Source organism: Sinorhizobium saheli (assembly GCF_001651875.1).
GTDB lineage: Bacteria > Pseudomonadota > Alphaproteobacteria > Rhizobiales > Rhizobiaceae > Sinorhizobium > Sinorhizobium saheli.
Genome location: NZ_LNQB01000069.1, coordinates 1 through 55,001 on the forward strand (window position 1 = coordinate 1; position 55,001 = coordinate 55,001).

Consider the following 55,001-nt stretch of genomic DNA (forward strand, 5'->3'; position numbering starts at 1 on the left):
AAACTGCTAGAAACTACCTCGCCGTCGTCACTATCGCAGCCATCGTCTTGTGGATCAGATAATTGTCCACACGACCTAGAGGACTTCGTCAAACGCCAGCGTAAGCGCCTACAGAAAGGTTCTGTCATCTGAGGGAGCGTTTGCTGGCGCCACATCACTCCTCGCCCATCTTCAGCGCGGCGATGAACGCTTCCTGCGGGATTTCCACCTTGCCGAACTGGCGCATGCGCTTCTTGCCTTCCTTCTGCTTTTCCAGAAGCTTGCGCTTGCGGGTGGCGTCGCCGCCGTAGCACTTTGCCGTCACGTCCTTACGCAGCGCCCGGACCGTCTCGCGGGCGATGATGCGGCCGCCGATCGCGGCCTGGATGGGGATCTGGAACATGTGCTGCGGGATCAGGTCCTTCAGCTTCTCGCACATGGCGCGGCCGCGCTTTTCCGCCGCCGAGCGGTGGACGAGCATCGACAGCGCGTCGACGGGCTCGGCATTGACGAGGATCGACATCTTGACGAGGTCGCTCTCGCGGTAGTCCGCGAGGTGATAGTCGAAGGAAGCGTAGCCCTTGGAGATCGATTTCAGCCGGTCGTAGAAATCGAACACCACTTCGTTGAGCGGCAGGTCGTAGGTCAGCATCGCCCGGTTGCCCACATAGGTGAGCTCGGTCTGGATGCCGCGCCGGTCCTGGCAGAGCTTCAGGATGCCGCCGAGATATTCGTCGGGCGTCATGATCGTTGCCTTGATCCAGGGCTCGCGGAACTCGGCGATCTTGACGACATCGGGCATGTCGGCCGGGTTGTGCAGTTCCTTCTCGGTGCCGTCGGTCATGGTGAGCTGATAGACGACCGAGGGAGCGGTGGCGATCAGGTCGAGGTCGAATTCGCGCGACAGCCGTTCCTGGATGATTTCCAGATGCAGGAGCCCGAGGAAGCCGCAGCGGAAGCCGAAGCCGAGCGCGGCGGAGGATTCCATCTCGAAGGAGAACGACGCGTCGTTGAGGCGGAGCTTGCCCATGGCGCTGCGCAGTTCCTCGAAGTCGGCGGCATCGACCGGGAAGAGGCCGCAGAACACCACCGGCTGCGCCGGCTTGAAGCCGGGCAGCGCCTCCGCCGTCGGCCGCTTGTCGTCGGTGATCGTGTCGCCGACGCGGGTGTCGGCCACTTCCTTGATCGAGGCGGTGATGAAGCCGATCTCGCCGGGACCGAGCGAATCCATCGCCACCATCTTCGGGGTGAGCACGCCGACGCGCTCGATCGTGTATTTGGCGCCGGTTCCCATCATGCGGATGGTCTGGCCCTTGGTCAGCACCCCGTCGATGATGCGCACCAGCACCATGACGCCGAGATAGGTGTCGTACCAGCTGTCGACGAGCAGCGCCTTCAGGGGCGCCTTGTCGCCGCCCGGACTCTTCGGCGCCGGCAGCTTGTGGACGATCGCCTCGAGCACATCCGGAATGCCGAGGCCGGTCTTCGCCGAGATCAGCACCGCATCCGACGCGTCGATGCCGATCACCTCCTCGATCTGCTCCTTGATGCGGTCGGGCTCGGCCGCCGGCAGGTCGATCTTGTTGAGGACGGTGACGAGCTCGTGATTGTTGTCGATCGCCTGGTAGACATTGGCGAGCGTCTGGGCCTCGACGCCCTGGCTGGCGTCGACGACGAGCAGCGAGCCCTCGCAGGCCGACAGCGAGCGCGAGACCTCGTAGGCGAAGTCGACGTGGCCGGGCGTGTCGATGAGGTTCAAGACATAGGTGTCGCCGTCATTGGCCTTGTAGTGCAGGCGCACCGTCTGGGCCTTGATGGTGATGCCGCGCTCGCGCTCGATATCCATGCTGTCCAGCACCTGCTCGGACATCTCGCGCTCGGCAAGGCCGCCGGTTAGCTGGATCAGCCGGTCGGCCAGCGTCGACTTGCCGTGGTCGATATGGGCCACGATCGAGAAATTGCGGATATGCGACAGGGGCGTCTTGGAAGATGGTGTGCTCATGGGGCGCATATAGCAGCGTGATCAGGCGGCGCAAAGCGGGAAATGAAGGCTTCGTTCACTATAAATCCGGGCGCGGCGCGGCTATTCGGCGCGCGCTTCGGTCTCGGCAAGTGCGGCCGCATTCGGCACCTGCGCGCTCCTGAATTCGAAATTCTCGCAAAGCTCCGGCGGCACCCGTTCGCGCGAGCGCAGGCGCATCGCCACGAAGAGCGCGTAGAGGAGCGCCACCGCCATCGTCGCATGGATGAAGGTTCGCTGCCCGAGGGCCGGCGTCAGGACGGTCACCAGCATCGGCACCAGCGTGGCCGCCGCCGACCAGGCGATCAGCATCGTGCTCGCGAGCGGCACGAAATCGGCCGGGTCGGTGCGGTCGTTGGCATGCGCGTTGGCGATCGAATAGACCGTCTCGACCGCCCCGGCGAAGATCGCGAAGACCAGCATCAGCAGGAACAGGTTGTCGAAGGAAACGACCAGCGCCGCGAGCCCGGCGCCGAGGGTGAGGAGACAGGTGACGATGAGCACGATCCGCCGGTCGGTGCGGTCGGAGAGGGCGCCCATCGGATATTGGATGAAGAGCAGGCCGAACTGCATGAAGAACATCAGCGCCGCCACGTCCTCCTGGCTAACCTCATTGGCCGCGGCATAGATGGGGGTGAAGCCCTGAACCAGCATCGAAAGGCCGCCGGATGCGAGCACGCCGACGAAGGCGACCGGGGAAGCCCGCCAGACCATCGGAATGTCGATGCTGACCTTGGCGGGAGCGGGCGGCGTCGGCAGCCGCGTCAGCCCGATCGGCAGGATGGCGATCGTCGTGAAGAAGACGGTGATGATCGGCGCAAGATTGCCCTCGGCCGGGATCCGGCCGAAGAGCCAGGCGCCGGCGCCAAGCCCGATGACATAGGCCATGTAGAAGAGGGACATCGCCCGGCCGCGCCAGTGGTTGTCGCTGGCATGGTTCAGCCAGCTCTGGGTGATGATGAAATTCATGTTGGCGGCGACGCCGTAGAGACCACGCGCGAGAACCCAGATGAGCGGATGGACGCCGAGGCTGATCGCCAGCGCCGCCAGGATGACGAGCGCCATCGAGCAGGAAAAGGCCCGGGCGTGCCCGACACGACGGATGAGCGTGCCGCCGATCAGGCAGCCGATGAGCCCGCCAAAGGCGATCGCGGTGACGGCGGCACCCGGAACCCAGTCGGGCGCGGCCGAGCGCGTCAGCACGAAAGGCACATAGGCGAGCATCATGCCGTTGCCGATCGCAACGGCCGTCATCGAAAGAACGATGCTTGCGATCGACATGAGCGACGACGGCGATCTGTCCATGGGCCTGTCCTTCCGCAACGATTTTCGATAAGTCAGAACTAAAGTATTGAAGGAGAAGAACTTTCTGAAGCAGGCTGGCTTGCGACGATAGCGCAACGCGGCTCGTCGCGTTGTCGCCAAAGCGGCATCGGCAAAATTTATCTGTCGCGCGCAGATCGGCTTGACTCCACTATATGAGAAATGCAATCTCAAATAATGGAACAATCGATCGCCTCCCTCGAACATACGATCGGCAACCGCGTGCGCGAACTGCGGACGGGGCAGGCCCTGACGCTTGACGACCTGGCGACGCGCTCCGGCGTCAGCCGCGCCATGATCTCGCGGATCGAGCGTGGCGAGGCGAGCCCGACGGCGCAGCTTCTGGCACGGCTCTGCAGTGCGCTCGGCACGACGCTGTCGGCGCTCTTCGCTTCCGGGACGGAGGATGCTTCGCCTCTTTCGCGCCGGGCGGAGCAGCGGCTCTGGCGCGATCCGGAAAGCGGCTATCTGCGCCGCTCGGTGTCGCCCGAGGGCGTCGGCTCGCCGGTCGATATCGTCGAGGTCGAGTTTCCGCCGGGCGCCCGCGTCGTCTTCGAGCGCCAGGCGATGGACCGCGGCATCACGCAGCATCTCTGGCTCTTCTCCGGCCGGCTGGAACTGACGATGGAAGGCGGTCGCCACGTGCTGGAAGCCGGCGACTGCCTCTTCATGGGGCTGGAACAGGCCCACATCTTTCACAATCCCTATGACGAAGCGGCGCATTACGCCGTCATCCTCTGCCGTAGCAAGGTGTAACATGCCCGACGTGACCATCCGCGCGCTCACCGAAGAAGAAACCCGCGCTTGTCTGCCGGCGCTCGCCGAGATTCTCTCCGATTGCGTCGAGGGCGGCGCGTCGGTGGGGTTCATGCAGCCTTTTCCGCCGCCGGCCGCCCTGCCATTCTGGGAAGCGGTCGCCGCCGCGGTTGGCCGCGACGAAACCGTCCTGATCGTCGCCGAGGCCGACGGTCGGCTCGTCGGCACGGTGCAGCTCGGCATCGGCACGATGCCCAACCAGCCGCACCGCGCCGACCTCAAGAAGCTGCTCGTGCACCGCGAGGCCCGCGGTCTCGGTCTGTCGCGCCGGCTGATGGAGCGGGCAGAGGCCGAAGCGATGAAACGCGGCCGAAGGGTGCTGGTGCTCGACACGGCAACCGGCGAGCCGGCGGAGGCAATCTACGAACGTTTCGGCTGGCTGCGCGCCGGCGTGGTCCCCGATTACGCGCTGATGCCGGACGGCCGCTATTGCGCGACGACGTTCTTCTACAAGCATCTTGCGGGTTGAGATATTTGCCCCTCTCCCCGGTTTTAACCAAGGGTTTGATCCGAAAACCAACCCTCTCTCTGACGGAAAGAGGGGACTGAGGCGCCGCCGCGAGTGCCCTTCGCCCCGCCTGCGGACCGCCTGCGGGGAGAAGGTGGCCGGCAGGCCGGATGAGGGGGAATTGCCGGATTCCGTTTCGCCGAATAGCTCAGTAAGGTGGTTCGCGAAGGCCCCCGATGGGCTCCATGATTCAACAGGACAACAATGATGCGTGTTTTCTATTCCGAGGACCACAGGCTCAGGGACGCCAGGACCGAGCTGCATGGCGGCGAACTGGTTCCGCCCTTCGAGGCGCCGTTCCGGGCCGAGTGGATCCTCGCCGCCGTCGAGGACGCCGGTTTCTCCGACGTGGTCGCGCCCGAGCGGCACGGCATGGAGACGGCGCTGAAGCTGCATTCGGCGGACTACCTCGAGTTCCTCGAGACCGCCTGGGCGCGCTGGGTGGCCGATGGCTACCGCGGCGAGGCGATTCCCGCCTGCTTCCCGGCGCGGCGCATGCGCCAGCATCCGCCGAAGGACATCGACGGCGCGCTCGGCTACTATGCCTTTGCCGCCGAAACGGCGATCACCGAGGGCACATACGCGGCCGCCCGCGCGGCGATGGATTGCGCGATTTCCGCCGCCGACCATGTCGCCCGCGGCCATTCCGCCGCCTTCGCGCTCTGCCGCCCGCCCGGCCATCACGCCGCGATCGACCTCTTCGGCGGCTACTCCTTCATCAACAATGCCGCCTGCGCGGCGCAACGCCTGCGCGACCTCGGTGCGGCGAAGGTCGCCGTGCTCGACGTCGATTTCCACCACGGCAACGGCACCCAGGACATTTTCTACGAGCGCGGCGACGTCTTTTTCGCCTCGCTGCACGGCGATCCCGTCGACGCCTTTCCGCATTTCCTCGGCTTCGCCGACGAGGAGGGGGCGGGCGAGGGGCTCGGCGCCACCAAAAACTATCCGCTGCCGCGCGGCACGACCTTCGAGACCTGGAGCGCGGCCATGGACGACGCGCTTCGGCGCATCGCCGCTTTCGGCGCCGAGGCGCTCGTCCTTTCGCTCGGCGTCGATACCTTCGAGCGCGATCCGATCAGCTTCTTCAAGCTCAAATCGGAAGACTACCTGCGCATGGGCGACCGCCTGAACAAGACGGGCCTGCCGGTCGTCGTCTGCATGGAGGGCGGCTACGGCGTCCCGGAAATAGGCCTGAACGTCGCCAACGTGCTGAGGGGCATTGCCGGGTGATTTTGTCGTCTTGGCGGGAAGGCGGGCCCCCCGGCATGGATAGACTCTACGACACGAAGAAATGCGAGAGCCCCTGGCCGGCGGCGAAGGCCGCATAGGCGAGCACGGCGAAATAGATGGTGGTGGCGATGAGGAAGAGATAGCCGCCGGCCACCATCAGCCCGTCACGCTGGATAATGCCGAGCGACAAAAGCAGGATGGCGATGCCGGGAAGCGTGTTCGACAGCGGGATCAGCCCGAGCGGAAACATCAGCAGCACGCCGCCGGCCATGATCATCAGCCCGTTGAAGCGGTTCATGACGATGCCATGCGTCAGGAAATGCAGCCGCGGCCGCACGTAGCGGTCGAGCTTGGAGACGAGGGCCGCCCCTTTCTCGAGCGTCGGCACGAGTTTTTCCGTCTCGATCTGCCGGTCGAGGATGCGCCGCGGCAGCCAGGGCAGCCGGTTGAGGGTGATCGCGAGCGAGATGAGGATGATGGCTGCGCCGAAAACCGTGCTGACGCCCGGAATTGAAACGGGGATCAGGAAGGGCAGCGTCAAGAGCGCGCAGAGGAGCAGGAAGCCGTGCTCGCCGATCTCCGTCATCAGCTCGCGCAGCGTGATCGTATTGCCCCGGATCGAAGCGATCATGCCGGTCAGCGTGTCGCTGAGGCTGCGTTCCGTATCGCCGAACTCGACCGCCATATGTTCCCTCTCATTTCAATTCGACCAGCAGCGACGCGCGATCGCAGAGCCCACCATAGCGTGCGCCTATGAAGCTTCGGTTAGCGGGCGCTCTGGTCAGCAATGTGGCGGCGCCGGCGCAAAGGCTGGGCTTGCGAAGCGCCCACCTGCCGCGGTCGCTTGTGGAAAGCGCCGCACCCCTTCATCTTCCTGCCGCAATCGATAGTATGTAGCGACTTTGAGCACCAATGGGGACCATTGATTCGATGATCAAGAAATGCGCCATCCTGGCTGTTGCCGCCGTCTACCTTTCCGGATGCACGACCACCGATCCCTATACGGGAGAACAGAAGATGTCGAACACGGCCGGCGGCGCGCTGATCGGCGCGGGTCTCGGCGCCGCGACCGGCCTTCTGGTCGGCGGCAGTTCCGCGGGACGGCGTGACGCCGCACTCGTCGGTGCGGCCATCGGCGGCCTCGGCGGCGGCCTGATCGGCAACTACATGGACCAGCAGGAGGCGGAACTGCGCGCCCAGCTGCAGGGCACCGGCGTCTCGGTGACGCGTGCGGGCGACCGCATCATCCTCAACATGCCGTCGAACATCACCTTCGCGACCGATCGCGACCAGGTGATCCCGGACTTCTATCCGACGCTCGATTCGGTCGCGATCGTGCTGCGCAAGTTCAACAAGACGCTGATCGACGTCGACGGCCACACCGACTCGACCGGCAGCGCCTCCTACAACCAGGGCCTCTCCGAGCGCCGCGCCGCTTCGGTCGCCAACTATCTCGGCAGCCGCGGCATCGACCAGCGGCGCATCTCGACCATGGGCTACGGCATGGAGCGCCCGGTCGCGTCGAACGCCACCGAGGCCGGCCGCTCCCAGAACCGCCGCGTCGAAATCTCGATCGCGCCGATCAGGCAGGGCTGAGAGCTTTCCTAGATTTCGCAAAGGGCCGCGCGGTTTTCCGGCGCGGCCTTTTTTTGAGGCGGCCCCTCATCCGCCTGCCGGCACCTTCTCCCCATCTTGATGGGGAGAAGGGACAAGTGGCGCGTTCCCGCGAGTCTCTTTCGCCCCGCTTTGCGGGGAGAAGGTGGCCGGCAGGCCGGATGAGGGGCATGCGACATCAGCTCTTCGGCGGATAGGCGTGCTCGTTTCCGCGAAAGTCGCTGACCGTGTAGCAACCGCCCCCTTCCGCCTCGATGGCGCTCGCGCTGATGACGGCCTTGCCGTGACCGCCGGGGATGTCGAGGACGTAGGTCGGCTGGCAGAGGCCGGAGACGCGGCCGCGCAGGGAGGCGACGAGCGCCTGGCCTTCCTCGATCGTCAGGCGGAAATGACCCGTGCCGGGGGCGAGATCCGGATGGTGCAGGTAATAGGGCTTGATGCGGGTTTCGACGAAGGCGCGCATCAGTTCGGCGAGCACCTCGGCATCGTCGTTGACGCCCCTGAGCAGCACCGATTGGCTGACCATGACGATGCCCGCGTCGATCAGCCGGGCGCAGGCGGCGCGCGCCTCGGCAGAGAGTTCGCGGGGATGGTTGGCGTGGAGCGCCACATAGGTTGCCTTGCCGCTCGCCTTCAACGCCGCGATGAGCGCCGCATCGATCCGCTCCGGCTCGACGACCGGCACGCGCGTGTGGAAGCGGACGACCTTGACGTGGCCGATGGCGCTCAGGCGTTCCATGATCTCGGTGAGCCGCCGGGGCGAGAGCACGAGCGGATCGCCGCCGGTGAGGATCACCTCCCAGATTTCGGGCTGCCCTTCGATATAGGCGATCGCCGCATCGAGTTCCGCCGCCGTCAGCGTGCCGAGGCCCTCGGGCCCCACCATTTCGCGGCGGAAGCAGAAGCGGCAATAGACCGGGCAGACATGCACGGCCTTCAGCAGAACGCGGTCCGGATAGCGGTGGACAATGCCCGTGACGGGGCTGTGGGCGCCGTCGCCGATCGGGTCGGCGCGCTCCTCCGGCGTCAGGGTCAGCTCCGCCGCGTCGGGCAGGAACTGCCTGGCGATCGGGTCGTTCAGATCGCTGCGGTCGATCACCTTGGCGATCGCCGGGCTCACGGCGACCGCATAGCGCGACGCCACGCGGGAGACCGCCTCCGCCGCGGCGGCATCGACGAGGCCGGCCTCGACGAGCTCGTGCGCCGTCCTGAGGGTGCGGTTCACGGTCATCCCCTCGGCTCCGCCACCGGCGCCCAGAGGACTTGCTCGATGCGCGAGGCGCCGGTCGCGAGCATCGCCAGCCGGTCGAAGCCGAGCGCTATGCCGCTGGCCTCGGGCATGACGGCGAGGGCGGCGAGGAAATCCTCGTCGAGCGGGTAGGTCTCGCCATAGACCCGCGCCTTTTCTGCCATCTCGAGCTCGAAACGGCGGCGCTGCTCGCCCGCGTCCGTCAGCTCGCCGAAGGCATTGGCGAGTTCGACGCCGCAGGCATAGAGCTCGAAACGCTCCGCGACGCGGCGATCGCCTTGCGCCGGTCGCGCAAGCGCGGCCTCGGCGACCGGATATTCGTCGAGGATCGTGGCGCGCCCGAGGCCGAGATTGGGCTCGACCTTTTCGACGAGCACGCGGCTGAAGAGGTCCGCCCAGGTGTCGTCGCCGGCGACCCGCAAGCCCGCTTGGTGCATCGCCGCCGCGAGGGTGTCGCGGTCGGTAGAGCCATCCTTGGCGATCGAGGCGAGCAGGTCGATGCCGGCGAAGCGGTCAAAGGCGTCGGCCACGGAGAGCCGTTCCGGCGCGAGGAAAGGATCGACCTCCCGGCCCTGGTGGGAAAAACGCCGCGTGCCCGTCGTCTCGGCCGCGAGCGCGAGGATTTCGGCTGAGTCGCACATCAGCGTCTCGTAGCGCTCCCCGGCGCGATACCATTCCAGCATGGTGAACTCCGGATGATGCAGCGGCCCGCGCTCGCGGTTGCGATAGACGTGGGCGAAGCAGGCGATGCGCCGTTCCCCGGCGGCCAGCAGTTTCTTGCAGGCGAATTCGGGCGAGGTGTGCAGATAGAGCGGCTGGACGGCGCCGTCGGGCCCGAGCGCCTGCGTTGCGAAGGCATGAAGATGCGCCTCGTTGCCGGGCGACACCTGCAGCGTCGCGGTGTCGACCTCGATGAAATCGCGCTCGCCGAAGAACCGGCGCAGGGCCTGCTGGATGCGGTTGCGCCCGATCAGGAAAGCGCGACGGTCGGCATGGACGTCGGGGGTCCACCAGGGAGATGCATGCGGCATGGTCGGTTCGATCCAAGCTTTCTTGACGCGAATGCCGGCGCAGGCTGGCTATTTGCGTGAAATTAGGGTAGTGGCGGCGCGAAAATCCGTTTTCTCGCGTCCTCGAGGGCCGATCTCCGGCCCGTTCGTGTCGCTGATACCTCTGTTACAAGGAAGACTAATGGTCAAGGTCATCGCTTCTTCGGTCCGCAAGGGCAACGTTCTCGACGTCGACGGCAGGCTCTATGTCGTGCTCACCGCCCAGAACTTCCACCCGGGCAAGGGCACGCCGGTCACGCAGATCGACATGCGCCGCATCTCCGACGGCGTGAAGGTCTCGGAGCGCTACCGCACGACCGAGCAGGTCGAGCGCGCCCATGTCGAGGACGTGAAGTTCAACTTCCTCTATGACGACGCCGAAGGCTTCCACTTCATGAATCCGGAAAGCTACGACCAGCTCGTCATGACCGGCGAGGACGTCGGCGACCAGAAGGTCTACCTGCAGGAAGGCATGGAGGTGATGCTGTCGATCCACGAAGGCGTGGCGATCGCCATCGACCTGCCGCGCCACGTCGTCCTCGAGGTCACCGAGACCGAGCCGGTGGTGAAGGGCCAGACGGCCTCCTCCTCCTACAAGCCCGCCGTCCTTTCCAACGGCGTGCGCACCGCGGTGCCGCCGCATATCCAGGCCGGCACCCGCGTCGTCATCGCGACCGAAGACGGCTCCTACGTCGAGCGCGCCAAGGACTGATGGTGCCATCAGGCGCCCGCTCAAGGCATCCGCTGATTTGCCCCTCTCCACGGGTTTAACCCGGGGACTAACCCTCTCCCCGTTTCGACGGGGAGAGGGGACTGAGGCGGCGCCGCGAGTCCCCTTCGCCCCCGCCTGCGGGGAGAAGGTCGCGGCAGCGGGATGAGGGGCAGCACTCGCTCCTCGCCCACATCTTTCTCGATAAAACGACAGGGCGGCAGGTGGGTACCTGCCGCCCTGTAATCGTTTCAGCCACTGCATCAACTGGGCGATGCAAACCTCGCGACCACGCGAAGATCTGGGATGCAATTCGCCAAGGCGATGCTGGAGCGGCATGCGCTCCCATGCATTCGCGGCACCGCCCTATCTGTTTGTTTCTGCCGCATTTGTGCAACGCCAGGTGATTCCACCTGGCTGCAAAATGCTTTACGGTGCGGCCGACCGCGCCGCGAGGGCGCTGGATGAAAGGCGAGGCACCCCACATGTTTCCATTGTCGCATATGATGAAGGCCTTCATCCGCAAGGGCACCCTGACGGTGATCGACGCCGACGGCAAGCGGCACGTCTTTTCGGGCGCACCGGGACCGAGCGTGACGATGCGGCTGACCGACAGGAAGCTCTACCGCAGCCTCGTCTTCAACGCCGAGCTCGCGGCCGGCGAGGCCTATATGGACGGCACCATGCGCTTCGAGGAGGGCTCGACGCTTCGGGATTTCCTTACCCTCTTCTCGATCAACCGGCTGTCGCTCGGCTCCTACCCGATCCAGAAGCTCATCCGCGCCGTGAAGATGCGCTTCCGCAAGCGCCAGCAGGCAAACCCGAAGGGCAAGGCGCAGCAGAACGTCGCGCACCACTACGACGTCGGCAACGATTTCTACAAGCTCTTCCTCGACGAGAACATGCTCTATTCCTGCGCCTATTTCCGCGAGCCGGACGAGACGCTGGAGGCGGCTCAGCGCAACAAGCTCAGGCTGCTCGCCGCCAAGCTCTGCCTGAAGCCCGGGATGAAAGTGCTCGACATCGGCTGCGGCTGGGGCGATCTCGCCCTCTATCTCGCCGCCCTCGAAGATGTCGAGGTCCTCGGCGTCACCCTGTCGAAGGAGCAGCAGGCGCTCGCCTCCGAGCGGGCGCGCGCCGCAGGGCTTTCCGATCGCGTGCGCTTCGAACTCAAGGACTATCGCGACGTCGAGGGGCCGTTCGACCGGATCGTCTCGGTCGGCATGTTCGAGCATGTCGGCGTCCATCACTACGACGAATTCTTCAAGAAACTGAACGCGCTGATGCCGGATGACGGGATCGCCGTGCTCCATTCGATCGGCCATATGAGCCCGCCCGGCATGGCAAGCCCGTGGCTCCGCAAATACATCTTCCCCGGCGCCTACTCGCCGGCGCTGTCGGAAGTCTTCGAGGTCGTCGAACGCAACAGCCTGTGGGTCACCGACCTCGAATTCCTGCGCGTGCATTACGCGACGACGCTGGCGCATTGGGGGGCGCGCTTCGAACAGAACCGCGACAAGGTGGTGGCGATGTATGACGAGCGCTTCGCCCGCATGTGGGAATTCTACCTGATCAGCGCCGAGATGATGTTCCGCACCGGAAGCCAGCTCGTCTTCCACATGCAGCTCTCGCGCTCGCGCGACGCGGCACCGATCGTGCGCGACTACATCACCGACCAGCAGCGCGCCTATATGGACAAGGAGAGGGCGCTCAGCCTGGTGATTTGACGCCGGCCGACTCGTAGGCTCCCCAATCACTCCCCGCAAATATCCCTCACCCTAGCCCTCTCTCCGTGAGAACGGGGCGAGGGGGCCGGGACCGTGCGGCAATTCGCTTCCCCGTCAAAACGACGTCGAAACGGGAGAAGGTCGCGGCAGCGGATGAGGGCGTTGCGGACTTGACGCCCGCCGACGAGACTTCTATTTCTTAGAATTATTCTAAAGAAGGTTCTCGCCGATGTTTTCCAGCCTTTTCTCCCGTTCAAAGCGCCCGTTCCTGTCCTTGAGCGAGCAGGAGATCCTCGCGCTCGCCATCTCCTCGGAGGAGGACGACGGGCGCATCTATCTCGCCTATGCGGATGCGCTCAGGGAAAAATATCCGCATTCGGCGCGGGTTTTCGAGGAGATGGCCGAGGAGGAGAGCCACCATCGGCAGGCGCTGATCGATCTGCATGTCGCCCGCTTCGGCGACCGTATTCCGCTGATCCGGCGCGAGCATGTGCGCGACTTTCCCGACCGCAAGCCCGACTGGCTCATCGCCGAGATGCCGATAGAAAAGGCGCGCGCGGAGGCGGAAGCGATGGAAGAGGCGGCCCATCGCTTCTATGTCGAGGCGGCGGCGCGCACGCGCGACGCGGCCACGCGGAAGCTCCTGGGCGACCTGGCGATCGCCGAGAAGGCGCATGAATCGCTTGCCCGCCGGCTCGGCGACAAGCATACGCCCGAGGACGTGCGCGATGAGGAGGACGAGACCTCGCGGCGCCAGTTCATCCTCACCTATGTGCAGCCGGGTCTCGCGGGCCTGATGGACGGCTCGGTATCGACGCTGGCGCCGATCTTCGCCGCCGCCTTCGCGACGCAGGATACCTGGCAGACCTTCCTCGTCGGCCTCTCGGCCTCCGTCGGCGCCGGCATTTCGATGGGCTTCACCGAGGCCGCCCACGACGACGGCAAGCTTTCCGGCCGCGGCTCGCCGGTCAAGCGCGGGCTTGCCTCCGGCATCATGACCGCGCTCGGCGGCCTCGGCCATGCGCTCCCCTATCTGATCCCGCATTTCTGGACGGCGACGGTGACGGCGGCGGTGATCGTCTTCTTCGAGCTCTGGGCGATCGCCTTCATCCAGAACCGCTACATGGAAACGCCCTTCCTGCGGGCTGCCTTCCAGGTCGTGCTCGGCGGCGGCCTCGTGCTTGCCGCCGGCATCGTCATCGGCAATGCGTGACGACATGAAAAAGGGCCGTCACCGGCCCTCTTTCATAAATTGCGAGAAGTTTGCGTCGATCAATTGCCGACCGAGCCGACCAGCACTTCGGCGCTGTTGTCGATGGTGACCCAGCGGCCGCTGTTGCTCGCCGATTGGCGCTTGAGGAAGCGATAGGACGTCTGCGTCCAGAGCTTCACGCCGTTGTCGAGATTGTCGAGGATGAAGTCGCCCTGGGCGGTGCGGACCGTCAGCACGGCATGGCCCTCGCCGTCAGGCTTGCGCACGACCGTCATCAGCAGGTTGCTGGCGGCGAAACCCTTCCGCATCAGGCGCTTGCGCTTTTCCAGCGCGAAATCCTCGCAATCGCCCTGCGCGTTCGGATAGGACCAGACCTCGTCCCGGCCATGGAGCACGATGTCGGTCACCGGTGCGATCTCGCGGTTGACGGCGGCGTTGACCTGACGGATCGCGGCCCAGCCGCTCGCGGTGACGCGCGGTGCCACGGTCCTCTTCGACCGGACGCCGCATTCGCCCCTGTGCTTCTGACAGAACTCGTAATGCCCGATCGGCTGCGATGTCGCCGCCCCTGTCTGCATCCAGGGAGAAGCTCCCGCCTGTGCGGGAATGGCTGCATTCGTTGAGATGAAAAACGCGCAAAGTACCGCGAAACTTGCCTTAACCCCGGTCCAAGATGCCATACAGATCCCCTGTAACGCGACCGCATCCGAATCCCGTAACGGAACGGTCAGCGCAATCCAAAGTTGCCGTCAGCTTTTGTAGGATTTTTCCCCTGCGCTGCTCTAATCGTTAATAAAAAGTTAATATAGTCGGCTCGCAGGAGTCAATCGCCTGATTCGGACTAGTCCGTCTTATGGTTAAGGAGTGCGGCGGAAGGACGCAGAAATCCCGGCAGCGCAACGGCTTGGCCTATGCCCTGTGGATTAGTTTCGTCGATTTTGCTTAGTCCACCTGGGCTAGGCGCGGGCTCAGGCCTTCGTGAGCATGGCGTCGATGGCCCGTTTCAATTTGGTGATGTCCTCCTCGCGGGACAACCGGTGGTCGCCATCGCGGATGAGGGTCATGACGACGTCGTCCGCCGGCATGTGTTCCATCAGCCTGAGCGCGTGGGTGTAGGGGACGTCCGGATCCAGCATCCCCTGGAGGATATGGACCGGGCAGCCGGTTTCGATCGGCCCCGTCATCACGAGGTTGTCGCGTCCGTCCTCGATCAGCGCGCGGGTGAAGATGTTGGGTTCAGGGCTGTATTCCGACGGCTCCTCGAAATAGCCGCGCTCGGCAAGCGAGGTCTTCTCGGCATCGGTGAGATTGGGCTCGATCAGCTCGGCGGTGAAATCCGGAGCCGGCGCGATCAGCACGAGGCCGGCGACGCGCTCGCCGTCGCCGCGGCGCCTGAGTTCCTGGATGAGGCGCAGCGCGATCCAGGCGCCCATTGAGGAGCCGATCAGGATCATGCGCCCCCGCGCGGCATGGTCGAGGACGGCGAGGCTTTCCTCGAGCCATCGCGAGATCGTGCCGTCCCTGTAGTCGCCGGCGGACGAGCCGTGGCCGGAATAGTCGAAGCGGATGCAATCCGCGCCGACGAGGCGCGCATGCGCCTCGACCTCGATCGCCTTGGTGCCGGTCATGTCGGAGCGGTATCCGCCGAGCCAGACGAGCGCGGGATGGCTCGGGACGACGCCCGCGCGGAAGATCCGCATGGCGATGCTGCGCGCCAAGGCACCCGTGCCGACTGTGATCGGCGTGATGTCGGTTTCGACCGGCGTTGCTGGCATTGGCTATCCCCTTTCGAGACCTCTCTCGGACTTCCTTCTAAAACAGATTCGTTCCGGCATCGACAGAGGGTGATTTTCCCTGCGCGCCATGCTATTGACTCTGGAGCCGCAATTCACACATTGCCGTCAGTGATTGTTTCAAGCGCTTCGTTTGAGATCGCGCTGATCGTTTGACAGAACAGCTAGTACGCAACAGCTCGAGGAGAGTACGACCATTCGCAGACCGTTCAAAGCGGACGCCCCAGTCAAGGAAGGACCGCGCGCAAACAAGGAAATCCGGGTCCCCCGGATTCAGCTCATCGATGCCGAAGGCCAGAACCTGGGCGTCGTTCCGATCGATCAGGCGCTCCGCATGGCGGACGAGGCAGGGCTCGATCTGGTGGAGATCGCACCGAACTCCGAACCGCCAGTGTGCAAGATCCTCGATCTTGGCAAGTTGAAATACGCCAACCAGAAGAAGGCGGCCGAGGCGCGCAAGAAGCAGAAGATCGTCGAGATCAAGGAAATCAAGATGCGCCCCAACATCGACACCCATGATTACGAGGTGAAGATGAAGGCCATGAACCGCTTCTTCGAAGAAGGCGACAAGGTCAAGGTGACGCTGAAGTTCCGCGGCCGTGAAATGGCCCACCAGGAACTCGGCATGAAGCTTCTGATGCAGGTGAAGGACGACACCCAGGCGATCGCCAAGGTGGAAGCCGAACCGAAGCTCGAAGGCCGCCAGATGATGATGGTGCTGGCGCCGAAGTAAGGCCGGCCTCTTGTCCTGTCGTTTTCTGCATCCATGCCATCCGGCATGGATCATGTCTTTCTGAAGCCGCCCTCGGGCGGCTTTTTTTCGTTGTGCTGCATCGTCTGCGGGCGCCTGACAGAACGCTGACAGCCGCGCTCAGCCGCTTGTCAGTTGCCCGATGCCAGTCTCTGCCCCGTTCCGAAACAAGGAAAAGGATCAAGACATGCACAGCGCATTCAAGAAAGTGCTGCTCGTTTCCACAATGGGCTTGTTCGGCGTCGTGGGAGGACCGGTAACATCCTCGTTGCTGGCGCTCGCACCGAGCCATCCCCTGGCCGCGACGGCCCTTGCGGACACCGGCACCGTCAGCAGCTTCGAAGCCGGCGCGAACGGTGGCTTCGACACGAGCAGCAGCAGCACGGCCGGCGAATCCGGCGCGAGCGGTGAATCCGGGGCTGCCAGCAGCTTCGAAGCAGGTGCGAACGGCGGCTTCGACACGGGCAGCAGCACGGGCGGCGAAGGCACCGGTAGCCTGACCGGCGGCGATGGGGGAAGTGGAACCGGCGGCCAGGATACCGGTCGCGTCGGAACCCAGGACACGGGCCGGATTGGAACGCAGGACACCGGCAAGAGCAGCGTCAGCGGCGAAGGCGGCACCGGAGGCGGTGAAGGCGGCAGCGGTGGCACCGGGGACGGTGGCTCCAGCGGCGGCACGGGCGGCGACGGCGGCGCCGGCGGCGGCGATGGCGGCAGCGGCGGTACCGGTGGTGACGGTGGTTCCAGCGGTGGCACCGGCGGCGGCGGCGGCGATGGCGGCAGCGGTGGTGCCGGTGGTGACGGTGGTTCCGGCGGTGACGGCGGTTCCGGCGGTGGCACCGGCGGTGATGGCGGCGCCGGCGGCGGCGAAGGTGGCGGCGCTGGCGCCGGTGGCGGCGACACTGGCGCGGGCGGTGGACTGGAAGGGGGAACTTCGACCGGAAACTAACCCGATCCGAAGTTCGCACTGACCGCGGCGATGGCGATGCCGTCGCCGCGGTCCTCCTGCAGCGCCTGGCGTCCTCTCAGACGCATAAAGGGCGCTGCAGCCTTTGAATTGCTGCAGGTTCCTGTCCTCAACGGGGGTCGATGACGCGGCCTGCAGCAGTCAAGATCCGTCCCTCTCGCATCGTTTCTGCTGCGAGAGGGACGTCCGTTTCAGAAAAAATCGACACTCCACCCGTGTTTCCGTCACTTTTCTGGCGGATGCTGCGACCACTGAAATTTGAGGGGGTAATGAGACACCGTAGCTGTCCGGAGCGCGCCGCAGGTCATCGTTCCGCGTCGCCCATGCGGCGGAGATTGGCCGCATTCCTTTGCTGGTCGTTCGCGTCCTGTTTCGTGCCGCTGTCCGCAAGCGGTGCCTTGGCCGACAGCGGCAAGGGCGGCAAGAACGGGTCGGATCCCGCCGGCAATAGCGGCAATACCGGCACCGGCGGCGACGTTCGCAGCCCGCCGGGCCGCGACGGCGGCAGCAACCGGGAAACGCACGAAGATGCGCGAGAAGCCGTCGCCCAGGGAAAGATCCTGCCGCTCAGCAAGCTGCTCGCCCTCATCGATCGTGATCTCTACGGCATGGTCATCGCGGTCGATCTGGTGCGGCTCGGGGGGAGCGACGTCTATCGGCTGAAGACGCGCGACGGCGCAGGCGTCATCCGCGACTTGAGGGTCGATGCGCGCACCGGCAGGTTCGTGAAATTCTGAGGGAGAAATGCGCATACTTCTTGCAGAGGACGACCTCAACATCGCCGGTCACGTCCGGGGGAAGCTCGAGGCCGAAGGCTACGCGGTCGACACGCTTGCGCACGGCCCGGACATCTGGGAGCGCGGCGAGGACGGCGGCTATGCGGCGATCATCCTCGACCTCGGTCTTCCCGGCCTCGACGGATTGTCGATCCTGAAGCGCTGGCGCCAGGACGGCGTGGAGACGCCCGTCATGGTGCTCACCGCCCGCGGCTCATGGATGGAACGGGTCGACGGCTTCGAAGCCGGCGCCGACGACTACATTCCGAAGCCGTTTCGCGCCGAGGAACTGCTGGCGCGGCTGAAGGCGCTCTTGCGGCGCGCCGGCCCGCGTTTTCAGATCATCAAGTCGGCAGGCCGCTTCACGCTTGACGAGGCGACCCGCCGGGTCACCTTCGACGGCGAGGCGCTCGACCTCAGCCCGCTCGAATTCCGGATGGTCGCCTATTTCATCGAACGCAAGGGGGAGGTGCTGACCCCGCTCGAGCTGGCAAGCCATGTCCAGGGACGCGATGACGATTCGGCCAAGAACGCGGTGGAGGCGATGATCGCCCGGTTGCGCCGCAAGACCGAGAGCGGCGCCATCGAGACGCGACGCGGCTTCGGCTACCTGCTGCCGGACGACCCTTCATGATGCGGTCGCTGCGGCTGCGGCTGGCGGTCGGAGCGGTGATCGCCATCGGCCTCGTGCTGCTTGTGGCGTGGCTTTCCCTGACGCGGCTCTTCACCGACTATGTGGTCGAGCGGTACCGCAGCGAGATGACGACGATCGTCGACACGCTCGCCGCCGAACTGACGCTGAAAGACGGCAAGCTGTCGCTTGCGCGCGAGCCGGCCGATCCGCGTTTCGACCTGCCGAACGGCGGCCGCTACTGGCAGGTCTCACCGCTCACCGGCGACAGCCTGCGGTCGCGGTCGCTCTGGGACGTGGCGATCGACCCCGATGCCCCGGTCGGTTCGCGCTATGAGGGCTTTTCCGTCAGCGCGGGCCCGGATGGACGCCCGATGCTGGTGCACAGCCAGACCCTGTCGCTCGGCGAAAGCGCCCCGGCCGTTCGCTTCGTCGCTTCAGCGGCCTTTCCGCAACGGGAACTCGACGAAGCGCTGCGCGATTTCCAGGCGCCGCTGCGGCTGATGTTGCTTGCGACGGCCGGGGTGCTCGCTGCCGCCGCCTTTCTCCAGAACGCCATCGGGCTTGCGCCGCTCCGCCGCCTCCGGGAGCGGGCCGCGTCGGTGCGCGCCGGCCGCGACCGGGATTTCGGAACCTACGGCCCGAGCGAGGTGCAGCCGCTGGTGAGCGAGATCAATCTCCTGCTGAAGGAGCGCGAAATGGCGGTCGAGCGCGCCCGCGCCCGCGCCAGCGATCTTGCCCACGGCCTCAAGACGCCGCTGACGGTGCTGGCGCAGCTTGCCGAGCGGCTTCCGGCGGAGGATCGCGGCCTGGCGCTCAGGCAGGTCGAGCTTGTCCGCCAGCGGGCGGACCGGCAGCTGCAGGCGGCCCGCATGGGCGTCGAGCGGATGGCGACGACCTCGGTCATGGGCCTTGGCGGCAAGCTCGTCAGCGTCCTTCGCCCCGTCACCGCCGAGCGCGATGTCGCCTGGAAGATAGCGATCGACAACGCGCTTTCGCTCGATGTCGACCCGGCCGACCTTGCCGAGTGCCTCGGCAACCTGCTCGACAACGCCGCGAAATGGGCGCGTTCGTTCATCCGCTTCTCGGCCCGCCGGGACCAGGGCGCCATCACCATCCTGATCGAGGACGACGGGCCGGGCATTGCCGAACAGGACCGCGGGCCGATCCTCAAGCGCGGCGCGCGGCTCGACACGACCGACGACCGGGAGCCAGAAGGCACGGGGCTGGGCCTCGCGATCAGCGCCGACATCGCCGACGCCTACGGCGCCACGTTGACCCTCGAACGGTCGGATCTCGGCGGGCTGAGGGTGCGGCTGACTTTTCCGGTAAGGGTCGAGCGGCGTCCGCTGCGCGATCCAGCCTGACGCCGCGGCCCGGCCGTTTCGCCACGAGCGGCTTGCGCTTTTGCGGGACATCGGCTACAAGCCCCCGTCCGAACGGTCCGGCAGGGCATGCCGTGGCCGTTCTTAACGCTGGAAAACGGCCTTCGTCAGCCGGTTTCGCATATCAAGAACAATGGAGTAGCAAAATGCCCAAGATGAAGACGAAGTCGTCTGCCAAGAAGCGGTTCAAAGTAACCGCGACCGGCAAGGTGCGGGCTGCCGCTGCCGGCAAGCGCCACGGCATGATCAAGCGTACCAACAAGTTCATTCGCGACGCGCGCGGAACCATGGTTCTCGCCGAGCCTGATGGCAAGAAGGTCGTCAAGAACTACCTGCCGAACGGTCTCTGAGACTTCAGGCATATTGGACACGTTAAGGAGATCATGACATGGCACGTGTAAAACGCGGCGTAACCGCCCACGCCAAGCACAAGAAGACGCTGAAGGCCGCCAAGGGTTTCTACGGCCGCCGCAAGAACACCATCCGCGCCGCCAAGGCAGCGGTGGACCGTTCCAAGCAGTACGCATACCGCGACCGCAAGGTCAACAAGCGCAACTTCCGCGCCCTCTGGATCCAGCGCATCAACGCTGCCGTCCGCGAGCACGGCCTGACCTACGGCCGCTTCATCGACGGTCTGAACAAGGCCGGCATCGAGATCGACCGCAAGGTCCTGTCCGACATGGCGATCCATGAGACGGCTGCATTCACGGCGCTCGTCGAAGCCGCCAAGAAGGCGCTCGCCTATCTCAAGGAAGCCGGCACGGCAAACGAGTTTGAAAGCGCTGTCCGTTAAGCCAGCGTTTTCCCAAGACCGTTTCTGAAATTGTTGGGAAACCCGCGCTGGCAGGGCTGGCGCGGGTTTTTCTTATTCGGCCGATCGCCGGCGATCCCATCGCTGAAGTGTCGAGCCGCTACACCGAACCATTCCCGCATCGAGGCAGGACAGAATGAGCGAACTGGAAACATTGGAACGGAGCTTGCTGGCGGAAATCGATGCCGCCGCCGACGAGGGGGCGATCGAGGCGGTCCGCGTCGGGGCGCTCGGCAAGAAGGGCTCGATCTCGGAACTCCTGAAGACGCTCGGCACGATGACGCCGGAGGAGCGTCAGACCCGCGGCGCCCGCATCAACGCGCTGAAGAACACGGTGACCGAGGCGATCGCCGCCCGCAAGCTCGCGCTCAAGGATGCGGCGATCGCCGAGCGGCTGGCGCGCGAGACGGTGGATATCAGCCTTCCCGTCCGCTCGTCGCCCGCCGAGCGCGGCCGCATCCATCCGATCAGCCAGATCGTCGACGAGATCACCGCGATCTTCGGCGACATGGGCTTCTCGATCGCCGAAGGGCCGGACATCGAGACGGACTACTACAATTTCACGGCGCTGAACTTCCCGGAGGGCCATCCGGCCCGCGAGATGCACGACACCTTCTTCTTCGAGCCCGACGAAAACGGCGAGCGCAAGGTGCTGCGCACCCACACCTCGCCGGTGCAGATCCGCACGATGGAGGCTGAGAAGCCGCCGATCCGCATCATCATTCCGGGCAAGACCTATCGCCAGGATTCGGACGCCACCCATTCGCCGATGTTCCACCAGGTCGAGGGCCTGGTGATCGACAGGACGGCCAACATCGCCAACATGCGCTGGGTGCTCGAGGAATTCTGCAAGGCCTTCTTCGAGGTGGATCAGGTGACGATGCGCTTTCGCCCGTCCTTCTTCCCCTTCACCGAGCCCTCCTTCGAGGTCGATATCCAGTGCGACCGCTCCGGCCCGATCGTCAAGTTCGGCGAGGGCAGGGACTGGATGGAGATCCTCGGCTGCGGCATGGTCCATCCGAACGTGCTGCGCGCCGGCGGCCTCGATCCGGACGAGTACCAGGGCTTCGCCTGGGGCATGGGCCTCGACCGCATCGCCATGCTGAAATACGGCATGCCGGACCTGCGCGACTTCTTCAATGCCGATGTCCGCTGGATGACCCATTACGGCTTCCGCCCGCTCGACATGCCGACGCTGTTCGGCGGTCTTTCGGCCTGATCTTGGCGCAGACACATTAGGACACAGGTGACATCATGAAGTTCACGCTTTCCTGGCTGAAGGACCATCTGGATACCGAGGCCTCGCTCGAGGAAATCTGCGCCCGCCTGACGATGATCGGGCTCGAGGTCGAGGAGGTCGACGACAAGGCGGCCTTCAAGCCCTTCGTCATCGCCCGGGTGATTTCCGCCGAGCAGCACCCGAATGCCGACAAGCTCAAGGTGCTCAAGGTCGATACCGGCTCCGGCGAGCCGGTGCAGGTCGTCTGCGGCGCGCCGAACGCGCGCAAGGGGCTCGTCGGCGCCTTTGCCGCCCCCGGCACCTATGTGCCCGGCATCGACGTGACCCTTTCCGTCGGCAACATTCGCGGCGTCGAGAGCCGCGGCATGATGTGCTCGGAAAAGGAGCTCGAGATCTCCGACGACCACACCGGCATCATCGACTTGCCCGAGGATGCGCCCGTCGGCACGAGCTATGCCGCCTATGCCGGCCTCGACGATCCGGTCATCGAGATCAACCTGACGCCGAACCGGCCGGACTGCACCAGCGTCCACGGCATTGCCCGCGACCTCGCCGCTTCCGGCCTCGGTACCTTGAAGACGCGGCCGGCGCCGTCGTTCCCGGTCGAAGGCGAGACGCCGGTCAAGGTCCGCCTCGACCTCGGCGAGGACAGGCACCTCTGCCCCGGCTTCGCGCTCCGTCTCGTGCGCGGCGTCCGGAACGGCCGGAGCCCGGCCTGGATGCGCCAGCGGCTGACGGCGATCGGGCTTCGCCCGATCAACGCGCTGGTCGACATCACCAATTATCTCACCTTCGACCAGGGCCGCCCGCTGCACGTCTTCGACGCGGCCAAGGTCACCGGCAACCTCACGGTGCGCCGCGCGAAGGAAGGCGAGAAGGTGCTGGCGCTCGATACGCGCGAATACACGCTTTCGCCGGCCAACGTGGTCATCGCCGACGAGGACGGCGTCGAATCGATCGGCGGCATCATGGGCGGCGAGCATTCCGGCTGCGACGAGGCGACGACCGACGTGCTGATCGAATCGGCGCTCTGGGACCCGATGAACATCGCCAAGACCGGCCGCAGCCTCGGGATCATCACCGATGCGCGCTATCGCTTCGAGCGCGGCGTCGATCCGGAATACATGGTTGCGGGCATCGAACGGGCAACGGAACTGGTGCTCGAGCTCTGCGGCGGCACCGCGGCGAAGCTCGATGTCGTCGGCTATGAGGGCCACGCGCCGAAGGTCGTCGATTTCCCGGTCTCGGAGGTCAAGCGCCTGACCGGCCTCGAGGTCTCCTCCGAGGAGAGCGTCTCGATCCTCGAAAAACTCGGCTTCGCCGTCGAGGGCTCCGGCGAACGCGTGAAGGTGACCGTGCCCTCCTGGCGGCCGGATGTCGACGGCAAGGCCGACCTCGTCGAGGAGGTCATGCGCATCCACGGCGTCGACAACATCGTCGCCGCGCCGCTTGCGAGCCACAATGCCGTCAACGGCAAGATCCTGACGACGCTGCAGATCCGCACCCGCCAGGCCAGGCGCGCGCTCGCCAGCCGCGGCATGCTCGAGGCCGTCACCTGGTCCTTCATCTCGGCGGAGCAGGCGAAGCTCTTCGGCGGCGGCCAGCCGTCGCTGAAGCTTGCCAACCCGATCGCCGCCGACATGTCCGACATGCGCCCCTCGCTGCTGCCGGGGCTCTTGAGCGCCGCCCAGCGCAATGCCGACAAGGGTTATGGCGACGTGGCGATCTTCGAGGTTTCCGGCACCTATGAGGGCGATACGCCCGAGGCGCAGCGCCGTGTCGCCGGCGGTATCCGCCGCGGCACCGCATCGCTCAACGGCGCCGGCCGTCTCTGGTCGAATGCCGCCAAGGGCGGCGGCAAGCCGGTCGACGTCTTCGACGCCAAGGCTGACGCGATCGCCGTGCTTGAGGCCTGCGGCCTGCCGATGGGGAACGTCCAGTTCGAGGCCGGCGGCCCCGCCTGGTATCACCCGGGCCGCTCCGGCACGATCAAGCTTGGCCCGAAGATCGTGCTCGGCACCTTCGGCGAGTTCCATCCGAAGACGCTCGACGCCCTCGATGTCTCCGGTCCGCTTTGCGGCTTCGAGATCTATCTCGACGCCATGCCGGAGCCAAAGAAGAAGACGACGCGCACCAAGCCGGCGCTGGAGCTTTCGCCCTTCCAGGCGGTCAAGCGCGACTTTGCCTTCGTCGTCGAAAAGACGGTGGAAGCGGCCGCCATCGTCCGCGCCGCCTCGGGCGCCGACCGCAAGCTGGTGACGGCTGTCAACGTCTTCGATGTCTTCGAGGGCGCGTCGCTCGGCGAGGGCAAGAAGTCGGTTGCGATCGAGGTGACGATCCAGCCGGTCGAGCGTACGCTGACCGACGAGGATTTCGAGGCGCTGACCTCGCGCATCGTCGCCAACGTGGCGAAGAGCACCGGCGGCACGCTTCGCGCCTGATCGCAGATCGCCGCTGAGGAAAACCCCTCCCCATCCCCCCCTTGCGGGCCTTGTGGGGACGGGTTGGAGGGTGATCTCGGCCGCTGCCGACGCCGGCTCTCGATCGGCTGGCTGCATCAGTTCGATCCGGTTTGCCGAACGGATCGTTGACATGCCTTCGGATGAATCCCGTGAGCGGCTCCGCTGGACCGACCGGCCTTCCGCGGCGTCTGCCGCTCATCCGGCCTGCCGGCCACCCTTCTCCCCACAGGCGGGGCGAAGGGGCAAGCGGCGGCGCCTCAGTCCCCTCTCCCCGTCAGAACGGGGAGAGGGTTAGGGTGAAGGGCAAGCTGCTGTTCGTCCAAGTGGCTGCATCAGTTCGATCCGGCCTATCCATGCCGATGCCAGACCTTGTTGATGATCAGCCAGCGTCCGTCGATCTTCAGAAGCGAAAGATAGTCCGAGTAGCGTGCGCCGGCGAATTCATCGACCACCTTGACGCTCGCCGTGTCGTCGGTGACGTGAATCATCTCCACCTCCATCAGCGGCTGCGTTCCGGGCGGCGCCGGTCCTTCGGCGACGACGGCGGCGATGAAGGCGTCGCGGGTCAGCCACTCGACGGCGCCTTCCGAATTGCCGACGATCGATGCGCTCGGGTGAAAGGCCTTGCGCAGCGCCCCCTCGTTGGCAAAGGCCATGCCGTCGACATAGAGATGGACAACGGATCTGATCGCCTGCTCTTCGGACATTTCCGATCCTCCGTTTTCTGCCCCCTCACGCCTAGGTCTTCGCGGCGGCCACGCATCATAGGTAGGGCATTGCAACGGAATTGCGATGCCCGACGCCGCCGGCAGCACGGCGTCAAGGCGACGCGTAGCTCACCTGTTGGTCAGTGCCAGCGACGCATCGCTGTAGCGTCGGCCGGCAACGAGCGTCGGGGACAGCGCTGCGCCGAGCGCCGCCAGGTCGCCGTCGGAGAGAACGATATCGGCGGCGGCGACGTTCTGCTCCAGGTGCTCGATCTTGCGTGCGCCGGGGATCGGAACGATATCGTCGCCCTGGTTCAGGACCCAGGCGAGCGCAAGCTGGGCGGCCGTCACGCCTTTTTTCCCGGCGAGTTGCTGAAGTTCGGTCACCAGCGCCGCATTGGCGTCGAAGTTCTCCTCCTGGAAGCGCGGCAGTGACCGGCGGAAATCATCCGCGGCGAGGTCGTCCACCTTGCGGATGGTGCCCGTCAGCATGCCGCGTCCAAGGGGGCTGTAGGGAACGAAGCCGATGCCGAGCTCGCGGCAGGTGGAAAGCACCTCGACCTCCGGATCGCGCGTCCAAAGCGAATATTCACTCTGCACCGCCGCGATCGGATGGACCGCATGGGCGCGGCGAATGGTGGCAGCGCTCGCCTCGGACAGGCCGAGCGCGCGCACCTTGCCCTCCCTTACGAGTTCAGCCATGGCGCCCACGGTTTCCTCGATCGGCACGCCCGGATCGATGCGGTGCTGATAGTAGAGGTCGATGACGTCGGTGCCGAGCCGCTTGAGCGACGCCTCCGCCACGGCCTTGGCCTGTTCCGGGCGGCCGTCGACGCCCCTGATCGCCTCCGCGGCGGGCTTGCCCGGGTCGATGCGGAAACCGAATTTGGTGGCGATGACCACCCGGTCGCGCCTGTCCTTCAGCGCCTTGCCGATGAGCTTCTCGTTCTCATAGGGACCATAGACCTCCGCCGTGTCGAAGAAGGTGACGCCGAGCTCGACGGCACGGTGGAGCGTTCGTGTGGATTCGCGTTCGTCGGCCGCGCCATAGGCGAAGCTCATGCCCATGCAGCCGAGGCCAATGGCGGAAACGGTAAGTTCGTTGCCGAGCTTGCGGGTCTTCATCGGATCTTCCTTTCAGGCAGGAACGAGCGGACCGACGTCCTCGCGGACAGGCGGCGCTCGCATCGAGACGGGGGATGCTTCGGGAGCAGCGTGGCGATCTGGAGCGTTGCCATCGCTGGCGCCGGCTCCCGACGAGAAGGTAGGAGCGGCAGGATCGATTGAAAATCGCTGTCAATTCTCACGACTTGTTCTATTATTTCGATCAATGAAGCGCACCCAGCTTTCCCAGCTCGCCGTCCTCTCCGCCGTTGCCGCCCATGGCGGCTTCCGCGGCGCGGCGAGGGAACTCGGCATCGCGCCGTCGGCCGTTAGCCACGCCGTGGCCAGCCTGGAGGCAAGCCTCGGCGTCCGCCTGCTCGCGCGCACGACGCGCAGCGTCGCGGCAACGGAGGAGGGGAGGCAGCTTCTGGAGCGGCTGCGGCCGGCGCTCGATGACATTGCCCATGCGCTTGAGCGGGCGGCGGAGGCGCGGGAGCGGCCGGCCGGCAACCTGCGCATCACGGCGCCGCGCTTCGTCGCAGACCTCATTCTCGCGCCGCGCCTCGGCGACTTCCTCGGGCGCTATCCGGACATCGTCCTCGAAATCGCCGATGAGGATGGCTTCACCGACATCGTCCAGGGCGGCTATGACGCCGGAATCCGCCTCGGGGAAAGCCTGGAGGCCGACATGATCGCGGTTAAGGTCGGTCCGGACCTGACGAGCGCGGTTGTCGCCGCCCCTTCCTATTTCGAGCGCTTCCCGGCGCCGTGCCACCCGCGCGATCTGGCGGCGCATCGCTGCATTCGCCGGCGCTTCTCCAATGGCACCATCTATCGCTGGGAATTCGAGAAGGACGGGGAGGAGATAACCGTCTCCGTGAACGGACCGCTCATCCTTGGCGAGGACCGGCCGATCATCAAGGCGGCGCTCGGCGGGGCGGGATTGGCCTATGTTTTCGAGTCGCGCGTCAGCGAATACGTGGCATCGGGCAGATTGGTGGGCGTGCTCGAGGACTGGTGCGCGCCCTATGCCGGTCCCTATCTCTACTATCCGAGCCGCAGGCTGATGCGTCCGGCGCTAAGAGCCTTCATCGATTTCTTCCGGCACGGCCGCTGACGGCGCCGGGCGCAGCGACGGCGAGCGAGGCGGAATCGGGTGGATGGCAGGCGCGCCGTCCGAAATGTTCGCTCAGTTGGGACGCACCGAGGAAAACGGAACGCCGAAAAGGCAAGAAGCAAAAGCGCGGAGATGATGGATGCGGAAGCCTGGTTCGATGAAATCGCTGGAGGAGCTTGGCCGCGTGCGGCTGTCGAAGAACTTCTTCCTGCGCGACTTCCTCCATTCGGAGATCGCCGATTTCTATCGAATTCCGAACATTCCAGACGATCCCGATCTCGCCATCGAGGCCGGGCGGAGGCTCTGCGAGGAGTTGCTGGAGCCGCTCGAGGCGACGTTCGGCAGGCTGCATATCCGCTCCGCTTATCGCAACCGCGCCGTCAACGCCTTCGGCAATGCGAACAAGCTCAACTGCTCGACCAATGCGGCGACGGCCGCCGACCATATCTGGGACATGCGCGACGCGGACGGCTCCATCGGCGCGACCGCCTGCATCGTCATTCCCTGGGTCTGGGACCGGGAGCGCCACGAGGGCGGCTGGCAGAGTCTCGCCTGGTGGATCCACGACCATCTCCCCTACGCCTCGCTCTGCTTCTTCCCCAAGCTCTGGGCCTTCAACATCCAGTGGCACGAGCGGCCGCGCCGGACGATCAGGAGCTACGCCGAACCGCGCGGGCTCCTGACGAAGCCCGGCATGGCCAATCACGACGGCAGCCACGCCCATCTCTACCCGGGGTTCCCGCCGTTGGCGAAGTGACGCGATCGCGAGAGTCGTCTTACGCCCCGATTCACCCCTCTCCAAAGGGCCACAAGGGGGACGATCTCCCCTCAAATCGCCCCTCACCCCAGCCCTCTCCCCGCAGGCGGGGGAGAGGGGACGTGCCTTCCAGACGCCCCTCGCGAGGGCCGTGAGGCGGTCCCTCGTGCCCCTTCTCCCCGCTTGCGGTCCGCCTGAGGGGAGAAGGTAGCGGCAGCGGGTTGAGGGGACTTCGGTGGCTCCGCCAATGCTCAACGGCGCGGTCGACACAGCAGTTTGCCTTGTGGGGTGGGGAGGGGCGAATTGTGTGTGGGGTGAATTCTTCCGCGGGACAGCTTGGGATCGCGGGCGGCAGGGGTTGCTGGGTACGTACCTCGGCGATAATCTCCCGGGCTGATCGCGATTCCTGCAAGGCGATCGATCACCCAATGAGGATGCGGGAGGAGCCGCTGTCGCTCCTCGTCCCGCGTCGGAAGGAGACGGCCCCATGCTGCGTTTCGGAATTCTGTCGACGGCCAGGATTGGCCGTGAGCTTGTCGTGCCCGCCATTCAGGACGCCGAGAACTGCGTCGTCACGGCGATCGCCAGCCGCGACCTGGCCAAGGCAAGGGAAATGGCGGACCGTTTCTCGGTGCCGCATGCCTTCGGCTCCTACGAGGAGATGCTCGCTTCCGACACGATCGATGCCGTCTATATTCCGCTGCCGACCTCGCAGCACGCGGAATGGGCGATCAAGGCGGCCGATGCCGGCAAGCACGTGCTTTGCGAAAAGCCGCTGGCGCTGAAGGCCGAGGAGATCGACGCCGTGATCGCCGCGCGCGACCGCAACAAGGTGCTCGTCTCGGAAGCGTATATGGTGACCTACAGCCCCGTCTGGCGGAAGGTGCGCTCGCTGCTTCAGGAGGGCGCCATCGGCAGGCTCAGGCATGTGCAGGGCGCCTTCACCTACTTCAACCGCGACCCCGGCAACATGCGCAACATCCCCGCACTCGGCGGCGGCGGCCTGCCAGATATCGGCGTCTACCCGGCGATCACCACCCGCTTCGCCACCGGCAAGGAGCCGCTGCGCGTCCAGGCCAGCACCGATCGCGATCCGCAATTCGGAACCGACATCTATTCGAGCGTTCGGGCCGATTTCGGCGATTTCGAGCTGAGCTTCTACATCTCCACCCAGCTCGCCGCCCGCCAGGTGATGGTGTTCCACGGCGACAAGGGCTATATCGAGGTGAAGTCGCCCTTCAACGCCGACCGGTACGGCCGCGAGGAGGTCGAACTCACCAACCAGAACCACGGCCAGTCGCAGCTCTTCCGCTTCCAGGATGCCCGCCAGTACAGGCTCGAGGCCGAGGCCTTCGCGCGGGCGGCGAAAGGCGAGCCCGAGGAAGTGGTGACGCTCGAAAGCTCGCGCCTCAACCAGAAGCTCATCGACGCGATCTATCGCGCCAGCGACAAGGACGGCTGGGAGCCGGTCTGAGGCGGCTTGGGGTCGTCCGGTCGCGGCGAGGCGGCCCGCCTCGCCATCAGGAATTGATGACGATCATTCCGCCGATGATCAGCGCGGCGCCGATGGCGTAGCGGGCCGTCACGGTTTCGCCGAGAAAGAAGGCGGCGAACAGCGGCACGAGGCAGAAGGTCAGCGCCATGAAGGAGTAGGCGAGCGTCAGCGGCACCGACTTCAGCGTGAAGATCCAGATGATCGTGCCGAGCCCGTACAGCATCAGCGCCGAAAGCAGCGTCGGGCTCGAAAAAAGCGACATCAGCTCGCGGGCGCTGAAGCCCGCGGCCCTGGCGCTGGTCATCTTGAAAAGGATCTGCCCGGTGGCGATCAGGACCGGCGTGAAGACCAGGCCGAACCAGGCCGTGGGTGCGAAGGACATCATCGACGTTCCGGCCCTTACAGCTTGTCTTCCCGATAGAAAATGTCGCGACCGATGTCGATGCATTCATGGCGCTCGGGCACCGGATGCATCGCCCTGAGGAAGGAGTGGGTGTAGGGGAAGAAATTGAAGTGGGGATTGAACGTATAGCGGTATTCCCGCTCGCGCGGCACGACGATGATGACGCGTCGACGGGCGACGCGGCGAAGTTCCGCAATTGCGCGGCGATAGTCGAGGATATGTTCGATCACATGCGTACAGACGACCGTGTCGAATTCCCCGTCCGCGAACGGCAGCTCCTCGATCTTGGCGGCGACATATTCGATGCCGTCGATGCGGGCGGCGTCGTCGATGGCGAAGTCGACGCCGGCCAATCGTTCGACGCCGGGATTGGCGCTCCTGATCCGCTTGAGCAGGGCACCCGTGCCGCAGCCGACGTCGCAGACGCTTGCACCCCGGATCTCGGCTGCGATCCTGCGGATACAGGCCTCTGAATTGTCCGTGCCCTCATGGACGCGCGGATGCTGCCGGTAAAGCGCCTCGTACTCGGCCTCGGAGAGGAACGGCGCACGCTCGCGGAAGCGGGCGAGGTGAGAGATGTGGTTACCCCAGGCAAGCTTCGCCACGCCCTTGAAGAGGCGCGAATCCCTGAGGATCGGCGGAATCATGTCCTCGATGACGAAGCGTATGCGGTTGGTCGTTTCCCGGTTCATCGATGGGGTCCCAAGATTCAGGCCGCGCTTTTGCCGCTCGGCCGTTCCGCCAGCGCATTGGACAATGCCGGCGACGTTTGCCCGTCGCGAGGCGCCATGCGGGCAAGGGTCATATAGTGCATGCGCAATTGCTCCGTTCTGGCGCGCGAAACCGAGTCGAGGATGAGGCCGACCGTGAAGAGCATGATCGAGATCAGCAAAAGCACCAGCGAGAAAAGCCAGGTCGGCATCCGCGGAACGAGACCGGTTTCGAAATACTCGATCAGCACCGGCGCCATGAAGGTGAGGCTCGCAACGAGGAAGGTCGTGCCGATCAGGCCGAAGAAGGCGAAGGGGCGCGTCTCCTTCATCAGGAGCACGAACATCCAGAGAATCTTTGCTCCGTCCCTGAAGGTCGAAAGTTTCGAATGCGAACCTTCGGGACGGCGGCCGTAGTCGAGTTCGAGCTCGCTGACCGGCAGCTTCAGCCGGGTTGCGTGGACCGACATTTCCGTCTCGATCTCGAAGCCGTTGGACAGCGCCGGAAAGCTCTTTACGAAGCGGCGCGAAAAGGCCCGGTAGCCGGAGAAGATATCGCTGAAATCCGCGCCGAAGATCGATCCGTAGAGAAGGTTGAAGATGCGGTTGCCGAAGGCGTGCCCCTGCCGCCCGGCCTCGATCCGGATGTGCCGGCGCGTTCCGACGACCATGTCGGCCCGCTCGGTGACCAGCGTGCGGACCAGGTCCTCGGCATCCTGCGGCGAATAGGTGCCGTCGCCGTCGGCCATCACATAGATGTCGGCGTCGATATCGGCGAACATGCGCCGGACGACATGGCCCTTGCCCTGTCGCCGCTCGCGCACCACGATCGCGCCGGCCAGCATCGCCTGCAGCGCCGTGCCGTCGATCGAATTGTTGTCGTAGACGTAAATGCGCGCGGACGGCAGCGCCATCCTGAAGTCTTGCACGACCTGGCCGATCGTCGAGGCTTCGTTGTAGCAGGGTATAAGGACGGCGACGTCGAGTTGATCGGGCATGGATCGCTGCTCGTTTGCGGGACTTTCGTCATCCTACAGGCGGCGCGTTAACAAGACGCTATGGAGGTGAAAGGCGCGCCGTCTGCCCTCAGGGCCAGCCGTTTTACGCTTTCTTGATTCGTGCCGGCTAAGGTCGCGGCCACTAGAGCGGGATGCGCTCACATGCGTTCGCGCCACCGCTCTATCTTTTTGTTCTTGCCGCATTTGTGCATGCGTCAGGTGATTCCGCCTGACTGCAAAATGCTTTAGCGGATGGAGAGGGTGCGTGGCAGAGACGACGGGGGCAGCGTTTCAATCGAAGGAGCACGGCCGCGACGTCGCCGTCTGGTCGCGGCTATCCTGGATGGTGCTCGGCTACGCCCTTCCGATCATCGTTTTCCTCATCGTCAAGATGATGCGCGCCGCGGATTACGTGGGGCGCGACAATGACGATGCGATGCGGCTCGTCCAGGTGCGCGACCTGCTGGCCGGACAAGGCTGGTTCGATCTTACCCAGACGAGGCTCGGCCTCGACGGCGGTACGCTGATGCATTGGTCTCGTCTTGTCGATCTGCCGATCGCCGCCCTGATCGCGCTGTTCAGGCCGGTCGCGGGACCGGAGCAGGCCGAGGTGATCGCGCTTGCAGTCTGGCCGATCCTCCTGGTGGTGCCGCTGCTTGCGGCCATGGGCCTCGCCGGGCGGCGCATCGGCGGGCCGCAATGCATGCATTTCTGCCTCGGCCTGACGGCGATCTCCATCGTGACCGGCAATCGCTTCCAGGCAGGCGCGATCGACCATCACAACGTTCAACTCGTTCTGGTCGCGGCGATGGCCGCCATGCTGGTCGACCGGCGATACAGGGCGACAAGTTTTGCCATTGCCGGCGCCGCGGCCGCGCTGGCGATAGCCATCGGCGTCGAGACCACGCCCTTCGTCGCCTCGGTGTGCCTCGTGGTTGCACTCCTCTGGGCGTTTGAGGGCGCGGCCTTCGCCGCTCCCGCCGCAGCCTTCGGGGTGACGCTCGCCGCCACGGTCAGCGCCGCCTTCTTCTTGACGGTGCCGCCGCATCTCTATCAGGTCGTCACCTGCGACAATCTTTCGATCGCGTTCTTCTCGCTTTCGGCTGCGGGCGGAGCCTTGCTCGCGCTTTCGGCAGCCGCAGCAAGCGGCCTTGGCCGGCCGGGGCGCCTTGCCGTTCTCGGCGCGTGCGGCCTCGTGCTCGCAGGCATCCTCCTGAGCGTTGCGCCGCAATGTCTGCGCAACCCGCTTGCCAGCCTCGATCCGCTGCTTTTGGAACTTTGGCTGAACAACGTGACGGAGGCCCAGTCTTTTTCCGCCTTGGCGCGACACGATCCGGGCAGCCTCGCCGCCTTTTATTTCGCGGGTCTTTTCGCCGTTCTGATCTGCCTCTGGCGAATTTTCCGTGGCGAGCGCGTCGTGCCTCACCTGATCCTGCTGGCACTCGTCTTCGTCAACTGGGCAATCGCCCTGTTCCAGGTGCGCGGCGCCGTCTTTTCAAACCTGCTCGCCATCCTGCCGATCTCGCTCCTGCTCGTCTCGCTGAGGTCGCGGATGATGCGGGAGCGTTCCAATCCGCGCGCCTCGCTCCTCTACGTCGCGACCGTTCTCGTCTCCGTGCCCGCCGTCTGGGCGCTGTCGGGCGAACTGGCGTTCAACGGCGTGGCGGCGTTGGCGGGCAATGCCGACGCGCAAGGGGGCTCCGGTCGCTGCAATTCGGCGGAAGCCATGGCGGACCTTCGGACGGTCGCGCCGACCCTGGTCGTCGATCCTTCGAACATGGGTGCGTCGATCCTCCGCTTCACCGAGCATCGCGCCTTGAGCGCGCCCTATCACCGAAACCCAGGCGGCATGCTGGCGGAACTCAGGATCGGACTGGCGGATCCGGATGCGGCTGCGGTCATGCTGAAGCGGCTGGGCGACCCGGTCCTGGCCTTTTGCGCCAAGGATCCGCAGACACGGATGATCATCGACAGGGCCACCGGCGGGCTCTACGGCCGCCTCAGCGCCGGCGATGTCCCTTCCTTCCTGACGCCGCTGCCGGTGACCGGCGGATCCGAGCTGCGGCTCTTCCGGCTCCGGTCCGGGCGCGATTGACCGGAAAAACCGTAGATAGAAGCGCCTAGCTGCTGCTATTCGCGGCGCGGTCGGTTACAACAGGCGCATGAATTCGTTCTTCGATTCCGATTCCGCCTCCAATGTCGCCGAATATTCGGTGTCGGAGCTTTCCGGTTCGATCAAGCGCACGATCGAGCAGACCTTCGAGCATGTCCGGGTACGGGGCGAGATTTCCGGCTATCGCGGCCCGCATTCCTCGGGCCATGCCTATTTCGCGCTCAAGGACGACCGCGCCCGCATCGATGCGGTCGTCTGGAAGACCACCTTCCAGCGGCTGAAGTTCCGCCCGGAGGAGGGCATGGAGGTGATCGCGACCGGCCGGGTCACGACCTTTCCCGGCTCGTCGAAATACCAGATCGTCATCGAATCGCTGGAGCCGGCGGGCGCCGGCGCGCTGATGGCGCTTCTGGAGGAGCGCAAGCGCAAGCTCCAGGCCGAAGGCCTCTTCGACGCCGCCCGCAAGCGGCCGCTGCCCTTCATGCCGAAGGTCATCGGCGTCGTCACCTCGCCGACGGGCGCGGTCATCCGCGACATCCTGCACCGGATCGCCGACCGCTTTCCGGTCCATGTCGTCGTCTGGCCCGTCCGCGTCCAGGGCGACGGGGCCTGCGACGAGATCGTCGCGGCGATCGAAGGCTTCAACGCGCTCGATGGAAGCGGTCCCATTCCGCGGCCGGACGTGCTGATCGTCGCCCGCGGCGGCGGCAGCCTCGAGGACCTCTGGTGCTTCAACGACGAGCCGATGGTGCGGGCGGCGGCGGCCTCCGCCATTCCGCTGATCTCGGCCGTGGGACATGAGACGGACTGGACGCTGATCGATTATGCCGCCGACCAGCGGGCGCCGACACCGACGGGCGCCGCCGAAATGGCGGTGCCGGTGAAGGCCGACCTCGAGGCTCAGGTCGCGAGTCTGGCGGCTCGGCTCAAGGGCGCCGCCACGCGGCAGATGGACAACCGGCGCCATGCGCTGCGCTCGCTGGCGCGAGCGCTTCCCTCGCTCGACCAGTTGCTGGCGCTGCCGCGGCGGCGCTTCGACGAGGCAGCCGCGGGCCTCGGCCGCGGCCTCACGATGAACACGGCCAACAAGTGCCGGAGTTTCGAGCGCATCGCCGCCCATCTTCGGCCGGACGTGCTGACGGCAAGGATCGTCGATCGCCGCCAGCGCGTGCTTACCGCGATGAACCGGGCCGAGCGGATCGTCGAACGGCAGGTGCATCGCGGCGAGGCCCGCGTCGCGGCCGCCGATGCATCGCTGCGTGTCCTTCCGTCGCGGCTGATCGGCCAGCTCCACCGGGCGTCGGACCGAATTTCGGGACTGAGCCGGCGGGCCGATGCGGCAATAGCCGCCGACATACGCCGGCTGAAGGGCGCGCTGGCGGCGCAGGACCGCGTGCTTCAATCGCTCTCCTACCGCAACGTCCTGCAGCGCGGCTTCGCGCTGGTGCGTGACGCGGCGGGTGAGCCGGTGAAGCAGGCCGCGGCGGTGGCACCAGGCATGGCGCTTTCGCTGGAATTCGCGGACGGCCGCGTCTCGGCGGTTGCGGGTGAGGACGGCGCGCCGCCGGCGCCGAAGAAACGGACCGCACGGCCGGCTGAGCCGACGAAGCAGGGCAGCCTGTTCTGATGCGCATCCTGCTGGTGCTCGCCCATCCGCTCGAGGATAGCTTTGCGGCGAGCGTCGCCGGGCTCGCCAGGGAAACGCTGGAGGCGAGCGGCCATACCGTCGACCTGCTCGACCTCTATCGCGAGGGCTTCGACCCGCGGCTGACCATTGCCGAACGCGGCAGCTATTTCGACGAAAACTATGATGCCGCCGCGGTTTCCGGCTGGATCGCGCGGCTCGAGGCAGCGGACGGGCTCATGCTCGTGTTTCCGCAATGGTGGTTCAATTTTCCGGCGATCCTCAAGGGCTTCTTCGACCGCGTCTTCGCGCCGGGCACCGCCTTCGACCATGATCCGGCGGGCGGGCGCATCATCCCGCGGCTCGGCAATATCAGGCTGTTCTGGGCACTGACCACGACCGGTTCGCCCTGGTGGGTGGTGCATCTCTACATGGGCAATCCGGTGCGCCGGCTGTTGAAACGCGGCATAGCCGGCTTCTGCGCCAAGGGGCTCGATTTCCGCATGATCAGCCTGCACGACATGGACCGGGCGTCCGCGGCGAAGCGCAAGCGGCATCTTGAACGGGTGCGCGCCCTGGTGAGCCGGATCTGACCGGCCTATTCGAATGTGGCGAGGAATTTTTTGAGCAGCGCGTCAATCGCGTCCCGCTCCTCGGGGGTGAGGCCGGCGATCATGCGCTGCTGGTTGGCGACGTGTGCCGCGACCGCGGCGTCGATGCGCTTCAAGCCCTCGGGCGTGAGCGCGATGATCACGCCCCGCCGGTCTTCGGGATTGTCGAGGCGCTTGACGAGACCGGCCTTTTCGAGCTGGTCGAGACGATTCGTCATGGTTCCGGAGGTGACCATGGTGGCGGCAAGCAGCTCGCCGGGGGAGAGCTGGAAGGGCGGGCCGGATCGGCGCAGCGTGGCCAGCACGTCGAAGCTTGCCGAGGTCAGCCCGTGATCGGCAAAGACCGCTTCCTGCTCCCGGGAGATATGGGCCCTCAGCCGCGCCAGGCGCCCGAGAGGTCCCATGGCCGAAACGTCGAGATCCGGCCGTTCCCGGCGCCATTGCGCCAGGATCCTGTCCACGTGGTCCTTGTCGTCCGGTTCCATCTCTCTCCTTGATCCGGCGGCGAAGGCGCCCCCGATCGGCTTTATGACACGGGTATCTTGACGTCAAGATAGATTGCTTTACGATGAATTATCTTGAAATCAAGAATATTGAGATAAAGAATGCAGGCAAAAACATTCGACCTGGCCCTCACCGCAATTGCGCCGGCCATCTGGGGCAGCACCTATCTCGTCACCACGGAATTCCTCCCGGCCGGCTATCCCTTGACGGTCGCGATGCTGAGGGCGCTTCCGGCCGGCCTCATTCTCCTGCTGATGGTGCGCCGGCTGCCGACGGGCATCTGGTGGCCGCGCAGCTTTCTCCTCGGCGCGCTCAATTTCTCGTTCTTCTGGGCGATGCTCTTCATCTCCGCCTACCGTCTTCCGGGCGGCGTCGCCGCGACGGTCGGCGCCATTCAGCCGTTGATCGTCATCGTCCTGTCGCGCCTCGTACTCGGCTCGCCGATTAGGGCGCTGAGCGTCGTCGCAGGCTTCGCCGGCATGGCGGGCGTGGCGCTCCTGGTTCTGACGCCGAAGGCATCGCTCGACCCGGTGGGCGTTGCCGCCGGTCTGGCGGGCGCCGTTTCCATGGCCTGCGGCACGGTGCTGAGCCGCCACTGGACGCCGCCCGTCTCCGCGCTCACCTTCACCGCCTGGCAACTTTCGGCCGGCGGCCTGCTGCTGGTGCCGGTTGCCCTTCTTCTGGAGCCGTCCCTGCCGCAGCTCACCGGCGCCAACATCCTCGGCTTCGCCTATCTCGGGCTGATCGGCGCCGCCTTCACCTATGCTCTCTGGTTGCGCGGGCTTTCACGCCTGGAGCCGTCGCAGGTCTCGCCGCTCGGCTTCCTCAGCCCCGTCACGGCGATCCTGCTCGGCTGGGGCGTGCTCGATCAGCAGCTCACCGCGGCGCAACTCGCCGGAATCGCGGTGGTCTTCGCCAGCGTCTGGATGAGCCAGCAGGCACAGGTGGCGCGGCGCACGGCGCCTGCTCGGGCGTAGCGCAAGGATGAGACTTGTAAGGGCCCCCTCACACTAACCCTCTCCCCGTTATGACGGGGAGAGGGGACTGAGGCGGTGCCCAGCGACCCCTTCGCCCCGCTTGCGGGGAGAAGGTGCCGGCAGGCGGATGAGGGGCTTTCCCCGATGGAAATCAATCAGGCCCATTCGCCCTTGCGCATCACCGGCACGCGGCCGCCGTCGGCACGCACGCCGTCGATGTCGACCTCGCCGGAGCCGATCATCCAGTCGATGTGGATGAGGCTGGAATTGCCGCCCTGCGCCCGGATCTGCTCCTGGCTGAGGCTGGCGCCGTCGAGGAAGCACTTCGAATAGCACTGGCCGAGCGCGATGTGGCACGAGGCGTTCTCGTCGAAGAGGGTGTTGTAGAAGAGGATGCCGCTTGCGGAGATCGGCGAGGAATGCGGGACCAGCGCCACTTCGCCGAGGCGGCGGGCGCCCTCGTCGGTGTCGAGCACCTTATTCAGCACCTCTTCGCCGCGCGAGGCCCTGGCCTCGACGATGCGGCCGCCTTCGAAGCGCACCTGAATATTGTCGATCAGCGTCCCCTGGTGCGAGAGCGGCTTGGTGCTCGAGACATGCCCTTCGACGCGCAGCGCATGCGGCGTGGTGAAGACCTCCTCGGTCGGGATGTTCGGATTGCAGGTGATGCCGTTCTTGGCGACCGAGGCGCCGCCGTGCCATTCATGGCCGTCGGCAAGCCCGACGGTCAGGTCGGTGCCCGGTCCGGTGAAGTGCAGCGCGGCGAAGCGCTCCTCGTTGAGCCAGGCGGAGCGGCGGTGCAGATTGGCATTGTGCTCCTTCCAGGCGGCGATCGGATCGTCGACGTCGACGCGGGAAGCGGCAAAGATGGCGTTTGCCAGCTTCTCGACGGCGACCGCTTCCGGATCGTCCGGGAACATCTGCTTCGCCCAGGACGGGTTCGGATAGGAGACGATGTTCCAGTTGATGTCGAAGTTCGAGATCTTCTCGAGCGCCGGCTTGTAGGCGATGGAATTGGCCTTGTTGGCGCGCGCGACCTTTGCCGGATCCTCTGCGGAAAGCAGCATCGGATTGTCGCCGGCGATCGCCAGGCGCGCGGCCCCGCCGGCATAGGCCCTGGCCATGCCCTCGTAGAGCCAGTCGCTCGCCCGGTCGAAGCTCTCGTCCGGTGCATGGGCATAGCGGGCGAGCGTCGCCTCCTCATCGGCATAGAAGGTCGTCACCAGCCCGGCGCCTGCCATGTAGGCATGCTTGGTGATGAGCCGCGCCAGCGGCAGCGCGGCGATCGGCGCGGTCATCACCAGGTCCTGGCCCTTCTGCAATTGCAGTCCGACCTTGACGGCGACCTCGGCGAGCTTTTCGAGCTTCACCGGGTCGACGGGATTCCTTGCGGATTGGAGGGGGGCGTTCATGGCGGCTCCTGCTCTTCTTCTTGCGGGGGTATCGTTCAGGGTCAGACCCTAGACCGGTTCCGCGGAAAACAGAAGGCTCTTCAGGCCGCCACCCGTGCCGTCTTCAGCAGCGCCGCGTCGTGCCTGTCGAGGAACGCCATCAGCCGCTCGTGGTAGTCATCGGTGACCGCGGCCTTCACGCTCGGCCTTTCGGCAAGCGCCCGGCGCCAGGCGGCAACGCGCGGGCTGCCGTCGAATATGCCGCTGTCTGAGATCGTGTCGAACACGTCGAAGTAGCGGAAGATCGGCGCGAAGACGGCATCGACGAGGCTGAACTGCGCGCCGGCGAAATAGGGACCGTCGCCAAGCTCCGCCTCGACGGTTGAGAACTTCGCCTCGAGCACGCTGCGCTTGGCTTCCAGCGCCTGCGGATCCTGGGTGGTCTCGTAGACCCAGAGGTCGGAGAGGATGGACGAGCCGAACTCCATCCAGCCGCGATGGCGCGCACGCGCCAGCGGATCGGCCGGGTGCAGCTTCGGTCCCGCTTGCGTTTCCTCGAGGTATTCGCAGATGACGGTGCTTTCGAAGAGGATCGTCTCGCCCTTGTCTTCGCGGATCCTGAGGAGCGGCACCTTGCCGAGCGGCGAGATTTTGAGGAACCAGTCGGGCTTGTTGGCAAGGTCGATATAGGCGCGTTCGAAGGCGACGCCCTTTTCGTCGAGCGCGATCGCGGCACGCTGGACGTAGGGGCAGAGGTGGTGGCTTATCAGGGTCAAGGCTGCGGTCATCGGTCATCTCCATGGATCGGTATAATGTAGATGCAATTGCATATATATCGGCTTGCAAAAGCCGTCAAGGTAGATGTAATTGCATCTATGAGCGGAGAAATGACGAAAAGCGACGAACCGACCGCGGCAACGACGCGGGCATGGGTCGGCCTGATGCGGGCGCAACGCAGCGTCCTTTCGGCCATCGAGAAGGATTTCAAGGCGGCGGGCCTGCCGCCATTTGGCTGGTACGACGTGCTCTGGGAACTGGTGAAGGCCGAGGACGGCCGATTGCGCCCCTTCGAGATCGAGGCACGGACGCTGCTTGCGCAATACAACCTTTCCCGCCTGATCGACCGGCTGGAGAAGGAGGGCCTCGTGCGGCGCGAAGCGTTCGAGGAGGACGCGCGCGGCTGTTGGGTCGTCGTCACCGAGGCGGGCCGCGCCATGCGGGCACGCATGTGGGAGACCTACGGGCCGTCGATCACCCGCCATGTCGGCAGAAGGTTGAGCGAAGCGGAGGCAAGCGCGCTTGCGGCGCTGCTTTCGCGGCTCGGCTGAAAGGCGGGCCGTGCGGTTGGATGATCAGGCGATCAGGGCTGCAGCTATCGCCTTCAGCACCGCTTGCGCGTCGTTCGGGTGAAGCCGCACCTGCAGCCCCCTTTGTCCGCCGTTGATGTAGACCAGCGCTTCGGCGAGCGCCGCCTCCTCGATCGCCGTCGGGACGAGCTTCCTCTGGCCGAAGGGGCTGATGCCGCCGACATGATAGCCGGTGAGCCGCTCGGCGTCGGCCGGCTTCATCATATTCGCGGCCTTGCCGCCGAAGGCGGCGGCGAGCTTCTTCATGCTCACTTCCCGGTCGGAGGGCACGATGCAGCAGACCGGCTTGCCGTCCACCTCCGCCATCAGCGTCTTCAGGACACGCGACGGCGCCTCACCGAGCGCCTCGGCCGCCTGCAACCCGACGCGCTCCGCGCCGGGATCGTAGTCGTAGCTGTGGACGGTGAAGGAAACGCCGGCCTTTGCGAGCGTCTGCGTTGCCCGGGTCGTTTTGGACATGGCTTTTCGGTTCCTGTTCCTCGAACGCTCGACATCGGCTTGAAGGTGATCGCCCCTCTCCTCGGGTTAAACCCGAGAACTGACCCTCTCCCCGTTCCGACTCCGTCTGACGGGCGAGGGGACTGAGGCGCCGCGACATATCCCTTCTCCCCGTCAAAACGGGGAGAAGGTGCCGGCAGGCGGATGAGGGGCCATCGAGCCGAATCCACCCCGCTTGATCCGTTATGCCCCGAACGCGGTCTCGTAGAGCTCCGGCTTGAAGCCGACGAGCAGCCTGCCGTCCGACTCGAGCACCGGGCGCTTGATCATCGAGGGCTGCCTGAGCATCAACGTGATCGCCTTCTCGGCGTCGAGATCCTGCTTCTCGGCCTCCGGCAGATTGCGAAAGGTCATGCCCGATCGGTTGAGCAGCGTCTCCCAGCCGAGCGCCGCACACCAGTTTTCGAGCCGGGCACGATCGATGCCCTCGGCCTTGTAATCGTGGAACCTGTATTGCGTGCCGCGGCCGTCGAGCCAGCCGCGCGCCTTCTTCATCGTGTCGCAGTTCTTGATGCCGTAGATCGTGACAGTCATGCCGAATCGTCTTTCTGGAGCCAAACCCAAAGACACATAGCCCGCGCGGTCCCCGGGAGAAAAGACCGAGGTCTCAGGTGACCCCGACGTAGCGGCCGGGCTTGTGGTTGATCGCAAGCGTCATGTTGACGACGACAGCGCCGGCGACCGAGAGCATGAGGTTCGTCGGCGGCAGCAGGAAGGCGGCGGCCGCGAGAATCGCGAGATCGACGGCAAGCTGGAAATAGCCGGCGCGGATGCCCCATTCCTCCTGCAGGTAGATCGCCAGGATGTTGATGCCGCCAAGCCCGGTGCGGTGGCGGAAGAGGATGAGCAGCCCCATGCCCATCAACGCGCCGCCGGCGATTGCGGCGTAGAGCGGATCGAGCCGTGCGAACTCCACCCATTCCGCCGTCAGGCGTGAGAAGAGCGAGACGAGGCTGACGGCAAGAAAGGTGCGCAACGCGAACCGCCAGCCGAGCCGCTTCACCGCGAGCAGGTAGAAGGGCAGGTTGACGAGCGAGAATACCAGCCAGAAGCCGGCGCCGGTCGCATATTGCAGAAGCAGGGCAAGGCCGGCCGTGCTGCCGGTGATGAGCACGGCCTTGCCGTAGATCACGACGCCGAGCGCGACGATCAGCGTTCCGGTGAGGATGGCGAGAATATCCTCGTAGAGCCTGTGCCGTTCCGGCGCCTCGGCGCCGGAAGCGGTGTCCTTGTCGGTTTTCATCTCAGAGGCTCGTGAACTTGGCGATGACGTCGGCGACTTCCGCCGTCTTCAGCCCGGCAATGTTGATGCGGCCCGAAGCCGGCATGTAGATGGCATGCTCGGTCCTGAGCCGCATCACCTCCGCCTCGGTGAGCGGCAGTATCGAGAACATCCCCTCCTGTTCGGCGACCGCCCCGAGGCTCTGCCAGCGGCCGCGCAGTCCCTCGGCGAGCGCCTGGCGGATGCCGGTCATGCGCAGCCGCATCGCTTCCAGTTCCTCCGCCCAGTCGCGCTGAAGCTCGGGATCGGCGAGGATCGTGCGCACCACGGCGGCGCCGTGGTCCGGCGGCATCGAATAGCTGGTGCGCGCGATCCCCGCGAGGTTGGACCGGACGGTGTCGGCGGAAGCGGGCGAGGCGGTGACGCCGAAGATCGCGCCGGTGCGCTCGCGATAGAGCCCGAAGGATTTCGAGCAGGAGACGGCGACGAGCGCTTCCGGCACGACGCCAAGGAGATGCCGGAGCCCGGCGACGTCCTGCTCGAGACCGCGTCCGAAGCCCTGATAGGCGAGGTCGACGAGCGGCAACAGGCCGCGCTGGTTGACGAGCGTCGCGATCTCCAGCCATTGCGCAACGCTCAGCACGCCGCCGGTCGGGTTGTGGCAGCTCGCATGCAGGAGCACCGCGTCGCCGGGGGCGGCCCCCTCGAGGGCGCTGACGACATTGTCGAAGATCACCGACTGCGACGGAATGTCGAAGAAGTCATAGGTGGCGATCGTGAGCCCGGCCGCCTTGAAGATCGGCGGGTGGTTCGGCCAGCTCGGCAGCCCGAGCCAGATGCCGCGGCCGCCGATGCGGGCGAGGAGGTCGGCCGCGAGCCTCAGCGCGCCGGAGCCGCCGGGCGTCTGCACACCGGCAACGCGGCTCCGCTCGACCGTATCGCCGGCGACGAGCTTCCACAGATGATCGAGGAAGGCGAGGTCGCCTTCGGGGCCGACATAGGCCTTGGTCTCCTGCGTTTCGAGCAGCCGCTTTTCCGCTGCCTTGACGGCACGGAAGATCGGCGTGCGCCCGGTCTCGTCGCGATAGACGCCGACGCCGAGGTCCACCTTGCCGGGGCGCTCGTCCGCACGGAACAGGCCGATCAGGGCGAGCAACGGGTCGTCGGGTTGGCGGGCGAGAGCGTCGAACATGCCGGAATTCCCTTTGGAGATGAGGATAAGCAGATAGTCGGTTCATGGACCGGGAAAGGCAAGCCGCAACGCGGCCTGCTCCATTCGTCTGTAAGCTGATCTTGGCGCAAATTCGACTAGGGAATTGCTCGAATCGTCACCGCTTCTTAGATGTTTTTGCGCTATTCTCGGCGCGAGATACAGAAATTTGCGGCGGCGAAGGATATCAGCATGGAGCGCAGGCAAACGGAGCTGGATGCGATCGACCGCCGGATCATCCGGCTGCTGATCGAGGACGCGTCGAGGAGCAATAACGAGCTGGCGGAGAAGGTCGGCCTCTCGCCCGCACCGCTGTCGCGACGGCTGGCGCGCCTCTATTCGGCCGGCATCGTCCGCCAGACCGTCGTCGTCGATCCGAGAGCCCTGGGTATCGGCTTCCAGGCCTTTGTCGAGGTGACGCTGGAGCGCACCGCCAGCAAAGTGGGGCAACGCTTCATCGAGCTGGTCTCGCGCATGCCGGAGGTGGTCGAATGCCACACGGTCGCAGGCGACTTCGACTTCCTGCTGAAGATCGCGGTGCGCGACGTCGCGGATTACAAGCGCCTGCTTTGGAGCGAATTCGAGCAGATCGCCGAGATCAAGACGCTCCGCTCGACCATCCTGCTCGACAGCCCGAAGATGCAGGCCGGCGCCACGCCGTGATGTTTGGTCGCTCATCCCGCTGCCGCGACCTTCTCCCCGTTTTGACGGGGAGAAGGGGACGCCGCCTACGATCCTGGCCCTGTCGGACAGGCTTTGAAGGGCAGGGCAATTGCCGCGAGTCCCCTTCGCCCCGCTTGCGGGGAGAAGGTGGCCGGCAGGCCGGATGAGGGGGCGCTTCCAGGGCCTTACCCCAGAAGCTTCATGAAATTGCGCTTGCGCTTGTGCCGCAGTTTCAGTTCGGCGACATAGGCCGCATGCCCGGCCGCGTCGCGCAAGCCGCCAATGCGCGCGATCAAGCGAGCCGCTTCCTCATAGCTGTAGTTGCCGCCCCTATTGACGAGCTGCTCGACATATTCGGCATAGACGCCGATCGCCCGCTCCGGGTGCGTCGTCTCGGAGGCTCTGGCAAGCGTTCGTCTGATATGCATCGAAGCGCTATGCTTTTTTGCGGCGGCCCAGGCGGCATCGAGCCGTTCTTCATGAATGAGGATTTCGACGAGAAGGTCGGCTCTCGGCGACTGCCAGTCGCTTTTCGGGGCAATGCCCGTGCCGCCCTCCAGCGACCTGACCGCAGCGTCGGCTGCGGCCTCGCCCTCAATCTGGCGCAGCCTCTTATAGAGTTCGAGGGTCGGCGACTTGCCGAAGGTACGCCACAGGTGCTGCAAGGCATCCGAATTGCGGCCGGCCTTTGACAAGAGTTCCGCCGCGAAAAGGATGAGCCGATGGTCCGGCGCTTCGTCCTCGAACACCCAGAGCCCCTCTTCGACCCAGCGGAGAGCCTCCTCCTCGCGACCATGCATCCGGCAGAACTCGGCGAGCTGCAAATATCTCCACTGCGAAGACAGATCCTTGGTGCGAAGCGCGATCCGGGCGTCGAGATCGCCGTCACGGGCCGCGAAGCTGTCGAGGATGCCGAGCAGCAGGTCCGCCGCGAAATCGTGATATTGCCGAACGCCTCTGCCGCCGCTTCGCGGCGGTATCTCTTCCCACGCGGCCGTGGCAAGGCGGCGATACTCGGCGAGCCCTTCTTCGCCCAGGACGTCGGAATAGATATTTGCGGCGCTATGGAAAGTGTCATAGTCGCCCGCCGTCTCACGCTCGAAAAGGACGCGAGCAAACGATACGGGCTCCGGCCGAGCGACGCGGGCGGCAGCGAGATGGATATCGCGTGTCCGCTCAAGCAGCGCGTCGCAATGGCCATCGGAATCGTCGATGCTGGCGATCGCGCGCTCGATCCGGTCAATCGCCCGGTCGGCAAGCTGGAGCGCAAGCTCGCCATGTCCGTTGGCCGGAAGTCCGGCGAGGGCGTCGAGCACCGCGTCCACATCGGCGGCCCAGCCGCCGGCCTCTCCGTATTCCACGTATTCTGCGGCATGCGTGACGTCGTCGATCGCCCGGCTGAGGCGCGTCTCGACTGCCTTGCCGTCGCCGTTCGTGCTCACGGCGGCCATGTCCAGCCGGCGAAACAGCGCCAGATCGCGCTCGGCGAGGTTCATGATCATGTCGACCAGCGCTTCGACCCCCTTTCCCAGGAGGTGCTTGCGAATATTTGCGAGCTTGCCGCCGCCCTCCTCCAGCTCCCTGGCGCCCTTCCCGGCATTCGCCGCCAGTGCCGCTGCAACGAGATGTTTGCAGAATCCGTGATCTTCGAAGGCGCGGCAGGTGCATTCGCCGTCAAACGAGCGGCCGCCGCCGGTAAGCTCGGCGCGATAGCCCTCGGTGCCGCTCACATGCGCCAGCACGCGATCGGGCGTGATGGCGAGAAGCTCGACGCGATCCTCGCGGAAATAGGTCTCTCCCCGTGCGAAGACGGTTCTGCCGGCGTGTTCCCGCAAGGCGTCAACGTTGAAACGTGATGTACTTTCAGAATTCATAGGGGGTGCAGCAACTCGTCGGTTTCGATGAGGTGGAGCGCCTCTTCGAGTGTGACGCCGGAATGGAGGCGCCACCACCGCCCGGTGTGCCTGAACCACATGAGGTCGAAGCGGGTGCCGTCGATGCATTCCTCCAGATGGTCGAGGCGCGCGAACCCCACGTCGAATTCTTCGCCGGCATTGTCGGCAAAGCCGGAGCGGTAGCGCGTGATGAAGCTGCACTTGCCGCTTCGCCACTTGCCGAAGATATCGACCGGATAATTGAACTGGGTCGGGCGGATATTCGGCAGGAAGCGGGGCTTCAGCTTCTCCGCTATGAATTGCTCGCAGACCGCGGCGATGGCCGCTTTTTCCTTGGGGTCAAGTGCCTTGACCCACCTCCACTCTCCCCGTGCCATGGACCCTCCTCGCTGGTGGCTTGGGCGGGGAACAGCCTATACGGAAGCTGCGACGGCGCAACAGGTCGGCCGGGTTATCCTCAGCGAACTCGGGCGCACCTGGCGGCGCCCGCCCGACATCTCCGGTGATCGCTCATTCCCACTCGATCGTGCCCGGCGGCTTCGAGGTGACGTCGTAGACGACGCGGTTGATGCCGCGCACCTCGTTGATGATGCGGGTGGCCGCGCGGCCCAGGAATTCCATGTCGTAGTGGTAGAAGTCGGCGGTCATGCCGTCGACCGAGGTGACGGCGCGCAGCGCGCAGACATATTCGTAGGTGCGGCCGTCGCCCATGACGCCGACCGTCTGCACCGGGAGCAGCACGGCGAAGGCCTGCCAGATCGCGTCGTAGAGACCTGCCTTGCGGATCTCGTCGAGATAGATCGCGTCCGCCTCGCGCAGGATCTCGAGCTTTTCGCGGGTGATGCCGCCAGGGCAGCGGATCGCAAGGCCGGGGCCGGGGAAGGGATGGCGGCCGATGAAGCTGTCGGGCAGCCCGAGTTCGCGGCCGAGCACGCGCACCTCGTCCTTGAAGAGTTCGCGCAGCGGCTCGACGAGCTGCATGTTCATGCGCTCCGGCAGGCCGCCGACATTGTGGTGCGACTTGATCGTCACCGACGGGCCGCCGGTGAAGGAGACGCTTTCGATGACGTCCGGATAGAGCGTGCCCTGCGCGAGGAAATCCGCGCCGCCGAGCTTCTTCGCCTCCTCCTCGAAGACCTCGATGAAGAGGCGGCCGATGATCTTGCGTTTGGTTTCCGGATCGCTGACCCCTTCGAGCTCGCCGATGAAGCGGTCGGAGGCGTCGATGTGGAGGAGGTGGAGGTTATAGTGCTCCTGGAACATGGCGACGACATTCGCCGCCTCGTCCTTGCGCATCAGGCCGTGGTCGACGAGGATGCAGGTAAGCTGGTCGCCGACGGCCTCGTGGATGAGGAGCGCGGCAACGGAGGAATCGACGCCGCCCGAAAGCGCGCAGATCACCTTCTTGTCGCCGACCTGCTGGCGGATCGCCTCGACGGCCTTGGCGCGATAGGCCGACATCGTCCAGTCGCCCTTGATGCCGGCGATCTTGTGCACGAAATTGGCGATCAGCTTGGCGCCGTCCGGCGTGTGGACCACTTCCGGATGGAACTGCACCGCGTAATATCTGCGCTTCTCGTCGGCGATGAAGGCGAAGGGAGCGTTGGGCGAGGTCGCCACCACCTCGAAGCCCTCCGGCAGCGCGGTCACGCGATCGCCATGCGACATCCAGACCTGGTGGCGCGAGCCGAGCGGCCAGAGCCCCTCGAAGAGATCGCATTCCTTCTCGACCTCGAGGAAGGCGCGGCCGAACTCGCGGTGATGACCGCCCTCGACCTTGCCGCCGAGCTGGGCGCACATGGTCTGCTGGCCGTAGCAGATGCCGAAGACCGGCAGGCCGCTCTCGAAGATCACCGACGGCGCCCGCGGCGAGCCGATATCGAGCGTCGAGGCGGGGCTTCCCGACAGGATCACCGCCTTCGGCTTCAGCCGCTTGAAGCCGTCTTCGGCCGACTGGAACGGCACGATCTCGCAATAGACGCCGGATTCGCGCACGCGCCGGGCGATGAGCTGCGTCACCTGGCTGCCGAAATCGACGATGAGGACGGTATCGGGATGGGCTGTCTCGGTCATGGCGGGCCTTCAAGCTTGGACATGGCGAGCCTTTAATGAAAGCCCGGCCTTGGCGCAACGATAACATTGCACCCCGACAATATACCGCCGGAAGCCGGGCGGTCAGAGCCGGATCGCGCCGCTCTCGATCGCGGCTTCGAGCCGGTCGATGGTGCCTGCGAGCTTTTCGTCGATGACGTGCAGATAGGCGGTCCAGTCGTCGACGTGCTTCAGCTCCGCCGTGCCGTCGGAAATGCCCCTGAGCCCGATCAGCGGCACGCCGAAACTCTGGCAGGCCCGCAACAGGGCGAAGGTTTCCATCTCGACCATGTCGGCGTCGATCTCCTCATAGGCCTTGCCGGAGACGATATTGGCGCCGGTCGAAAGCCGTGCCTCCTTGACGCCCGGAACGCGCAGCGGCAGCTCGACGACGGCGGGCAGGTCGAGGAAGGGCGTCGCGCCCTTCCTGAAGCCGAGCGGCGAGGCATCCATGTCGCGATAGCCGACCGAGACGGCCTGGTAGACTTCCGTCTGCTCGAGTATGGCGGAACCGGCCGAGCCGAGCGAAACGACGAGATCGGGCAGGCTCGCTTTCGCCTCGAGGCCGGCAAGCGCCTTCGTCAGGGTGACGGCCGCCTCGACCGGCCCGACGCCCGTCATCAGCGGCCTGATGCGGGCGCTGAGGCAGGGGCCGTATTCCGGGTCGACGGCCATGACGTAGAGGATCTTTTTGCCGGCGACCGGCTTCAGCTCGAACGTCATCCCTCGATACCCTCGCGCCCGCGCACCACCATCATCGTTGCAGTCATCGAGGCGATCAGCTTCGCCGGCCCGTCGTGCCGGATGGCATAGGCGCGCCCGTCCGAGACGATGATCGTCGTTCCGGGCTTCGTCACCTCGCCGCGGAAGAGGAAGCGTTCGCCGCGCCCGGGCGACAGAAGATTCACCTTGAACTCGATCGTCAGCAGCGATGCGTCGGGGTCGATCACCGAATAGGCGGCATAGGTGCCGGCCGCATCGAGCGCGGCGGAGATGATGCCGGCATGGAGCAGCCCGTGCTGCTGCGTCAGCTTGGCGTCGAAAGGCAGTTCGATCTCGACCGTTCCCTGTTCGACGCGCGTCAGTTCGGCGCCGATCGTACGCATCGCCGCCTGCCGGGCGAAGCTGTCCCGGGCACGGGCGCGGAAATCATGTGGCTCGGTGTCGTCCCTCAATTGGAAAGCCCCTGCGAAAGCGGGTCCGACATGCCCGCGTCGCGCCGACAGTTGCACGCGTCGCAACGCAGGACAAGCGCAATCGCGCGGCGGCGTCGGCGGCCCCGCGGAATCGCTGCCCTCCGGGCTTTCGCCGGGCGCGAGCCGACCATATATCATCTGCGATGAAGAGCATCAGGCGCATCGAAATCCGGCCAGCCGTGCCGGACGACCTCATGATGATCGCTTCGGTCCTGGTCCGGACCTGGCGGGCGACCTTTCGCGGCATCATTTCCGATGGTTATCTCGACGCGATGACCGTCGAAGACCAGGCGATCCGCCATGCGCGGCGCATGCGGCTTCCCGGCAGCTGCCTGATGGTCGCCGTCGACATGACGGAAATACGGGTGATCGGCTTTGCCAATTACGGCAAGGCGAGGGGAATGCCGCCCGCCTTCGACCGCGAACTCTACGAGCTCTACCTGCTGCCGGAGTTCCACGGCGCCGGCATCGGTTCGGCGCTGGTGCGCGCCGTCGCGACCCATTGCCGGGAAACGGGAGCGTCGTCGCTCTTTGCCTGGGTGCTCAAGGACAATCCGAACAGGGTCTTCTACGAGCGGATCGGCGCGAGGCCCGTCGGGCGCGGGCGCGTCGGCGTCGGCGTCGGCCGGGAAGTCCTGGACCAGGTCGCCTATCGCTGGGACGATCTCGTGGTGCTCTCCGGCTTTGGAAATATCTCGACCTGATCGCCCCTTCAGTCCGTGGACAAGACCCCTCCCCAACCCCTCCCCACAGGTGGGAGGGGCTTGGTGCTCGTTGCGATCCCCTGCCATCTCCCAACGTTGCTTCTCGCGGAGAGGCTTGACAACGGAGGTGGCGGTGCGGCGCGTTAAGCCCCTTTCACCTGTGGGGAGGGAGTTGGGGAGGGGTGAACTCCTCCGCCATGTAGTCTCATTCCGCCCCTGCGATCCTGATTATATGCTGATCCCAGGCGACGGCGCTCCGGCGCTCCTTGAAACGGCCGTCATAGGCGGAGACGGCGAAACCATGCTCCGCTGCCGCAACGCCGGCCGCTTCTGCCACGGCTTCCTCCTTCAAGACCTCGCCTGTCGCAGCATCGAGGGTGACGGCGACGTTGCCCTTGGGCGAGGTGAGGCCGACGAGCCCCTCGCGGCGGTTGACGGCGATGGCGCCGACATAATTGGCGAGCGCCGCCGTCGTGCGCTCGGGCAGGGCGACGAAGCTCAGCGCCTCGCCCCTGGCGAAATGGCCGACGAGCGGCGGCAGGTCGTTGCGTGCGCCCTCATATTGGCAGGCGAACCAGATCCTGCCGTCGGCGCCGATGTCGACGTGACGGGTGGAGAGGCGCCTGAGTTCGGACGGCAGCGTGTGTTTCTCGATGAGCGTTCCCGTCGCGGTGTCGACGAGGGTCAGGCTCGGCTCCATGTGGTCGAGATTGAGCTTGGTGCGGCCGAAATCCGGATGGGTCTCGATGCCGCCATTGGCGATCGCGAGCGTGCGCCCGTCCGCGGCAAGGGTCATGTCGTGCGGGCCGATGCCGTAGGTCGGGAATTCGCCGATGCGGGCAAAGCCTCGGCTGCCGTCATAGACGCCGATCATGCCGCGATTGCCGGCAAAATCGTTTTCGGTGGCGTAGAGCAGCCGGCCGTCGGCGGAGAAGCAGCCATGGCCGAAGAAGTGGCGGCCCTCGACGGCGGTGATGACGACGGGCTCGGCCGCGCCGTCGGTCGAAAGGATCATCGCATAGGTGCCCGGCCGGCGGGCAAAGGCGACCGTCCGCCGGCTCTGCGGCGAAAACGCCATGCCGTGCGCCCGCGCCGGGAGCTGCGTGCGCGCGACGATCTCGCCCTCCTCGGTAACCGTCGCGACTCCGTAGCTGCCGTCCGGCGCCATAAAGGCCGATGCGAAGACGGCATCGGTCCGCGCGAGCGCCGAGGCCCCGCGGGGCTGAAGCGTTGCCACCCAGGCGGCACCGGCCATTCTGACGAAGCTGCGCCGGTCGATGAGTGTCCTGGTGCTCATGCGGTTTCCCATGATCGGTGTGGGCAGAAAGGCACCTCCCATGAAGACCCCTCCCCAACCCCTCCCCACAAGGGGGAGGGGCCAGGTGCCCGCGGCACGCCCAGCGTCATCTGCAACATCCAAGCTCGTGGAGCCGTTGAAAACATCCGAGCTGACGGAACCGGTGAGATTGAGCGGGCCCGGCGCGGCATCGTAAGCCCCTCCCCCTTGTGGGGAGGGATTGGGGAGGGGTCATCGTGGGGAGGCACTTCTCTCAACGCTCTGCATCCTGCAATCGCCGATCGCCTCAATCGCCGTCGGAGAAGGAAAAGCCGGCGCCGAGCCCGATCGCGCCGCCGAAGTCGCGGTTGAGGCGATCGGTGAGGTCGGCGGTGTTGAGCGCGATGAAGTCAAGCGTCTTTCGCTGCCCTTCGTCGGCTAGCGCCGCGTCGATCGGCCCGTCGATCCTCTCTGCTGCGCCGATCAGCACCTTGAAGAGAAAATTGATCGACCCGGCGATCGAGCCGCTGCCGGCCGGGAGCAGGCTTTCCATGCCGGCGGCGTTGAAAAGCTTCTGCAGGGCGCGGAAATTCGCGGAGATGGACGGCATCGTATCGACGGAGCGCCAGTAGATGGCGAGCCGCGGATGGCCCTTGTCCCGCCTGCCGTCGATCGCTCCGGCGTAAAAGGGGCGGAGCCGCTGGTCCTTCACCATTTCGACCCCGTGGACGAGAACCCCGAGCAGTTCGGTCGCGGCTTCCTTGCTGTCGCGGAAGAGCGGATTGCCCGGGCCCGGCTTCTTCCAGGCGGCCTGGATGCCGTCCGGCTTTTCCCATTCGGAAAGGAGCTCGCCGGCGATCGCCTTCAGGTTCTCGGATATGGCACGGCCGTAGCGGCAGCGGAAATCGCCGTCCTTGCCGGAAAGCGTTTCCGCGCCGGTGCCGTAGAGCACGTATTCGAGCGCGCCGAGCCCCTGGACCGCGACGCTTTTCGCCTTGAGGCGCCCGGCGCTGGTCGCGCTCTCCTCGCGCCTGGCGAGAATGGCCTGCACCTGCTTGAGGCCGGTGCCCTTGCGATCGGGATAGAAGAGGAACCGCTCGAAGCGGTTCTGTTCGAGAGCGGGTCCGAGACGGATGATCTCGATCGCCGACCAGCTCTCGACGGTGCCGGAAAAGGCGGAGCGAGCGGCTTCGAGGTTCGCGGCCGACGGTGCCTCGCAAAAGGCCGCCGTCGCTTCGGCAAGAACGGTCGTCGCCTCTGCGAGACCGCGATAGCCGGGGATGATGAAGGCGTCCACGGCCTTGGCCATCACGCCCGGCACGGCGGCCTCGTCGACGATGCGCGGCGAGAGGGCATTGCCCTCCTGCGCCGCCGCCGGCGCGGCGACGGCCGCGAGCGACAAGAGGGCGAGGGCGAGGGCAAGGCTCGGGCGCATCAAAGAGACTCCAGAAATGTGATCAGGGCTTTGCGGTCATCCTGCGGCATGGCGGCAAAGGCGTTGCGGGCGCTTTCCGCCTCGCCGCCGTGCCAGAGGATCGCCTCGGCAGGGTTGCGGGCGCGCCCATCATGGAGCAGGAAGCCGTGTCCGCTGACGGTCCTGGTCAAGCCGATACCCCAAAGCGGCGGCGTGCGCCACTCGCGGCCGTTGGCGACACCGACCTGCTGGCCGTCGGCGAGGCCTTCGCCCATGTCGTGCAGCAGGAAATCGGAATAGGGCCAGATGAGTTGGAAGGCCAGCGCCTTGTGCTCGACATCGCGGCGGGTGACGAACTTCGGCGTATGGCAGGCCGCACAGCCGGCCGCGTAGAAGAGCCGCTTGCCCTTAAGCGTTTCCGGCAAGCTCGCCTTGCGGCGGGCCGGCACGGCGAGATTGGAGGAGTAGAAGGTCACGAGATCGAGCACCGGATCGGGCGCTTCGGCGGTGCCGAGCCGCGGCTGCACGCCGGTCGGGAGCTCAAGGCAGGCGGCTTGCGCGGCGGTGCAATCGCCGTGGCTAAGATCAAGGTCAGGCGTGGAGAGGCCCATGTCGATCGCAAACGCATCGGCCGCCTGCTGGCGCACCGTCGGGTTCTGCGCCTTCCAGCCGAAGCGGCCAAGCGCGACACGGCCGGTCCTGCGGTCGCGCACGAGCGCCGGGCGGCCGCTGACGCCATCGCCGTCACGGTCGTCCGGGTCGGCCCCGGCGAGGATATCGGCCTCGTGGATCGCCTCGATCAGGCCCATGCCGATCATCGGGGGAGCGACGCGGGGAGAGAGCGTCGTCGTCGGGTCCATCGCCCCATAGCCAAGGTCGCCAACCGCGTAGTGCGGCCTCCTGAGCGATACCCGCCCGCCCCCCGCGAGCGTCACCGGCTCCTCGCTGTAGGTGATCGCGACACGCCCCTCGGCGGCAAGGCCGGGGACGGCGCTGTCCTGAAGCTGGGCGCCATAGACCGGATCGGGGAAATTGAGCGCCTCATGCGCTGCGAGCATTTTACGCTCGGCGTCGTCGCGGGCGGCGCGCGCCAGCCGATAGAGCATCGACGTCGCGTCCGCCGCGCCCTCCGGCGGACGGCCGCGTCCGTCGCGCAGATGGCAGGTCTCGCAGGCCCGCGCATTGTAGAGCGGCCCGAGCCCGTCGGAGGCCTGGGTCGAGGAGGGGGAGGAGACCCAGAGCTTCTCGAACAGCGCCTTGCCGAGCTTGAAGTCCTGCTCGTCCTCGAAGGGGAGGTTGGCCGAGACCTGGGAAAACACCTTGCGGTCGGGTGTCGCGATCGTCGTCGTGGCGCCGCCGGAGAGCGCCTCGAAGGGTTCGGCCCTGGAAAAATCCGTCGCCGGCCGGGTGACCGTCAGGACGCGCTGGTAGTCGTGTTCGGAAAGGTCGTCGCGGAGGGGGGTATCCCCCGCCGCGTTCGCGCCGGAATCGCCCACCGATGCTGCAGCGGCGAGGCTGATGAGCGCGGCGAGCGGCAGTGCGAGGAAACGGGCGGTCATGGGCATCGGACCGGGCCGGGCCGCCGCCTGCCGGCAGCGGCCCGCCTTTTCGCTTATTGGAAGACGGCGCCAGGATTATCCAGGCTGTCGGAACCTTCAAGCTCGATCGTGCCGAGATCGAGCGCGGCGATGACGCGCTCGACAGTTTTGGCCTGGGTGATCAGACCGTCGACAGCGGCCTGGACGGGGGCATTGCCCTCCGCATTGCCCTCGCCGATCATCTGGTCGTAGGCCTCGACGGTTTCGGCACGCTTGGCCATCGCCTGCATCTTCTCGACGGTGGCCGCGAGATTGTCCTTCATCTCCTTGTCGAGGGCGGCGTCCTTTGCCGCGACGAGTTCGGAGAGCGAGGGACCGCTGAGCTTCGTGCCGTCGACGCGGGTATATTCGCCGGTATAGGCCGACTGGATGCCGATCGCGTCATGCAGATGCGAGTTGTGGGTGTTGTCCGAGAAGCAGTCATGCTCCTCTTCCGGATCGTGGAGCAGCAGGCCTAGCTTCATGCGCTCGCCGGCAAGCTCGCCGTAGGAGAGCGAACCCATGCCGGTGAGGATCGCGACAAGCCCCGCCTTGGGGTCGGCTTCCACCGCCTTGGCAGCGGCACCCTCCGGCGCCCAGTTGGCGACCATCTCCTTGAGATCGGAGACGAGCAGGCTCGTCGCGGCCTTCAGATAGGCGGCGCGGCGGTCGCAATTGCCGTTGGTGCAGGCCTTGGTGTCGAAGTTCGTATGGGAGCGGTTGCCGGCGCCGGCGCCGGTGCCGTTCAGGTCCTGCCCCCAGAGCAGGAATTCGATCGCGTGGTAGCCGGTCGCGACATTCGCCTCGATGCCGCCCGCTTCCTGCAGCGTGCCGGCGAGGAACTCGGGCGTGATGTTCGTCGCGTCGACGTCCTTGCCGTCGATCTTGATCGTCCTGTTGGCGATCACATTGGCCGTGAACAGCGCGTTCTCGTCGCTCTCGCTGCCGTAGCTCGCGTCGACATAGTCGATCAGCCCCTCGTCGAGCGGCCAGGCATTCACCTTGCCTTCCCATTCGTCGACGATCGGATTGCCGAAGCGATAGACCTCGGTCTCCTGGTAGGGGTTGCGCGCCTTGAGCCAGGCGTCGCGGGCGGCCTTCAGCGTCTCTTCGCTCGGGGT

General features: G+C 65.8%; 54 protein-coding genes (1 of these 54 running past the window's edge). 26 read left to right on the forward strand and 28 right to left on the reverse strand.

Translation table 11 applies throughout. The features are described from left to right. Positions 1 to 154: 154 nt before the first annotated feature. Together lepA and ATB98_RS10000 are read right to left on the reverse strand one after the other, a co-directional pair. Positions 155 to 1,990, reverse strand: a complete 1,836-nt coding sequence (gene lepA, locus ATB98_RS09995; RefSeq protein ID WP_066872822.1) for a translation elongation factor 4 — start codon at positions 1,988 to 1,990, stop codon at positions 155 to 157. A gap of 72 nt (positions 1,991 to 2,062) precedes the next feature. Beyond that, positions 2,063 to 3,304, reverse strand: coding sequence for an MFS transporter (locus tag ATB98_RS10000; protein ID WP_066872825.1), 1,242 nt, complete (start codon positions 3,302 to 3,304; stop codon positions 2,063 to 2,065). A 195-nt stretch (positions 3,305 to 3,499) separates the two neighbouring features. Between ATB98_RS10000 and ATB98_RS10005 the strand changes: the two genes are divergently transcribed. From ATB98_RS10005 to ATB98_RS10015, 3 genes are all read left to right on the forward strand, one after another. Beyond that, on the forward strand, positions 3,500 to 4,078 hold the full coding sequence (locus tag ATB98_RS10005; protein ID WP_066872828.1) for a helix-turn-helix domain-containing protein: 579 nt from the start codon (positions 3,500 to 3,502) through the stop codon (positions 4,076 to 4,078). A gap of 1 nt (position 4,079) precedes the next feature. Continuing rightward, a complete protein-coding gene (locus tag ATB98_RS10010; protein WP_066872831.1) occupies positions 4,080 to 4,607 on the forward strand; it encodes a GNAT family N-acetyltransferase in 528 nt (175 codons plus the stop codon). A 246-nt stretch (positions 4,608 to 4,853) separates the two neighbouring features. Next, positions 4,854 to 5,879, forward strand: coding sequence for a histone deacetylase family protein (locus tag ATB98_RS10015; RefSeq protein ID WP_066873163.1), 1,026 nt, complete (start codon positions 4,854 to 4,856; stop codon positions 5,877 to 5,879). A 46-nt stretch (positions 5,880 to 5,925) separates the two neighbouring features. Here ATB98_RS10015 and ATB98_RS10020 read toward each other — a convergent pair whose 3' ends face one another. Further along, positions 5,926 to 6,564, reverse strand: a complete 639-nt coding sequence (locus ATB98_RS10020; RefSeq protein ID WP_066872834.1) for an exopolysaccharide biosynthesis protein — start codon at positions 6,562 to 6,564, stop codon at positions 5,926 to 5,928. Positions 6,565 to 6,809: 245 nt separating this feature from the next. Here ATB98_RS10020 and ATB98_RS10025 point away from each other — a divergent pair, with 245 nt between their 5' ends. Next, positions 6,810 to 7,475 (forward strand): OmpA family protein, encoded by a 666-nt coding sequence (locus ATB98_RS10025; protein ID WP_066873166.1) that lies wholly within the window; start codon positions 6,810 to 6,812, stop codon positions 7,473 to 7,475. Between the two features lie 196 nt (positions 7,476 to 7,671). Here ATB98_RS10025 and ATB98_RS10030 read toward each other — a convergent pair whose 3' ends face one another. Next, the gene (locus ATB98_RS10030; protein WP_066872836.1) at positions 7,672 to 8,724 is read right to left on the reverse strand and encodes a lysine-2,3-aminomutase-like protein; all 1,053 of its coding nucleotides are present in this window, start codon (positions 8,722 to 8,724) and stop codon (positions 7,672 to 7,674) included. After that, entirely contained in the window at positions 8,721 to 9,773 is a 1,053-nt protein-coding gene (epmA, locus tag ATB98_RS10035) for an EF-P lysine aminoacylase EpmA (protein WP_066872840.1), read from the reverse strand. Before epmA ends, ATB98_RS10030 begins: the two co-directional genes overlap by 4 nt. Before the next feature lie 160 nt (positions 9,774 to 9,933). Between epmA and efp the strand changes: the two genes are divergently transcribed. From efp to mbfA, 3 genes are all read left to right on the forward strand, one after another. Beyond that, on the forward strand, positions 9,934 to 10,503 hold the full coding sequence (gene efp / locus ATB98_RS10040) for an elongation factor P (RefSeq protein WP_066872843.1): 570 nt from the start codon (positions 9,934 to 9,936) through the stop codon (positions 10,501 to 10,503). Between the two features lie 482 nt (positions 10,504 to 10,985). Further along, entirely contained in the window at positions 10,986 to 12,227 is a 1,242-nt protein-coding gene (locus ATB98_RS10045) for an SAM-dependent methyltransferase (protein WP_066872846.1), read from the forward strand. Positions 12,228 to 12,456: 229 nt separating this feature from the next. Beyond that, entirely contained in the window at positions 12,457 to 13,440 is a 984-nt protein-coding gene (gene mbfA, locus ATB98_RS10050) for an iron exporter MbfA (RefSeq protein WP_066872848.1), read from the forward strand. Between the two features lie 59 nt (positions 13,441 to 13,499). Here the strand turns inward: mbfA and ATB98_RS10055 are convergent, their stop codons facing one another. Both ATB98_RS10055 and ATB98_RS10060 read right to left on the reverse strand, forming a co-directional pair. Further along, entirely contained in the window at positions 13,500 to 14,120 is a 621-nt protein-coding gene (locus tag ATB98_RS10055; RefSeq protein WP_066872852.1) for a transglutaminase-like cysteine peptidase, read from the reverse strand. Positions 14,121 to 14,408: 288 nt separating this feature from the next. Then, the gene (locus ATB98_RS10060; protein ID WP_066872858.1) at positions 14,409 to 15,215 is read right to left on the reverse strand and encodes an alpha/beta hydrolase; all 807 of its coding nucleotides are present in this window, start codon (positions 15,213 to 15,215) and stop codon (positions 14,409 to 14,411) included. A 214-nt stretch (positions 15,216 to 15,429) separates the two neighbouring features. Between ATB98_RS10060 and infC the strand changes: the two genes are divergently transcribed. The 9 genes from infC to pheT all read left to right on the forward strand — a co-directional run bounded on the left by infC (position 15,430) and on the right by pheT (position 24,235). Next, positions 15,430 to 15,966, forward strand: a complete 537-nt coding sequence (gene infC, locus ATB98_RS10065; RefSeq protein WP_084435409.1) for a translation initiation factor IF-3 — start codon at positions 15,430 to 15,432, stop codon at positions 15,964 to 15,966. A gap of 205 nt (positions 15,967 to 16,171) precedes the next feature. Beyond that, a complete protein-coding gene (locus ATB98_RS30440) occupies positions 16,172 to 16,933 on the forward strand; it encodes a hypothetical protein (RefSeq protein WP_066872864.1) in 762 nt (253 codons plus the stop codon). Between the two features lie 353 nt (positions 16,934 to 17,286). Then, positions 17,287 to 17,688 carry a PepSY domain-containing protein gene (locus ATB98_RS10075; RefSeq protein WP_234781899.1) on the forward strand — a complete coding sequence of 134 codons (402 nt, stop codon included), beginning with the start codon at positions 17,287 to 17,289 and terminating at the stop codon, positions 17,686 to 17,688. A 7-nt stretch (positions 17,689 to 17,695) separates the two neighbouring features. Then, a complete protein-coding gene (locus ATB98_RS10080; RefSeq protein WP_066872870.1) occupies positions 17,696 to 18,361 on the forward strand; it encodes a response regulator transcription factor in 666 nt (221 codons plus the stop codon). After that, complete coding sequence (locus ATB98_RS10085) at positions 18,358 to 19,725, forward strand: sensor histidine kinase (protein WP_066872873.1); 1,368 nt, start codon at positions 18,358 to 18,360, stop codon at positions 19,723 to 19,725. Before ATB98_RS10080 ends, ATB98_RS10085 begins: the two co-directional genes overlap by 4 nt. Positions 19,726 to 19,889: 164 nt before the next feature. Continuing rightward, a complete protein-coding gene (gene rpmI / locus ATB98_RS10090; protein WP_012710090.1) occupies positions 19,890 to 20,093 on the forward strand; it encodes a 50S ribosomal protein L35 in 204 nt (67 codons plus the stop codon). 38 nt (positions 20,094 to 20,131) lie between these two features. Further along, positions 20,132 to 20,536: a 50S ribosomal protein L20 gene (rplT, locus tag ATB98_RS10095; RefSeq protein ID WP_026613580.1), complete on the forward strand. Its 405-nt coding sequence runs from the start codon at positions 20,132 to 20,134 to the stop codon at positions 20,534 to 20,536. Between the two features lie 154 nt (positions 20,537 to 20,690). Next, a complete protein-coding gene (gene pheS / locus ATB98_RS10100; protein WP_066872876.1) occupies positions 20,691 to 21,773 on the forward strand; it encodes a phenylalanine--tRNA ligase subunit alpha in 1,083 nt (360 codons plus the stop codon). Positions 21,774 to 21,808: 35 nt separating this feature from the next. Further along, positions 21,809 to 24,235: a phenylalanine--tRNA ligase subunit beta gene (pheT, locus tag ATB98_RS10105; protein ID WP_066872879.1), complete on the forward strand. Its 2,427-nt coding sequence runs from the start codon at positions 21,809 to 21,811 to the stop codon at positions 24,233 to 24,235. 368 nt (positions 24,236 to 24,603) lie between these two features. On the opposite strand, the gene ATB98_RS10110 is transcribed toward pheT, so the two are convergent. After that, positions 24,604 to 24,963: a nuclear transport factor 2 family protein gene (locus ATB98_RS10110; RefSeq protein WP_066872882.1), complete on the reverse strand. Its 360-nt coding sequence runs from the start codon at positions 24,961 to 24,963 to the stop codon at positions 24,604 to 24,606. Between the two features lie 129 nt (positions 24,964 to 25,092). Continuing rightward, positions 25,093 to 26,088, reverse strand: a complete 996-nt coding sequence (locus ATB98_RS10115; protein WP_066872885.1) for an aldo/keto reductase — start codon at positions 26,086 to 26,088, stop codon at positions 25,093 to 25,095. Positions 26,089 to 26,293: 205 nt separating this feature from the next. On the opposite strand from ATB98_RS10115, the gene ATB98_RS10120 reads away from it, so the two are divergent. The 3 genes from ATB98_RS10120 to ATB98_RS10130 all read left to right on the forward strand — a co-directional run bounded on the left by ATB98_RS10120 (position 26,294) and on the right by ATB98_RS10130 (position 29,415). Beyond that, positions 26,294 to 27,184, forward strand: a complete 891-nt coding sequence (locus tag ATB98_RS10120) for a LysR family transcriptional regulator (RefSeq protein WP_066872888.1) — start codon at positions 26,294 to 26,296, stop codon at positions 27,182 to 27,184. A 139-nt stretch (positions 27,185 to 27,323) separates the two neighbouring features. After that, a complete protein-coding gene (locus ATB98_RS10125; protein WP_066872891.1) occupies positions 27,324 to 27,941 on the forward strand; it encodes a hypothetical protein in 618 nt (205 codons plus the stop codon). A gap of 487 nt (positions 27,942 to 28,428) precedes the next feature. Next, on the forward strand, positions 28,429 to 29,415 hold the full coding sequence (locus ATB98_RS10130) for a Gfo/Idh/MocA family protein (protein ID WP_066872894.1): 987 nt from the start codon (positions 28,429 to 28,431) through the stop codon (positions 29,413 to 29,415). 46 nt (positions 29,416 to 29,461) lie between these two features. Here ATB98_RS10130 and ATB98_RS10135 read toward each other — a convergent pair whose 3' ends face one another. From ATB98_RS10135 to ATB98_RS10145, 3 genes are read right to left on the reverse strand one after another with little or no spacing between them, the layout of a single operon-like run. Then, positions 29,462 to 29,818 carry a DMT family transporter gene (locus ATB98_RS10135; RefSeq protein WP_066873169.1) on the reverse strand — a complete coding sequence of 119 codons (357 nt, stop codon included), beginning with the start codon at positions 29,816 to 29,818 and terminating at the stop codon, positions 29,462 to 29,464. A 17-nt stretch (positions 29,819 to 29,835) separates the two neighbouring features. Further along, the gene (locus ATB98_RS10140; protein WP_066872897.1) at positions 29,836 to 30,531 is read right to left on the reverse strand and encodes a class I SAM-dependent methyltransferase; all 696 of its coding nucleotides are present in this window, start codon (positions 30,529 to 30,531) and stop codon (positions 29,836 to 29,838) included. Positions 30,532 to 30,548: 17 nt separating this feature from the next. After that, positions 30,549 to 31,547, reverse strand: a complete 999-nt coding sequence (locus tag ATB98_RS10145; RefSeq protein WP_066872899.1) for a glycosyltransferase — start codon at positions 31,545 to 31,547, stop codon at positions 30,549 to 30,551. A gap of 265 nt (positions 31,548 to 31,812) precedes the next feature. Here ATB98_RS10145 and ATB98_RS10150 point away from each other — a divergent pair, with 265 nt between their 5' ends. The 3 genes from ATB98_RS10150 (at position 31,813) to ATB98_RS10160 (ending at position 35,877) form a co-directional block, all read left to right on the forward strand. Continuing rightward, on the forward strand, positions 31,813 to 33,642 hold the full coding sequence (locus ATB98_RS10150; protein WP_066872901.1) for a hypothetical protein: 1,830 nt from the start codon (positions 31,813 to 31,815) through the stop codon (positions 33,640 to 33,642). A 67-nt stretch (positions 33,643 to 33,709) separates the two neighbouring features. Then, positions 33,710 to 35,287: an exodeoxyribonuclease VII large subunit gene (gene xseA / locus ATB98_RS10155; RefSeq protein WP_066872903.1), complete on the forward strand. Its 1,578-nt coding sequence runs from the start codon at positions 33,710 to 33,712 to the stop codon at positions 35,285 to 35,287. Next, positions 35,287 to 35,877, forward strand: a complete 591-nt coding sequence (locus ATB98_RS10160; RefSeq protein WP_066872906.1) for an NAD(P)H-dependent oxidoreductase — start codon at positions 35,287 to 35,289, stop codon at positions 35,875 to 35,877. The genes xseA and ATB98_RS10160 overlap by 1 nt, the downstream gene beginning before the upstream one ends. A 5-nt stretch (positions 35,878 to 35,882) precedes the next feature. Here ATB98_RS10160 and ATB98_RS10165 read toward each other — a convergent pair whose 3' ends face one another. Beyond that, positions 35,883 to 36,380: a MarR family winged helix-turn-helix transcriptional regulator gene (locus ATB98_RS10165; protein WP_066872909.1), complete on the reverse strand. Its 498-nt coding sequence runs from the start codon at positions 36,378 to 36,380 to the stop codon at positions 35,883 to 35,885. Between the two features lie 120 nt (positions 36,381 to 36,500). Here ATB98_RS10165 and ATB98_RS10170 point away from each other — a divergent pair, with 120 nt between their 5' ends. Further along, the gene (locus ATB98_RS10170; RefSeq protein ID WP_066872912.1) at positions 36,501 to 37,376 is read left to right on the forward strand and encodes an EamA family transporter; all 876 of its coding nucleotides are present in this window, start codon (positions 36,501 to 36,503) and stop codon (positions 37,374 to 37,376) included. A 155-nt stretch (positions 37,377 to 37,531) separates the two neighbouring features. On the opposite strand, the gene ATB98_RS10175 is transcribed toward ATB98_RS10170, so the two are convergent. Next, the gene (locus ATB98_RS10175) at positions 37,532 to 38,788 is read right to left on the reverse strand and encodes an aminopeptidase (protein ID WP_066872915.1); all 1,257 of its coding nucleotides are present in this window, start codon (positions 38,786 to 38,788) and stop codon (positions 37,532 to 37,534) included. A gap of 80 nt (positions 38,789 to 38,868) precedes the next feature. Further along, complete coding sequence (locus tag ATB98_RS10180; RefSeq protein ID WP_066872918.1) at positions 38,869 to 39,555, reverse strand: glutathione S-transferase family protein; 687 nt, start codon at positions 39,553 to 39,555, stop codon at positions 38,869 to 38,871. A gap of 87 nt (positions 39,556 to 39,642) precedes the next feature. On the opposite strand from ATB98_RS10180, the gene ATB98_RS10185 reads away from it, so the two are divergent. Continuing rightward, positions 39,643 to 40,095, forward strand: a complete 453-nt coding sequence (locus ATB98_RS10185; protein ID WP_066872921.1) for a MarR family winged helix-turn-helix transcriptional regulator — start codon at positions 39,643 to 39,645, stop codon at positions 40,093 to 40,095. A 24-nt stretch (positions 40,096 to 40,119) separates the two neighbouring features. Here the strand turns inward: ATB98_RS10185 and ybaK are convergent, their stop codons facing one another. The 4 genes from ybaK to tatA all read right to left on the reverse strand — a co-directional run bounded on the left by ybaK (position 40,120) and on the right by tatA (position 43,046). Further along, a complete protein-coding gene (ybaK, locus tag ATB98_RS10190) occupies positions 40,120 to 40,593 on the reverse strand; it encodes a Cys-tRNA(Pro) deacylase (RefSeq protein ID WP_066872924.1) in 474 nt (157 codons plus the stop codon). Positions 40,594 to 40,815: 222 nt separating this feature from the next. After that, complete coding sequence (locus tag ATB98_RS10195) at positions 40,816 to 41,166, reverse strand: ArsC family reductase (RefSeq protein ID WP_066872928.1); 351 nt, start codon at positions 41,164 to 41,166, stop codon at positions 40,816 to 40,818. Positions 41,167 to 41,239: 73 nt separating this feature from the next. Further along, positions 41,240 to 41,875: a YitT family protein gene (locus tag ATB98_RS10200; RefSeq protein ID WP_066872930.1), complete on the reverse strand. Its 636-nt coding sequence runs from the start codon at positions 41,873 to 41,875 to the stop codon at positions 41,240 to 41,242. 1 nt (position 41,876) lies between these two features. Next, complete coding sequence (gene tatA / locus ATB98_RS10205; protein ID WP_066872933.1) at positions 41,877 to 43,046, reverse strand: tyrosine aminotransferase; 1,170 nt, start codon at positions 43,044 to 43,046, stop codon at positions 41,877 to 41,879. Between the two features lie 210 nt (positions 43,047 to 43,256). Here tatA and ATB98_RS10210 point away from each other — a divergent pair, with 210 nt between their 5' ends. After that, entirely contained in the window at positions 43,257 to 43,727 is a 471-nt protein-coding gene (locus ATB98_RS10210) for an Lrp/AsnC family transcriptional regulator (protein WP_066873172.1), read from the forward strand. A gap of 185 nt (positions 43,728 to 43,912) precedes the next feature. Here the strand turns inward: ATB98_RS10210 and ATB98_RS10215 are convergent, their stop codons facing one another. The 5 genes from ATB98_RS10215 to ATB98_RS10235 form a co-directional block, all read right to left on the reverse strand. Next, positions 43,913 to 45,562, reverse strand: a complete 1,650-nt coding sequence (locus ATB98_RS10215; RefSeq protein WP_066872936.1) for an SWIM zinc finger family protein — start codon at positions 45,560 to 45,562, stop codon at positions 43,913 to 43,915. Positions 45,563 to 45,597: 35 nt separating this feature from the next. After that, the gene (locus ATB98_RS29965; RefSeq protein ID WP_066872939.1) at positions 45,598 to 45,999 is read right to left on the reverse strand and encodes a DUF3024 domain-containing protein; all 402 of its coding nucleotides are present in this window, start codon (positions 45,997 to 45,999) and stop codon (positions 45,598 to 45,600) included. Between the two features lie 133 nt (positions 46,000 to 46,132). Beyond that, entirely contained in the window at positions 46,133 to 47,695 is a 1,563-nt protein-coding gene (gene guaA, locus ATB98_RS10225) for a glutamine-hydrolyzing GMP synthase (RefSeq protein WP_066872941.1), read from the reverse strand. A gap of 102 nt (positions 47,696 to 47,797) precedes the next feature. After that, positions 47,798 to 48,436, reverse strand: coding sequence for a 5'-methylthioadenosine/S-adenosylhomocysteine nucleosidase (locus tag ATB98_RS10230; protein WP_066872944.1), 639 nt, complete (start codon positions 48,434 to 48,436; stop codon positions 47,798 to 47,800). Beyond that, entirely contained in the window at positions 48,433 to 48,819 is a 387-nt protein-coding gene (locus tag ATB98_RS10235; protein WP_234781901.1) for a PaaI family thioesterase, read from the reverse strand. The genes ATB98_RS10230 and ATB98_RS10235 overlap by 4 nt, the downstream gene beginning before the upstream one ends. Before the next feature lie 233 nt (positions 48,820 to 49,052). Here ATB98_RS10235 and ATB98_RS10240 point away from each other — a divergent pair, with 233 nt between their 5' ends. Continuing rightward, complete coding sequence (locus tag ATB98_RS10240) at positions 49,053 to 49,613, forward strand: GNAT family N-acetyltransferase (RefSeq protein WP_066872950.1); 561 nt, start codon at positions 49,053 to 49,055, stop codon at positions 49,611 to 49,613. A gap of 205 nt (positions 49,614 to 49,818) precedes the next feature. Here the strand turns inward: ATB98_RS10240 and ATB98_RS10245 are convergent, their stop codons facing one another. The 4 genes from ATB98_RS10245 to ATB98_RS10260 all read right to left on the reverse strand — a co-directional run. Further along, positions 49,819 to 50,910 (reverse strand): DUF1513 domain-containing protein, encoded by a 1,092-nt coding sequence (locus ATB98_RS10245; protein WP_066872953.1) that lies wholly within the window; start codon positions 50,908 to 50,910, stop codon positions 49,819 to 49,821. Positions 50,911 to 51,196: 286 nt separating this feature from the next. Beyond that, a complete protein-coding gene (locus ATB98_RS10250; RefSeq protein WP_066872957.1) occupies positions 51,197 to 52,324 on the reverse strand; it encodes an imelysin family protein in 1,128 nt (375 codons plus the stop codon). Further along, on the reverse strand, positions 52,324 to 53,868 hold the full coding sequence (locus ATB98_RS10255) for a di-heme oxidoreductase family protein (RefSeq protein WP_066872960.1): 1,545 nt from the start codon (positions 53,866 to 53,868) through the stop codon (positions 52,324 to 52,326). Before ATB98_RS10255 ends, ATB98_RS10250 begins: the two co-directional genes overlap by 1 nt. Before the next feature lie 47 nt (positions 53,869 to 53,915). Next, positions 53,916 to 55,001, reverse strand: partial view of an imelysin family protein gene (locus ATB98_RS10260; RefSeq protein ID WP_066872963.1) — the 3' portion only. It continues 195 nt past the right edge of the window; only the last 1,086 of its 1,281 coding nucleotides appear in the window; the start codon falls outside the window, past its right edge — the gene reads right to left on this strand; it ends in the stop codon at positions 53,916 to 53,918.

What these genes read in the sequence shown, in the direction of transcription:
- ATB98_RS10140 (WP_066872897.1), bottom strand. Translation starts at nt 30,531, where the DNA reads ATGAACCGGGAAACGACCAACCGCATACGCTTCGTCATCGAGGACATG.
- ATB98_RS10230 (WP_066872944.1), bottom strand. Translation starts at nt 48,436, where the DNA reads ATGACGTTCGAGCTGAAGCCGGTCGCCGGCAAAAAGATCCTCTACGTC.
- ATB98_RS10240 (WP_066872950.1), top strand. Translation starts at nt 49,053, where the DNA reads ATGAAGAGCATCAGGCGCATCGAAATCCGGCCAGCCGTGCCGGACGAC.
- pheS (WP_066872876.1), top strand. Translation starts at nt 20,691, where the DNA reads ATGAGCGAACTGGAAACATTGGAACGGAGCTTGCTGGCGGAAATCGAT.
- pheT (WP_066872879.1), top strand. Translation starts at nt 21,809, where the DNA reads ATGAAGTTCACGCTTTCCTGGCTGAAGGACCATCTGGATACCGAGGCC.
- ATB98_RS10120 (WP_066872888.1), top strand. Translation starts at nt 26,294, where the DNA reads ATGAAGCGCACCCAGCTTTCCCAGCTCGCCGTCCTCTCCGCCGTTGCC.
- ATB98_RS10020 (WP_066872834.1), bottom strand. Translation starts at nt 6,564, where the DNA reads ATGGCGGTCGAGTTCGGCGATACGGAACGCAGCCTCAGCGACACGCTG.
- ATB98_RS10080 (WP_066872870.1), top strand. Translation starts at nt 17,696, where the DNA reads ATGCGCATACTTCTTGCAGAGGACGACCTCAACATCGCCGGTCACGTC.
- ATB98_RS10115 (WP_066872885.1), bottom strand. Translation starts at nt 26,088, where the DNA reads ATGAAGACCCGCAAGCTCGGCAACGAACTTACCGTTTCCGCCATTGGC.
- ATB98_RS10055 (WP_066872852.1), bottom strand. Translation starts at nt 14,120, where the DNA reads ATGGCATCTTGGACCGGGGTTAAGGCAAGTTTCGCGGTACTTTGCGCG.
- ATB98_RS10135 (WP_066873169.1), bottom strand. Translation starts at nt 29,818, where the DNA reads ATGTCCTTCGCACCCACGGCCTGGTTCGGCCTGGTCTTCACGCCGGTC.
- ATB98_RS10210 (WP_066873172.1), top strand. Translation starts at nt 43,257, where the DNA reads ATGGAGCGCAGGCAAACGGAGCTGGATGCGATCGACCGCCGGATCATC.
- ATB98_RS10175 (WP_066872915.1), bottom strand. Translation starts at nt 38,788, where the DNA reads ATGAACGCCCCCCTCCAATCCGCAAGGAATCCCGTCGACCCGGTGAAG.
- epmA (WP_066872840.1), bottom strand. Translation starts at nt 9,773, where the DNA reads ATGCCGCATGCATCTCCCTGGTGGACCCCCGACGTCCATGCCGACCGT.
- ATB98_RS10170 (WP_066872912.1), top strand. Translation starts at nt 36,501, where the DNA reads ATGCAGGCAAAAACATTCGACCTGGCCCTCACCGCAATTGCGCCGGCC.
- ATB98_RS10000 (WP_066872825.1), bottom strand. Translation starts at nt 3,304, where the DNA reads ATGGACAGATCGCCGTCGTCGCTCATGTCGATCGCAAGCATCGTTCTT.
- ATB98_RS10165 (WP_066872909.1), bottom strand. Translation starts at nt 36,380, where the DNA reads ATGGAACCGGACGACAAGGACCACGTGGACAGGATCCTGGCGCAATGG.
- ATB98_RS10085 (WP_066872873.1), top strand. Translation starts at nt 18,358, where the DNA reads ATGATGCGGTCGCTGCGGCTGCGGCTGGCGGTCGGAGCGGTGATCGCC.
- ATB98_RS10250 (WP_066872957.1), bottom strand. Translation starts at nt 52,324, where the DNA reads ATGCGCCCGAGCCTTGCCCTCGCCCTCGCCCTCTTGTCGCTCGCGGCC.
- xseA (WP_066872903.1), top strand. Translation starts at nt 33,710, where the DNA reads ATGAATTCGTTCTTCGATTCCGATTCCGCCTCCAATGTCGCCGAATAT.
- mbfA (WP_066872848.1), top strand. Translation starts at nt 12,457, where the DNA reads ATGTTTTCCAGCCTTTTCTCCCGTTCAAAGCGCCCGTTCCTGTCCTTG.
- ATB98_RS10180 (WP_066872918.1), bottom strand. Translation starts at nt 39,555, where the DNA reads ATGACCGCAGCCTTGACCCTGATAAGCCACCACCTCTGCCCCTACGTC.
- lepA (WP_066872822.1), bottom strand. Translation starts at nt 1,990, where the DNA reads ATGCGCCCCATGAGCACACCATCTTCCAAGACGCCCCTGTCGCATATC.
- guaA (WP_066872941.1), bottom strand. Translation starts at nt 47,695, where the DNA reads ATGACCGAGACAGCCCATCCCGATACCGTCCTCATCGTCGATTTCGGC.
- ATB98_RS10030 (WP_066872836.1), bottom strand. Translation starts at nt 8,724, where the DNA reads ATGACCGTGAACCGCACCCTCAGGACGGCGCACGAGCTCGTCGAGGCC.
- efp (WP_066872843.1), top strand. Translation starts at nt 9,934, where the DNA reads ATGGTCAAGGTCATCGCTTCTTCGGTCCGCAAGGGCAACGTTCTCGAC.
- ATB98_RS10235 (WP_234781901.1), bottom strand. Translation starts at nt 48,819, where the DNA reads ATGCGTACGATCGGCGCCGAACTGACGCGCGTCGAACAGGGAACGGTC.
- rpmI (WP_012710090.1), top strand. Translation starts at nt 19,890, where the DNA reads ATGCCCAAGATGAAGACGAAGTCGTCTGCCAAGAAGCGGTTCAAAGTA.
- ATB98_RS10195 (WP_066872928.1), bottom strand. Translation starts at nt 41,166, where the DNA reads ATGACTGTCACGATCTACGGCATCAAGAACTGCGACACGATGAAGAAG.
- ATB98_RS30440 (WP_066872864.1), top strand. Translation starts at nt 16,172, where the DNA reads ATGCACAGCGCATTCAAGAAAGTGCTGCTCGTTTCCACAATGGGCTTG.
- ATB98_RS10025 (WP_066873166.1), top strand. Translation starts at nt 6,810, where the DNA reads ATGATCAAGAAATGCGCCATCCTGGCTGTTGCCGCCGTCTACCTTTCC.
- ATB98_RS10125 (WP_066872891.1), top strand. Translation starts at nt 27,324, where the DNA reads ATGCGGAAGCCTGGTTCGATGAAATCGCTGGAGGAGCTTGGCCGCGTG.
- ATB98_RS29965 (WP_066872939.1), bottom strand. Translation starts at nt 45,999, where the DNA reads ATGGCACGGGGAGAGTGGAGGTGGGTCAAGGCACTTGACCCCAAGGAA.
- ATB98_RS10010 (WP_066872831.1), top strand. Translation starts at nt 4,080, where the DNA reads ATGCCCGACGTGACCATCCGCGCGCTCACCGAAGAAGAAACCCGCGCT.
- ATB98_RS10185 (WP_066872921.1), top strand. Translation starts at nt 39,643, where the DNA reads ATGAGCGGAGAAATGACGAAAAGCGACGAACCGACCGCGGCAACGACG.
- ATB98_RS10200 (WP_066872930.1), bottom strand. Translation starts at nt 41,875, where the DNA reads ATGAAAACCGACAAGGACACCGCTTCCGGCGCCGAGGCGCCGGAACGG.
- ATB98_RS10160 (WP_066872906.1), top strand. Translation starts at nt 35,287, where the DNA reads ATGCGCATCCTGCTGGTGCTCGCCCATCCGCTCGAGGATAGCTTTGCG.
- ATB98_RS10110 (WP_066872882.1), bottom strand. Translation starts at nt 24,963, where the DNA reads ATGTCCGAAGAGCAGGCGATCAGATCCGTTGTCCATCTCTATGTCGAC.
- ATB98_RS10015 (WP_066873163.1), top strand. Translation starts at nt 4,854, where the DNA reads ATGCGTGTTTTCTATTCCGAGGACCACAGGCTCAGGGACGCCAGGACC.
- ATB98_RS10060 (WP_066872858.1), bottom strand. Translation starts at nt 15,215, where the DNA reads ATGCCAGCAACGCCGGTCGAAACCGACATCACGCCGATCACAGTCGGC.
- tatA (WP_066872933.1), bottom strand. Translation starts at nt 43,046, where the DNA reads ATGTTCGACGCTCTCGCCCGCCAACCCGACGACCCGTTGCTCGCCCTG.
- ATB98_RS10245 (WP_066872953.1), bottom strand. Translation starts at nt 50,910, where the DNA reads ATGAGCACCAGGACACTCATCGACCGGCGCAGCTTCGTCAGAATGGCC.
- ATB98_RS10255 (WP_066872960.1), bottom strand. Translation starts at nt 53,868, where the DNA reads ATGCCCATGACCGCCCGTTTCCTCGCACTGCCGCTCGCCGCGCTCATC.
- ATB98_RS10005 (WP_066872828.1), top strand. Translation starts at nt 3,500, where the DNA reads ATGGAACAATCGATCGCCTCCCTCGAACATACGATCGGCAACCGCGTG.
- ATB98_RS10045 (WP_066872846.1), top strand. Translation starts at nt 10,986, where the DNA reads ATGTTTCCATTGTCGCATATGATGAAGGCCTTCATCCGCAAGGGCACC.
- ATB98_RS10130 (WP_066872894.1), top strand. Translation starts at nt 28,429, where the DNA reads ATGCTGCGTTTCGGAATTCTGTCGACGGCCAGGATTGGCCGTGAGCTT.
- ATB98_RS10145 (WP_066872899.1), bottom strand. Translation starts at nt 31,547, where the DNA reads ATGCCCGATCAACTCGACGTCGCCGTCCTTATACCCTGCTACAACGAA.
- ybaK (WP_066872924.1), bottom strand. Translation starts at nt 40,593, where the DNA reads ATGTCCAAAACGACCCGGGCAACGCAGACGCTCGCAAAGGCCGGCGTT.
- rplT (WP_026613580.1), top strand. Translation starts at nt 20,132, where the DNA reads ATGGCACGTGTAAAACGCGGCGTAACCGCCCACGCCAAGCACAAGAAG.